Below are 57,671 nucleotides of genomic sequence, written 5' to 3'. Positions count from 1 at the left end.
TGGATATGGGCCCCCATCTGACGCAAAGCCTTGGTGAAACCAAAACGATTCTCATAAACGGTTTCATGCACAATCGACAAGCCTGTGGCCTGGGTGAGGGCGACAACAAGGGGCTGCTGCCAGTCGGTCATGAAGCCGGGGTGAACCGCTGTTTCCAAGGCGATGGAGTTCAGCGTCCCGCCGGGATGGTAGAAGCGAATACCCTCAGCATCAATGTCGAAGGCTCCGCCGACCTTTCGATAGGTGTTGAGGAAGGTCGTCATGTCGGGCTGGTGGGCCCCCAGGACGTAAATGTCACCGTGCGTGGCAAGGGCGGCTGCACCCCAGGAGGCAGCTTCGATGCGGTCAGGCAGGGCGGTGTGGGTGTAGCCGCGTAGGCTTGCCACGCCTTCAATGCGGATCGTGCGGTCGGTATCAACAGAGATAATGGCACCCATCTTTTGCAAGACGTTGATGAGGTCCATGATCTCGGGTTCAACGGCCGCCCCACGAAGGGTGGTCAGGCCCTGGGCACGAACCGCCGTCAGCAGGGTCTGCTCAGTGGCTCCCACTGAAGGGAAAGGCAGGTCAATGACGGTGCCGTGGAGCCCTTCACTTGGGCGCGTGATGTGCACACCATCGGCGCGCTTATCGACTGCCGCGCCGAAGGAGCGCAGGATCTCAAGGTGGTAATCGATGGGGCGTCCACCGATATTGCAGCCACCTAGTTCGGGGATGAAAGCCTCGCCAAGCTGGTGGAGCAGTGGCCCGCAAAAAAGAATCGGAATGCGGGATGCTCCACCCAGAGCATCAATGTCAGAGCGTTGCGCGCGGGTGACATTTGAGGGGTCCATGACCATCGTGCCGTGGTCTTGATCGAAGTTGACCTCAACACCGTGGGCGCGCAATAGATCGGAGACAACGTCCACGTCGCGGATGAGAGGAACATTGCGCAGCTCGGAGGGGGTATCGCCAAGAAGTGAGGCCACCATCGCCTTCGGCACAAAGTTCTTTGCGCCGCGCACAGTAATCGTGCCTGTCAGCGGATGTCCACCTTCAACTTGGAGGATTGAGGTCATGGGAGAGTGCTCCATTCCCGTGTGTCTGTCAGTGAGCTGCCGTTGGAGTGCGTCAGCGTGTCAATCTCTGGGATCAACTCTAGAGCAGAGCCGGGCATCCAGTAGGCGTCACGGTGTTGCAATGGCAACACTTCATTCATTCACGACGGGATTGTTGGCATCCCCAATGCCACTGGACGTGCAGAAACAACCTTTTCTGTTGGCAGTGTCTTTGCAGGTAAAGTTGCTGGCTTGAAGGAGGGACGGGCAGCCTCGTAAGAAGCGATTGCTTCCTCATTCCTGAGGGTCAGGCCAATATCGTCCAAACCTTCCATCAGGCGCCAACGCGTGTAGTCATCAATCTGGAAGGAACACACGAAGGTGCCCGCGGTGACGGTGCGTTTGTCGAGGGAGACAGTAATGCTGGTGCCGGGCTCATGTTCGAGGATTTTCCACAGCATTTCGGTGTCCTCCTGGCTGATGATGCCCGTCAGGAGGCCCTGCTTACCTGAATTGCCACGGAAAATGTCAGCGAATTTAGGGGCAAGGACAACGCGGAAACCGTAGTCTTTCAGCGCCCACACGGCGTGCTCACGCGAGGACCCCGTACCAAAGTCTGGCCCTGCCACAAGGACTGAACCCGCGGCGTAGGCCTCGTTATTGAGGACAAATTCGGGATCGCCCCGCCATGCGGCAAAGAGGGCGTCCTCAAAGCCTGTGCGGGTGACGCGCTTGAGGTAGACGGCCGGAATGATCTGGTCGGTGTCAACGTTGGAGCGACGCAGCGGAACACCAATGCCCGTGTGGGTCGTGAACTTTTCCATGGGATTGTCCTTCGTCCTGAGGTCGGTCAGTTTCCGCGCGCTGCGGCTGGAGCACTCTCCGGTGCCACCGAAGCTGAAGAGGCAGATTCGCCGGGCAGCGGGTCAAGGTCGTTGGGGCTTGAGAGCGTGCCGCGCACTGCGGTCGCCGCGGCAACCAGGGGTGAGACGAGGTGGGTGCGTGATCCCTTACCTTGGCGCCCCTCAAAGTTACGGTTCGAGGTCGACGCGGCACGCTCCCCCGCGCCGAGCTGATCGGGGTTCATCCCCAGGCACATGGAGCAACCAGCGTTACGCCACTCTGCGCCGAAGGCGGTAAAGATCTGGTCGAGGCCCTCAGCCTCAGCCTGAAGGCGGACGCGGGCAGAGCCTGGAACAACCAACATGCGTACACCGGGAGCTTTGGAACGTCCCTTGATGACCGATGCGGCAGCGCGCAGGTCTTCAATGCGCCCATTCGTGCATGAGCCAAGGAAGACGGCGTCAACAGGGATCTCACGCATGGGGGTGCCAGGGGTGAGGTCCATGTATTCGAGAGCGCGTTCAGCGGCGACTCGGAGGGTTTCATCACTGAAGTCTTCTGGGTCGGGCACATTGTCGGACAGGCGCACGCCCTGCCCGGGATTGGTACCCCAGGTGACGTAGGGTTCAATGTCGGCCGCTTCGAGGATGACTTCGGCATCAAAGGTCGCATCATCGTCGGAACGCAGGGTTGACCAGTAGGCAACTGCCGCATCCCATTCTTCCCCTTCAGGAGCGTGGGGGCGGCCCTTGATGTAGTCGAAGGTGGTTTGGTCGGGGGCGACCATGCCTGCGCGGGCACCGGCCTCGATAGACATGTTGCAGATCGTCATGCGGCCCTCCATGGAGAGCTCACGGATGGCTTGGCCGCGGTATTCGAGGACGTATCCCTGACCGCCGCCGGTACCGATCTTGGCAATGACGGCGAGAATAATATCCTTGGCTGACGAACCCGGCGGTAAGGAACCATTGACGGTGATTGCCATGGTTTTGAAGGGTGCAAGAGGGAGGGTCTGGGTGGCGAGGACGTGTTCGACCTCGGAAGTACCGATTCCGAAAGCCAGGGCTCCGAAAGCGCCGTGGGTGGAGGTGTGCGAGTCGCCGCATACGATGGTCATTCCCGGTTGGGTGAGGCCAAGTTGAGGGCCGACAACGTGGACGATGCCTTGGTCGGCATCCCCCAGGGAGTGAATACGGATGCCGAACTCTTCGGCGTTCGCGCGCAGGGTGTTGATCTGGATGCGCGAGGTTTCATCGGCGATGGGTTGGTCAATATCGAGGGTGGGCGTGTTGTGATCCTCGGTAGCGATCGTATGTTCAGGACGCCTGACCCGACGTCCAGCGAGGCGTAATCCGTCGAACGCTTGGGGGCTGGTGACCTCGTGGACAAGGTGCAAATCGATGTAGAGGAGGTCGGGGGCACCGCCTTCGCCGCGTGTGACAACATGGTCTGACCAGACCTTTTCCGCTAATGTGCCCGCCATCGTCTCTCCTCCTTTGGGCTGCGTTTTACATGGATACCGCCAGGGCAACTCCCTGTGTCTGCGCTCCATGTTTGGCCAGTTTCTTCACTCTAGGGTTTTGCATCTCAGTGCGTGAGATGGGAAACTTTTGGGTATGGAGGACACAACATCCAGTGGAGTGGGCGTTCTGGACAAGGCGGCAATGGTCCTCAGCGCCCTCGAAGCGGGTCCCGCCACCCTTGCTCAGCTCGTCTCTAGCACCGGTTTGGCTCGCCCGACAGCCCACCGCTTAGCTGTCGCACTCGAATATCACCGCATGGTGGCCCGAGACATGCAGGGACGCTTCATTCTGGGTCCCCGCCTTCAAGAACTTGCGTCGTCCGCTGGCGAGGATCGTCTTCTCTCTGCAGCAATGCCGGTCCTTATTGCATTGCGCGATCACTCTAAGGAATCGACGCAGCTTTACCGTCGTCAGGGCGATGTGCGCATCTGCGTGGCAGCCTCCGAACGCAAGATGGGCCTTCGCGACTCCATCCCGGTGGGAGCCACCCTGTCAATGAAGGCCGGCTCGGCTGCGCAGGTACTCCTCGCATGGGAAGAACCCGACCGCCTGCACCGCGGCCTCTATGGTGCCTCCTTCAACGCCACCATGCTGTCTCAGGTTCGCCGCCGAGGTTGGGCGCAGTCCGTGGGAGAACGCGAACCCGGTGTTGCTTCCGTGTCAGCGCCCGTTCGAGGCCCCTCCGGGCGCGTCCTGGCAGCGATCTCTATCTCTGGGCCTATAGAGCGCATGGGCCGTCAGCCGGGCCGCCAGCACGGCCCCTCGGTTGTTGCTGCGGCTAACCGCCTCTCGGACTTCCTCCGTACTGTCGAGGACGTTGAACTTTAGGGCAACCTCCCTTCAAGAAGACTCCCCGCCTGAATGGTTGTTGTACCACCCAGGCGGGGAGTTTTCATGCGACTTGAAGTGAATTGCAACGCCACATAGCGTCTTCGTGCTCAATCACTTCAGTGCCTCTCGATCACCTGATCGTCCGCCCAATTCGGTAGGAACCAAGGACAGTGAACACAATCGTGATAATGGCAAGAACAACCACGACCATCCACGGAAGGATCTCGGTGGATCCGACAGTCAGTGTGTGACCGTAGTACGTTCGCACGGCCTTAGTTGCTTCGTCGTAGGGCGAGAGTTTGTCCAGCGCCGTACCTGCGAGCGGCTCACGCAGGAGCATCGCGGCAGGCGAGAATGGCAGCACGTTGATGACATTGCGGACGTTTTCGCTGACAACGCCAAGCGGCAGGTATGCACCGGCAAGGAAGCCGAGGAGTGTACCCATGATGGTACTCATTGCAGTGAAAGTGCCGTTGGTTGCAACAAAGGTGATGGCCCATGATGACAACGCTGAGAATGCCGCCGAGAGTAACGCTGTGTATCCTGCGGCGACAAGAACGTTCACCGCTCCGGGCCATACGCCGTACATGAGTTTGAGGAGGAGAATGCCTATTGCCATGACGATGTAGCTCATCGCAAGTGAGACAATCGTTGCCGATACTTGGTAGCCGACAATAAGTTGGGATCGACGAACAGGTGAGACTCGGAACTCCTTGAAGCGGCCTGTCACACGGTCATCAACGTAAGTTCCAAGGGCTGCAAAGCCTGTGGTGAACGTTGTAATCATGATGATTCCAGCAAACACCCAACTACTCACATACGCAGAGACAGTATCTGTATCGACGTCAGGAAACTTTTCTGTCAGGTTGTCAACTTGCAAGGTTCCCAAGAACAACACATACAACAGGAGCAGGATCAGTGCCGACAAGAGTGAGAGAAAAACCCCCATACGATCGCGTGCATAGATTCTGAGATTACGGATCACTAAAGCTCTGGTTGTCCTCATTTGTGAGTCTCCTTCATGAGGTTGAGGAAGACGTCGTCCATTGAGCCTTGCATGACCTGGAAGTCGGCAGCGTCTTCACTGAGCTCATTGATGATTGGGAGCGCATCGTAGGCACGCTCCAACGGGGTGATAATTGCTCCACCTTCATCGTGCCACCGAGCACCAGGAATGTGGCGCTCAATCGTTGCGATGATGAGTTGACGAGTACTCTCGCTGTACTTGATGAGCAGAGTCGGGGTGGAGTAACGGGCGCGAAGCTCGATCGGCGTACCCGCAGCGATTACTCGCCCCTTGTCGATAACAAGAACATGATCGGCGAACTCTGTCTCTTGCATGTAGTGGGTGGTAAGCACGACAGTGAGGCCAAGTTGCTGTCGCAGATCTGTTATTGCCCGCCAGATCTGTTCCCTACTTTGAGGGTCAAGCCCTGCGGTGGGTTCGTCAAGGAAAATAATCTTTGGTTGGTGTAGGAGCGCGCGGGCAATATCGGCGCGGCGCTTCTGACCGCCCGAGAGCACGCCATAGGGGCGGTCCCGAAAATCTCCGAGGTCGACCAAGTCGGAAAGATGGTCAATGCGAGAGTTCGGGACACCGTAGATTCCAGCCTTGAGGCTAAGGTTCTCCTGGACTGACAATCGTGGGTCCAGCAATGACTGTTGAAAGACAACGCCAATGCGTTCACGCACCTTGTAAGGGTCACTGACAACGTCATAGCCGTCAACGGTAATTGAACCTTCCGTTGGGGCCAAAAGGGTTGTCATACAGGAGATTGTCGTCGTCTTTCCCGCGCCATTTGATCCTAAAAAGGCGAACAAGGAACCTTCTGGAACGACGAATGACAGGTTATCGACAGCAGTGACATTCTTGAAGCGTTTGACGACGTGAGAGACGCGGATTGCCTCGCCACCATTGCCGCGCTGCGGAAGATCGGCCACTAAGGCATCCCTTCCAATATTTATTTCATTCATGCAACGAATCTATCAACATTATTACGCCCCAAAACATTTCGTCCATTTGCTGGAGAGGCAGGCAGACAGAGTGACAATAGACGTTATAGGGGGCTCATCTGCGAAAGCGGGCTGGAAGAACCTTCAAAGAGGGCAAAGCGGAGCACATAGAACAATCGGGAGGAACCGAATGCTCCTCCCGATTTTTTGTACCCCCAACCGGATTTGAACCGGTGTTAACGCCGTGAGAGGGCGTCGTCCTAGGCCGCTAGACGATGGGGGCCTGTATGACCTGCAAGCAGGTATTTGTGATCCTTTCGGATTCGTACCCCCAACCGGATTTGAACCGGTGTTAACGCCGTGAGAGGGCGTCGTCCTAGGCCGCTAGACGATGGGGGCCTTTGTCAGTGACCGCTAAGTGGTAACGATCGCTAACCGCTGGGGTACCTGGACTCGAACCAAGACTAAAGGAACCAGAAACCTTCGTGCTGCCAATTACACCATACCCCATGGTGTTCACTCAAAGACTGAGCTCAAATATTGAGTTGTCTGATTGCGACGAAAGAAAAGATTAGCAGGCGTAATCCCCTTTTCCAAATCCTGCTGTCATGGTCATTCTCACACCGATTTTTCCTCGCTGGCAGTGGGCATGAGCGCCCCCTCAGCATCGCTGTGAGCGGGGCTTTCAACGCCCTGTCGCAGGCGTGCATGGTGGAGCTTACGGGCACCGTAGTGTGCGAGCGCTGCCACGACAAAGACCACTCCGAAGGCCCATGCGGTCCAGGATGAGGTTGGGCGTGCCGAGTAGTAGGTGGCGAGGAACACTGGCACCGTGACAGTTATTGCAATCCCCACAGATCCCCAGATGACGCCGGGGAAAGATCGCGCAAACAGGGAGGCTGTCGCTGCTGGAACGACGACGAAAGCGATAACAAGCACCGCTCCTGCCGCGTAGAAAGATGCGGTAAGAGTGATCGCGACAAGCACCATTGCGGCCATACGAAGGCCGCGGACGGGCAGGCCGATGGTTCGGGCATAGTCGGCGTCGAAGACGACAACACTCAGCTGCCTGTGTGTGAGCGCGAGGAAGAGGGCGTTGAGCCCTAAAACCGCCAGCATGACATAGGCATAGGAGGGACCGATGTCTATTCCCGCAACGGTCAGGTGGGTGACGGCAACGATGTTGGGGTCTCCAACTAAAACGGCGTCCTCATGCAGGTGTAAGTGGGCGAATTTCGTTGACACAAGGACAACGCCAACTGAGAACAAACCCGGGAAGAGGAGCCCCTGTGCTGCGTCGCGGGAGACAAGCCCTGTGTGTGCGACCGCCTCGGCGGCAATGACCACGACAAGAGCTAAAAGAGCTGCGCCGACAATCAGATACGGTGATCCGATCGGCCAGATGAGTGCAGCGAGGACGATACCGGGGAAGGCTGCGTGGCTCATAGCGTCAACCAGCATGGATTGACGTGAGGTGACAAGGAAAGCTCCTGGTAGGGCGCAGGTGACGGCGGTGAGGACCATCAGGATCATGACGCCAATGGCGTAGGGAGTCATGCCGTCACCGCCTCTCTGTCCCGTTTTCCTTCCCGCTGCAGCTCGGCAAGGAGAGCTTCTCGGGCTTGGCGACGTCGAATCGCCCGCAGTATCAATGAGCGTTCGGGAGCGGCCAGTAGAGAGATGATCGTCAGAATGGTTAAGACGATAACGGTGGTTGGGCCGGTGGGCAGTTTACCTGCGGTGATGGAAATGATGGAGCCAGCGACAGAGGCAAACATTCCAAAGAGGCCCGCAAGCACAGCCATGGATCGCATGGAGTTCACCCATTGGCGTGCTGAGACTGCGGGCAGAATAACGTAGGCGACAACAAGAACAAGACCCACTGCTTTCACGCCGATGACGATGCCGATAACAGTTGCACTCGTCAGCGCAATGGAAACAAGGCGCACAGGCCGTCCCAGGACGGTGGCGGCTGGCGCATCAAAGATGTAGAGCTGAATGTCTGACCACAAGATGAGCACAATCAATAGTGCTGCGATGGCAAAACCCGCTGAGACGCGAATATCTGACCATGTGAGCGTGGTGGCATTACCGAAGAGGTAGTCCTTCAGTCCCGCCTTGGACGAAGGAAAACTCCGCTTATTGATCTCGGCAAGTAGCGCCATGCCTCCGCCGAAGGTCAGAGCGAGAATGACGGCCATTGTGGTGTCGTGCCCCAATGGGGTGATTTTCTCAAGAAAACTACTCAGAGCAGAGGAAAGGACACCGACAACGGCGCTGACGATCACGATGACGATCATGTTGCGTCCGTCAATCCCGAGTGCCAGAACGGAAAAAAGGAAAGCGCTGGTGACGCCCAGCATGGTGGAGTGTCCGACAACGTCAGCGATCAGGGCTTGGCGGCGTAGGTAGGTGAAGGTGCCCAGCAGACCGCAGGAGAAGCCGATAATGGCTGTGCCCACCAGGACGCGCTGGTAGACGGTTTGGGTGAGGATGTCGAGGATCATTCCAGCGCCCAATCCATCATGCCGCCACCGTACGTGCGGTGGAGATTATCGGAAGTCAGCACATCGTCAATGGGTCCTTGGGCGATGACGTCGACATTGAGCAAAGTAGCGTAGTCGCACACTCGCGAGAGCGTGGAAAGGTCATGATGTACGAGGACGAGGGTGCACCCCTTGGCACGCAGGTCCCCGAGCACATTCATGATTGAACGTTCTGATGCTGCGTCAATGCCCGCGAAGGGCTCATCCATCATGAGCAGGTCGGGTTCTTGGGCGAGGACGCGCGCAAGGAATACGCGTTGTTTTTGACCGCCAGAAAGCTGACCGATCTGGCGTTTCGCAAATTCGCTCATGCCGACGGTTTCAAGGGCAGCGGCTGCGGCTTTGCGTTGCGCGGCTGAGGGGCGCGCTCCCCAACGGAGGGAACCGAAGGTTCCCATGAGAACGACGTCAGCGACGGTGGCAGGGAAGTCCCAATCGACCGAAGCGTGTTGGGGCATGTAGCCCACCCTGCGTCGGGCCTCGTCAAGACTCATACCAAAGAACTGTGCTGCTCCTGTCAGTCGAGGAATGAGGTTGAGCGAGGCCTTCAGCAGGGTGGACTTTCCTGCGCCGTTGGGTCCAACGATTCCCATCGCGGCCCCTTGCGGGACAGTGACGGTAGCATTCTTCACTACCGGCTTATCTCGGTAGGCAACGGAGAGGGAATCAATCTGGAGGGCGGCGCAGGCGTTCACGGTCACTTCACCCCAAGACCCTTGGTGACTGCGAGAACGTTGTGTTCAAAGACGCCCAGGTAGGTGTCGACAGGGGCGGCTTCGCCCAGGGAGTCGGCGTAGAGTTCTTCGTCAGCGATGGCGACTTCCCAGCCCTTTGCCTTGACGGCTTCCTGGAGGGATTCAACGGCCTGGGGGTTCTTCAGGTTGTCAATGAAGATGGCGGGCACCTTGGCATTGGCGATGGTGGTGGCGAGTTCTTCAAGCTGGGCGGGTGACATCTCTGCTTCGGAGGTGACGAAGTCGGTGGCGTAGACCTTCAGGTTGTAGCGTGCGCCCAGGTAGTTGAAGGCGTCGTGGCCGGTGACGAGCACGCGGTTCTCGTCCTTAAGCTGAGCGAACTTTTCCTTGGCCATAGAGTCAATCTCGTCGATCTTTGCGTTGTAGGCCTTGGCGTTGTCGGTGTAGGTCGCAGCGTTGTCAGCGTCGATTTCACCCAGGCGCGTGGCGATCTGATCGACGACGCCCTTCCAGATCTCAGGGGAGTTCCAGATGTGGGGGTCGTGGAGGGGGTTGCCCTGGTCGTCCTCTTCAGGCCAGTCGAGGAGGAGCTCGTGAGGAACGTTTGCGCCAACTTCGAGCTGACGGTCGCCCTGTTCGCGGAGCTGGTCGATCATGAGGGCTTCGAGGTGCAGACCGTTCCACAGGACGAGGTCAGCCGACTGCATGGCTTCGATGTCTTGAGTGGTGGGCTGGTAGGTGTGGGGGTCGCCGCCGGGTTGAACCATGACGGTGACCTTTGCTTCGGGGGCGAGAACCTGCGCGGCATCACCGAGGTAGCCGGTGGTGGCGAAGATGGTCAGTGCGTTGTCTGTTGCGGGCGCATCAGCAGCGGGCGTTTCGGTGGTCCCACAGGCAGTAAGACCGAGGGCGACCACGGCGGCGAGCGCCAATCCGCGCAGAGTTTTTCGTGACATTGAAGCCTCCTTAGGCGTTTTTGTGAGGTTTACTCACTGCACATGTCGCAGCAAGGCAAGCCTAACCTTACCACTCATGCCCCCTCTGGCTTTTCGGGATACCGAAACACTATCACTTTTGTGACACCGTGACTCACCGCCCCCACTCACGTTTTTCCTCCCTTAACCGAACAAAACAAACGGCTGCCAGCGCAAACGCACTGGCAGCCGTTTCAAGCCCGCCGCCAACGAGGCCTCACCTCGGGAGCGGAACTACATCACACTCAGCCCTCCAAATGGGACTTGAGTCCTCGTAAACGGGCCACGGAGGCCTCGCGGCCAATAATCTCCATGGATTCAAAGAGCGGCGGGGACACCTGACGGCCGGTGACGGCCACGCGCAGCGGCCCAAAGGCCAGACGCGGCTTAATACCCATGCCATCGACAATAGCCTCGCGCAATTTCTCTTCGAGAATAGCGGTGGTGAACTCGCCCTCACCAAGCCCATCGATGACGGAGATGGCGGTATCAAGAACCTCACCAGCATTGTCCTTGAGCTTCTTCACCGACGTCTCATCAAGAGTGACGTCAGCACCCTCAACAAAGAGGAAGCCCATCATGCCCGGCACCTCACCCAGCATCTGCACGCGGGTCTGAACCATGTGGGCGGAAGCCTCGATGATCTCACGCTCACGATCGGTCAGAGCATCGAAAGAATCGGCCGACACGAAACCCTTGCCATGCAGGAAGGGCACGATACGGCGCTGGAAGTCTGACACCTCCAGTCGGCGGATATGCTCAGCGTTGATGGCCACGCACTTCTTCTGGTCAAAGCGGGCAGGGTTGGGATTCACGGCTGAGATGTCGAAGGCTTCGATCATCTCCTCCATAGAGAACACGTCATTATCGGGGCTGATCGCCCACCCCAGCAGGGCCAGGTAGTTGGTCAGGCCTTCAGGAATCATGCCTGCCTCACGGTGGAGCAGCAGATTCGACTCAGGGTCACGCTTAGACAGCTTCTTATTGCCCTCACCCATGACGTACGGCAGGTGACCAAAACGCGGCATGTAGTCAGCAACGCCAATGGCTTCAAGCGCACGGTAGAGCACAATCTGGCGCGGCGTAGAGGAGAGCAAATCCTCACCGCGCAACACGTGCGTGATCTTCATCAGCGCATCGTCCACAGGATTAACCAGAGTGTAGAGCGGGTCACCATTGGCGCGCACGATCACATAGTCAGGCACGGAACCGGCCTTGAAGGTAATCTCACCGCGAACCAGATCATCGAAGGTGATGTCCTCGTCAGGCATGCGCATACGCAGCACGGGCTGACGGCCCTCTGCCTTGTAGGCGGCGATCTGTTCTTCGCTCAGTTCGCGGTCAAAACCGTCGTAGCCGAGCTTGGGATCGCGACCTGCGGCCAGGTGACGTGCCTCAATCTCATCGGGGGTGGAGTAGGACTCGTAGGCGTAGCCAGCTTCCAGCAGACGTGCAGCAACATCACGGTAAATGTCCATACGCTGCGACTGACGGTAGGGCTCGTGAGGGCCGCCCTTTTCAACGCCCTCGTCCCAATCCAGCCCCAGCCAGCGCAAGGAATCAAGGATCTGGTCGAAAGATTCTTCCGAGTCTCGGGCAGCGTCAGTGTCCTCGATACGGAATACGAAAGTGCCGCCAGTGTGGCGGGCGTACGCCCAGTTGAACAGGCAGGTGCGAACCATGCCAACGTGGGGAGTTCCCGTGGGGGACGGGCAGAAGCGGACGCGAACGTCAGAGCCAGTTGCGGTAGTAACAGTCATAATGTGTGTAGTCTACCCGCGTGTAGCGCCCTCGAATACCGCCACTTAGGGAGTTTTTATGTCTGTTCGCACATATTCTGCCGCTCAGATGCGCCAGGCCGGTTCGCTGAAGTGGACGGGTATCACTCGCGGGGATGGTTCTCCCACGGTGGGCGCGTGGGTGGCGGAGATGGATTTTGGCACGGCCCCTGTGGTGGAAGAAGCCATTTTCGGGGCGATCCGTAGCGGTTTCACGGGCTACCCTCCTACATGGCTGGCGCCGCGTTTGGCCGAGGCCACCGCCGCCTACCAGAGTGCGGTCCACGGGTGGGCGGTCGAGGCCGAGGCTATTCGTCCTGCCCGTTCGGTGCTGGGGGCGCTCGCCCTCGCCCTTGATGCGGTGATTCGTGCAGGTTCGCCGGTGATTGTGCCAACGCCCGCCTACATGCCGTTTATGACGATCCCTCCCGCTCATGGCCACCCCGTCATTGAGGTTCCTTCCCTGTACACCCCTGGCGAGGGCCATGCATGGTCGCTTGATTTGGAGGGGATTCGCCGTGCGTGCGAGGCCGGTGCGGGGATGCTCATTTTGTGCAACCCATGGAATCCAACGGGGCGGGTACTGAGCGAGGCTGAACTGCGCGCGCTGCATGCGGTGGTCTCCGACTATGACGTGCTGGTGTTTTCTGACGAGATTCATGCGCCGCTGGTGGTGGATAAGAGTCCCTTCGTGTCGTACGCATCTTTAGGGCCCGAGTTTGCCGCCCACACCGTGACCGCCGTAGCGGCCTCGAAGGGCTGGAATATTGCTGCCCTTCCTTGCGCGCAGGTGATCCTGCCCGACGATGCCTTAAGGGAGCGCTGGGCTGAGGTTGATGAACAGCTTTCCCACGAGATGAACTCCTACGGGGCTTTAGCTGCTATCTCCGCTTACGAGGCGTCCTGTCAGATAGGTGGCGAGCCGTGGCTGGAGGAGGTCAAGGGAATTATTCGCGGGAACTTCGACATGCTGGACGAGGCCTTTGCCGTTTCTCCCTTGCGTTTTGATCGCCCTGAGGCCACCTTCCTCACTTGGTGGGATTTTCGCGCATTCGCTGGCGAAGGTCAGGCGTTACCTGCAACGCGCCTGCGGGAAGTGGGTGGCGTAGCGACGAATGCCGGTGGCTCCCTCGGTCAGGGCTATGAGCAGTGGGCGCGTATCAATATGGGCTGCTCTCCAGAGACGGCAAGCCTGATCGTTGAGGCTCTGCAGGCGACTTTTATATCGGAGTAAGGGTCCTTCTGCGTCCGACACGTCCTCTTTTGGCATTTTCTCAAAATGTTCTCTCCAAAACGGCCCGCCAAACTTCTTTTTCAATTACCGTTGATAAAGATCGTTGTTGAGCCTGAGGAGGAAGGGGAGTCGGGCCATGCTGCTTCGCGCTGCTACGCCTCGTGGCGATGGCTCTACTATCTACACCTACGAGTCAACCTGGCCGTTCACCTGGGAAGAATGCACGTCATTCCTTCAGGGCCTGCTCAACACTGACCTTGTCACCGATCACTCACACCCCCTGCATGTCAGCATCAATTCTCGTGACATCACCACCGCCCTCTACGCGGCTGGGTTGAACCTTGCAGCACTCCCCCTGCCCTATGCCGAGCGGCACACCCTGCAGATCGAGGGCTATTCGAAGCTGATGGAAAGTACATTGCGCTTCACAGTGCGGATCGCCGAGCAGGAGTGCTTACTTGAAGCACTTGACGGGCCAGCGATGCATGAGAGCGACCATGTTTTTGACCGCTACATGGATAGCCTCGAGATCATTGCTCATATTGAGCGTGTCCTCGCAGGAGCGCCACAGGACCGAGGAACCCCCCATGCAACTACGCTCTTTTGAGGAACGCAACGGATTTCTTATCCTCAACTACCAGCTATCGTGGGTAAGCGGCTGGGAGGGAATGCTCTCATTCCTGACGGTGACGGGCGCTGACGTGAAGGCTGCCGCCCAGTGGCCCAATATTCAAGTGGAACTTGCAGGGCGCGATATTACCGACGAGTTCCGTGCCGCCGATGGCGACGCTTACGCCTGCCCGTCTGCCACCTGCGAGGCTAACGCTGTGCGCATCACCGGCGTTTCACGGGCCCTTAACCTGCCTATCCGCATCACCTGGTGGAATCAGACCGACGCCTGCACCCTGGTCATGCCCTCCCCCGCTAGCCTGAGCGGAGCAGCGGACGCAGCGCCAGGGAGCGATTTCCAGATTGATCCCCTGGTCTGCGACCGCTACATGGATGCTCTCGAAATCCTCTCCCACCGTGACCGAGTCAGACGCCAGCGCTCGGTGGCGTAAAGGCGGAGCGTGGGCGCGTTACATGTGCGGTGGCGAGAGTTTCGGGGTGTGTGCTGGTCAGGCGATCCAGCACACACCCCGAAATGTCCGCGTGACGATGCCTTAGTCTGGCGCATCAGGAAACTATGATCGGTGACTATCCTGCGCGCAAGGCCGCCTCGATGCCAGCAAACACCGTACGTCCGGCGCGGGCTGCAGCCTCAACCACAGCCTGCGGGTCGGTAGGTCCATCCGCAAAGGACAGGTCCGAAACGACGCTCATGCCGCACACGCGCACACCCAAGGCATGTGCGGTGATTGCTTCCATTACCGTGGACATGCCCACGCAGTCAGCGCCGGTGGAGGCCAGCCAGCGAGTCTCCGCCATGGTCTGGTACTCGGGGCCGCGCATGATCGCGTAGGTGCCGCTGCGCTGCGTGTGCTCACTCAGGGCAGTGCTCAGCTCAGCGTCCCACACGCCCATAATGTCAACGAATAGCGGCCCATCAAAGGGTGAGGAGCCAGAGAAGTTCAGGTGATCGGTGATCGTCATGACATCACCCAGCTCCCACTCCTTCAGGCAACCATTGGCATTGCACAAGATGGCTCGCTCCACGCCAGCGGCAGCGGCAGCACGCACAAGGGCCGTCACAGCCTTCGGGGCAACGCCCTCGTACAGGTGCGTGCGCCCCAACGCCACGAGAACGGGCCCGCAGGGACGCTCGTACACGCGCAACTCATCAAGGTGCCCGTCGGCTACAGGAGCCATGACGCCAGGTAAGGCGGACAGGGGCAGAATCTCGCGAGGCTCACCCCAGGCGCCCCAACGCACAGTATCCGAGTCTGTGGCATGCTCCCCATCAAGGGCACCCGCCAAACCCGACCCTAAAACAACTAGGGCGGAAGGCTGCTGCCCACCGCAAGCAATGGTGATCGCTAAAGCGGCATCGGCGGCGGCCTCGTCAATAAGGGCCTCGGTGAAACGCGGGTCAACCGCAGCGGCACTCATGTCAGGCCACGTCTTCCATGGTGCGCACGGGCTGGCGTTCCTGAGCGGCAACGCGCCCCTTCGAGGTCGCAACGTAGCCAATGAAGCCCAGCACAAAGGCAACGAACACGCCCAGGTTAGCGCCAGCCCAGTCTCCCTCGCGGCCACCAAGCGGGCCAAGGAAGTAGCCCTGCCAGGCCAGCCATTCAGCGTTGGTGTTGACCACCAGACCCCAGCCAATAATGGAAGCAATGGCCAGAGTGACAATAGCTCCCCAGTTCACCGACCCGTACACGCCCGCAGGAGTAAACAAGGACGGCTCATCGTAGTTCTTTGTGCGCAGGACAATATCGGCCAGCATGATGCCACCCCACGCGGCAATAACAACACCCAAGGTGATAAGGAAGCCTGTGAAGGGGCCGATGAAGGAGTCAGCGAAGAAGACAACGCCAATGGTGCCCAGCAGCATGATCGTGCCGTCCAGGGCAGTGGCGGTGGGGCGGTTAACCGGCACGCCGGTTGCCAGCAGGGACAAGCCCGAGGAGTAGATATCCATGACGATACCGCCAATGAGGCCCAGGATCGCCACGAGGGCGAAGGGGATGAGGAACCATGTGGGAAGGATCGTCGTCAGCGCGCCAATGGGGTCAGTGCCAATAGCCTCGCCTAGTTCCGGCTGGGAACCGATCAGTAGCAAGCCGAAAAGAACGAGGATGACGGTGGGTAGGGCTGAACCGAAGGTTGTCCAGCCGACAACGCCAGCGGTGGAGGCCTTACGCGGCAGGTAGCGCGAGTAGTCGGCAGCAGCGTTGATCCAGCCAAAACCAAAGCCCACAAGGATCATGCAGAAGGCGCCGATGACGGCCGCCATGCCAGAACCTTCATTTGCGAGCACCTGGGTCATGTTGATTGAGGGCAGGGCAAGACCCAGGTAGATGATCGTCAAGGCGGCGGTAGCCCAGGTGATCCAGGTTTGGACGCGCATAATCATGTCGAAACCGAGGATGCCCGCACCTGCTGCGATTGCAACTACGAGGATCAGGGAAATGACCTGAGCCATGAGGTGATTGGTAAAGCCCAAGGCTCCCATGACAGTAGCGGTGGCTTGAACAGCCATGATGCACAGGAAAGTTTCCCAACCAACGGTGAGAATCCATGAGATCACTGCGGAAATGCGGTTGCCGTTGTAGCCAAAGGGGGCTCGCGAGAGCACCAGGGTGGGGGGCGGAGCCGCGCTTACCGGCAATGGCGATAAGACCGCAGACGAAGAAGGAGGCGACGATGCCGACCACTGACGCGATAGCTGCCTGCACGAAAGACAGGCCAAAGCCGAGGATCCATGCGCCCCAGGAAATGCCTAGGACAGAGATGTTTGCGGCGAACCAGGGCATGAACAGGTCGGACGGTTTACCTTTGCGTTCTGATTCGGGAATGACGTCCAGGCCCGCCATTTCGACGGCCATGGCTCCTTCGCCAGCCGTCACGTCACGTGCAGCGTTGCTCATGTATCCTCCTTGGTGTTGGGTGCCCGCCATGGCCACCTTCATTCATTCATTTAAATTATTTCGCATTGTACGGGATTACTGAGCGTCCCGATGCCCTCAAGACGCACTTCCACCTGATCCCCGTCAACGAGTTTTCCAACCCCTGCAGGTGTGCCCGTCATAATGACATCGCCCGGGTGCAGGGTGAATCCATGGGATAGGTAGGACACCAATTCATCAACGCTACGGAGCATGTCTGAAGTCCTCCCATCCTGGCGGCACTCCCCATTGACATACGCCTGAATACGCAGGTTAGCCGGGTCCACGCTGTCGGCAGTGACAATCCACGGCCCAATTGGTGTCGAGGTGTCAAAGCCCTTCGCCCGCGCCCATTGATGGTCACTGCGCTGCGCGTCCCTGGCGGACACGTCGTTAACGCAGGTATAGCCAAAGATCGCCTCGTGTGCGTCTTCAACACTCACGCGGGATGCCGTCTTGCCAATAACAACAGCAAGTTCGGCCTCGTAATGTACCTCCTGACTCCACTGGGGCAAGACGATTGCCTCCTCCGGGCCAATGATTGCCCCCGGTGGGACGAGAAACACCACCGGCTCATCGGGGACGTCACCACCCATTTCACGCGCATGCTCGGCGTAATTACGGCCGATACCAATGACTGTGCGCGGCTCAACCGGAGCGCAGAGCTTAACGCCGGTCAAGGGCACTTCCTCCTCTGAGAGGTACATGATCCCACTGACCATGGGGTCAGCGGCAAGAGTGCGGATCATGGTTGCGCCCTCTTCACAGGCGCCCCATCGCGCCTGACCGTGTTCAACGAAACGTAGAATCCTCATTCGTGGTCCTCCAACGCGTCATTCACTCCTATCCCCCTCTTGCGCAACGATGGGCCGACCGGGGCAATAGAGTGAGGCAAATATACGGATGGGTGCTTGTATGAAAGGTGGTGCAATAGCTGTGCCTGCGCTGTCATCACGCGCAGGCACAGGATCTCAGAGACGATGGACCGGGTTACTTAAGGTGCCAATCCCTCCGATGGTAATGGCCACCTCGTCTCCTGACTGAAGCACGGGCGCTTGAAGCGCCGTGCCCGTCACAATCACATCACCTGGCAGCAAGGTAAACATGTGCGACACGCGAGAAACGACTTCCTTCGCGCGTAGACGCATTCGCGCATTCGTGCCCTGATCGTAAAGCTCTCCATTGACGCTGATCGAAATGTCGATATTGTCTGGATCAAAATCCGGGTCAACAAGGATCCACGGACCCAGAGGCGTTGAGGTGTCAAAACCCTTACCGCGCGACCAGGGGCCCTGCCCAAGAGCGTCACCAGCAGTGGCGTCATTGGCACAGACATAACCAAGAATCACGTCGTCAACCTTGTCGAGGGGCACGTCCTTGGCCAAGGTCTTGATCACAATGCCGATCTCCGCCTCAGCAACAACCTTTTCACTCCACGACGGCAAGATAATCGGATCGCCAGGACCAATAACAGAGGTATTGGGCTTCAAGAAGACGTGGGGGAAGTCCTCGCCATGAGCGCCAACAGCACCCTCAGCAGCGCCGGCGTTAGCAACGCCGACAACCTTCGAGCGAGGAATCACCGGCGACAGCAGGCGGACCTCGTCCAGTTCAAGGATTTGCCCGGAGGGTTCAACCTCTTGGAACAGAGGATCGCCCTTGAGGACAACAATTCGGGATGAGCCCTCTTCCAGGGCACCATATTGGGGAGTGTCTCCCGCTGAAAAACGCACGATTCGCATGGTTCAAGGCTAGTGCCTGAAGAGGAAAAGCACGCGGCATTACAGTGCGGTGTTGAAAGTCCCCTGTGGTGGAACTGCCCGTCAGCACTCCCCTATCGCGCCTGGCCACTTACCCACACGTCGGTGGGAACATCAGCAGGCATGAAGGGGTTATCGCGGCCAACGAACACTGGATCAGCGACACCCTGCTTACGTTGAGCCTCGTAGTCTTTGAGCGCTCCCACGCCCCACTTCGCCAGGAAAATCAGGGCTACCAGGTTCGTGAAAGACATCAGAGCCATCGCAATATCAACGGTGTTCCACACCAGCGGCAGAGTCATCATCGCACCAATGCCAACAGCGATCACAGTGCCTGTCTGCAGCAGGCGCTGAGCCCACTGCCTCTCAGAGAGGAAGGCAACGTTGACCTCAGCGTAGGCATAAGCACCCAGAATCGAAGAAAAGGCCAGGACGAAAATCAACAGTGTCATAGGAAGGGCAGCCCACTCTCCGACCTCGCTGACAATAGCAAGGGTCGTCAGATTCGCAGGATTCACACCCTCAGCAGCCCAGACTTCCTCACCGGCAATGAGGATGACGAAAGCCGTTGCCGTACAGACGATAATCGTGTCCACAAAAACGCCCAAAGACTGGATGAGGCCCTGACGCACAGGGTGGCTCACCGTGGCGGTGGCAGCAGCGTTAGGTGCGGTGGCTTGACCGGCCTCGTTAGAGAACACGCCACGCTTCGTGCCGTTAATGACGGCGGCGAGGATACCGCCACCCAAGCCCCCCACAAGGGGTTCAAGAGAGAACGCCGAGGCGAAGATCAGGCCCAACACGTTGACAAACTCGGTCAGGTTCATCAGCACAATGACCGTCACCACAGCGACGTACATCATGGCCATAATCGGTGCCATCCACTCGCTGACACGAGCAACCGCACGCAGACCGCCATAGATCACGGGGGCAGAGAACACCAAAAGGACAACGGTAATCAGCCACGGATCGGCCGAAGTCGTTGCCGCCATTGTCTGCGCAATACCGTTAGCCTGCACAGAGGTCACAACAATGGCACAGGTGAAGGCCGTGATCACCGCCAGTACCTTCGCCATGATGGAGTTCTTCAGGCCAAAGTAGATGTAGTAAGCGGGGCCGCCACGGAACGTGCCATCGGCCATCCGAATCTTAAAGATCTGCGCCAATGTGGCCTCAAAGAAGGCTGTTGCCATACCGACGAGGGCAACAATCCACATCCAAAAGATCGCGCCCGGCCCGCCAAAGAGCAGCGCGGCAGCAACACCAAAGACATTGCCCAGACCCACGCGCGCCGCCAAGGTGATCGTGAAAGCCTGGAAGGAGCTAATACCCCCGCGACGCCCCTGGCGTGAGGTCGCCAGAACAGAGAACATATGCGGGAATAGACGCACCTGCACAAACCGAGTGCGCAGGGTCAGGAACACGCCCACCCCAAAAAGGAGCCAGAGGGTCAGGTGAAGGGTGATCCAGTCGGCAACGACCAGAATCTGATCAGCAAGTGCGTTCACAGTAATGTCCCGTCCTCAGAGTTCTCATTGATGATGGTGTGTGCCCTCAGCTTGGCTAAGGGCACACACCGATAGTGTTAGGGGCGCGTGGGCGCCTGATTGAGCACCCACACATCGCCGGGAAGATCAGCCGGCAGGTGCGGATTATTGACACCGTTCAACACCGGTTCCTCAACGCCCGCCTGACGCTGCTCTTCGTAGTCCCGCAGAGCGCCCGTCCCCCACTTCGCCAAGAACACCAAGGCAATGAGGTTCGTGATCGTCATAATCGCCATGGCAATATCAACGGTGTTCCACACCAACGGCAAAGACACCATTGCGCCCAGCGCCACCGAAGCAACCGACACGCAACGAACCATCCACACAGCCCAGGGGCGATCGGCAACAAAGGTCATATTGACCTCGGAATACACATAGGCGGCGATAATCGACGAGAAAGCCAAGACAAAGATCATCAGGGACATGGGCACAACCGCCCACTCACCCAATTCCTTCGCCACAGCCAAGGTCGTGAGGTTCGCAGGATTCACGCCCTCGGCGCCCCACACTTCCTCACCAGCGATCAGAATGACAAAGGCAGTTGCGGTACACACAATGATGGTGTCAACAAAAACGCCCAAGGACTGGATGAGACCCTGACGCACAGGGTGTTTCACCGTGGCGGTCGCAGCAGCATTGGGGGCCGTGCCCTGACCGGCCTCGTTAGAGAACAACCCACGCTTCGTGCCGTTAATGATGGCAGCAAGGATGCCGCCGCCAAGACCACCCACGAGGGGCTCGGGAGCGAAAGCTGAGGTGATGATCTGTCCAAGAACGGTAGCGAACTCGCCAATATTCATTACGGTGATCACCGCAATGACAATGACGTACAGGGTTGCCATGATGGGCGCCATCCATTCGGTGACGCGCGCTACCGAGCGAATACCACCAAAGATGACCGGGCCCGCGAAAGCCACCAGCAGCACAGCAATCATCCAATGCTTCGTGCTGGTCGTTGCCACCATCGTTTCAGCGATCGCATTGGACTGCACCGACGTGATGACAAAAGCGCAAGTAATAACCGTAATAACCGCGAAAACCTTGGCCATCACGGTGTTCTTCATGCCGTAGAGCATGTAGTAGGCCGGGCCGCCACGGAAGGTGCCATCCTCGGCGCGGACCTTGAAAAGCTGTGCAAGAGTGGCTTCGAAGAAAGCGGTTGCCATACCAACGAGTGCGACAATCCACATCCAGAAGATCGCACCCGGCCCGCCCATGAGCAGTGCTGCGGCAACACCAAAGACATTACCCACGCCCACGCGGGCTGCCAGCGAAATCGTGAAGGCTTGGAAGGAACTAATACCGCCGCGTGCTCCCTGACGTGAGGAAGATACGACACTCACCATATGGGGGAAAAGGCGCAGTTGCACGAGCTTTGAACGGATCGTCAGGTAGATGCCCACGCCGACCAGAATCCACAGCGTCATGTACAAGGTGATCCAGTCTGCGACCACCTGAATCTGTGATGCGAGTGCGTCCATGGGCCTTCCTTTCTGTGTCGAACCGAAAATGCAACCCCTTGATGGTGGCATATCTGTCCATCTCGGGGCCGATTGTCCATTCCCTGACACGGCCGCGGGGTTGGCCTCGTCAAACGAAGCAATGAAACAATGGGGGTATGACGGTCACCCTCAATGAACTCCTTGACGACTTGGAGGACAACGCCCAACTTGGCGACGTGGACGCGCTGTACGCGGCGTTCACCTCGTGGGCTGAAGCCACAGGCCGCCCCCTCTACCCCCACCAGGAAGAATCCCTGGTGGAAATCCTGGCAGGCAACCACGTCATTGCCGCCACCCCCACGGGCTCAGGCAAGTCGATGATCGCCCTGGCCGCACATTTTGTCTCGATGGCGCAAGGTGGCCGCTCCTATTACACGGCGCCGCTGAAGGCCCTCGTGTCCGAGAAATTCTTTGACCTTGTCGCCCACTTTGGCGCTGAGAACGTGGGGATGGTGACGGGGGATGTTTCCCTCAACGCTGATGCGCCGATCATCTGCTGCACAGCAGAGATTTTGGCCAACCAATCCCTGCGTGAAGGCGCAGAGCTCGATGCCGACATGGTCATCATGGACGAGTTCCACTTCTACGGTGACCCGCAGCGCGGCTGGGCGTGGCAGACGCCTCTACTGGAACTACGCAAAGCCCAGTACGTTGCCATGTCGGCCACGCTTGGGGATACGACGAGGTTTGAGCGCGCGTGGAAGGAACGCACGGGCAGGGACGTGACGCTCATTGACGATGCTGAACGCCCGGTGCCTTTGGAGTTTGAGTACGTAATCGATACGTTGACCGACACCGTGCCGCGCCTCCTGAAAGAAGGCCGCTGGCCAATCTACATCGTGCATTTCGCCCAGAAAGATGCGGTTGATTCTGCCCACGCCTTCGACAAGGCCAAGCTCATTACCGACGAGCAGAAGAAGCGTATCGCCCAAGAGCTGTCCGGTGTTCATTTCACGAAGGGTTTTGGCGCTTCCCTACGCAGCCTGCTTGTGCAAGGCATCGGTATTCACCACGCGGGTATGCTGCCCCGCTATCGGCGTCTGGTTGAACGGCTCACCCAACAAGGACTGCTGGCGATCGTCAGCGGTACGGACACCCTGGGGGTCGGCATCAATGTGCCAATCCGCACGGTACTCATGACCTCGCTCGTGAAGTTTGATGGGGCGAAGATGCGGCACGTCTCTGCCCGCGAGTTCCATCAGATTGCCGGGCGGGCTGGGCGCGCGGGCTTTGACCTGGTGGGCTTTGTGCGTGTCCTTGCACCCGAACATGAGGTAGAGGACGCGAAAGCTCGGGCTCGCTTGAGTGCTGCCCAGTTGCAGGCCGCGGACGAGCGCGCCGCTAAACGCGCCAAGAAGAAAGACGCGAAAAAGAAGAAGGGCCCAGCGGAGGGGCAGATTTCCTGGACGAAATCAACCTTTGAGCGTCTGGTCAATGCCGCGCCAGAGGCTCTGCAGTCTCACTTTGAGATGACTCACTCCATGGTGCTCAATGTTCTGGCGGGTGCCGACCGGCGCGACCCTGGCGAGCATCTGGTGCATCTTGCCACCCACAACGATGACATCATTCGTGAGGTGAACCCGCACCTGCGCCGCCTGGGTGAGATCTACGCGTCCATGCGCACTGCCGGAGTGGTGGAGCATGTTTCTTCCGCTCAAGCTCAGGCCGATGGGTTACCTCGCCTGCGGCTGGTGGCTGACCTGCCCGATGATTTTGCCCTTAATCAGCCGCTTTCTCCTTTCGCGTTGGCGGCGCTTGACCTGCTTGATCCTGAGTCACCCTCCTTTGCGCTTGACGCTGTGTCCGTGATTGAGGCGGTGTTGGAGGATCCTCGCCCCCTGCTCTTTGCTCAGCAGCGGGTGGCGCGTGGCGAGGCTGTCGCCGCCATGAAGGCCCAGGGGATGGACTACGACGATCGCATGTCCGCTTTGGAGGAGGTTGTGTGGCCTCGTCCTTTGGCTGAGCTATTGGAGGGGGCTTTCTCTGTGTATGTGGCCTCCAACCCCTGGGTGGGTGGCCTGGAGCTCTCCCCCAAGTCGGTGGTGCGCGAGATGGTGGAAAATGCCATGACCTTCTCTGAGTTGGTATCACGCTACGACGTGGGCCGCTCTGAGGGCGTGATCCTGCGCTACCTGACAGATGCCTACCGTGCGATGCGTCAGATCATCCCTGACGAGATGATGACCGACGAGGTGCGCGCCATTATTGACTGGCTGGCGGCGCTGATTCGCGCTGTGGATTCCTCCCTCTTGGACGAATGGGAGGCCCTGGCATCGGGCAACTACGCGGCTTCACGCGAGGATTCTGGGACCTCGGGCGGCGTGGAGATGGCCTTCGGTGCCGACGAGAACGGCGTGGTGGCCTTCAGTGCGAATCGTCACGCCTTCCGCACGGCAATCCGCCGGGCGATGTTCCGCCGTGTGGAACTCATGTCCGCTGACGACGTGCCTGCTTTGGCGGCGCTGGATGAAGCCTCAGGCTGGGGTGAGGAACGCTGGGATCATGCGCTGGAACGCTACTGGGCCGAGTATGACTGGATTGGTATTGATCAGGCGGCCCGCGCGACAGCACTGTGTCCACTCAACGAGGCGCCCACGCACGCCGATCTTGTGAATGCAGGGGTGAACGAGGCCCTGGCGGATCGTCTTGATCCTGCCAACTACTGGCTGGCCGAGCAGCGCATCTGTGACCCCCAGGAGGATATGGATTGGCGTTTGACCGCTTTGGTGGACCTAGCGGCATCTGACGGGGCCGAGGCCGTGGTGCTGCGTCTGCTCAGTGTCGGCCCGCGGTGACCGAAGATGTTCACGCAGGGTGAGGAATGCCTCGCGGTGTGAGCCGGGTTAGGTCCCCGATCGATCACGCAAATTCGGGGTCGAGCTGAGAGAATTTTTCTACGTTGTTATTCGGTTGATTTGATGAGGAAAAACGCATGACACTCACATCCGTGGAGATCTGCGCTGGGGCTGGCGGTCAGGCCCGTGGCATTGAGATGGCCGGGTTTGAGCATGCTGCACTGATCGAGATTGACCGTCATGCCTGCGCCACCTTGCGTGCGAATCGTCCAGAGTGGAATGTCCTTGAAGAGGATCTGCTCTCCTGGTCGGGTAAGGAATATGAGGGTGTTGACCTGCTAGCAGGAGGTGTTCCCTGCCCGCCTTTTTCTTCCGCTGGTCAACAGCTTGGCGCAGATGATGAGCGTGATCTCTTCCCCACGGCAATCCGCCTAATTGGGGAGATCCACCCCCGTGCCGTCATGTTGGAAAACGTGCGTGGCCTTTTCGACCGACGTTTTGATAGCTACCGCCAACACATCACCGAGGAGATTGAGAAGCTCGGCTACTCGGTGCAGTGGAAGCTCCTCAATGCCGCCGACTATGGGGTTCCCCAGGCACGACCTCGCGTTATCTGCGTTGCCCTGCGCGATGATGTGAAGACCGCCTTTGAATACCCGGAGCCTTTCGACCTTCCGCAGGTCACTGTCGGATCTGCGTTGCTTGACCTCATGGCGGAAAACGGTTGGGAGGGTGCCGAGGAATGGGCGCAAGGCGCACAAACAATTGCGCCAACATTGGTGGGTGGGTCCAAAAAGCATGGCGGAGCCGATCTTGGTCCTACTCGCGCGAAGAAAGCCTGGGCTGCGCTCGGGGTGGATGGAAAGGGTCTGGCGGATGCCGCTCCAGAAGAATCTTTCGAGGGAATGCCACGTTTAACGGTTCGTATGGCGGCGCGAATCCAAGGTTTTGAGGACTCATGGCAGCTCACCGGAGGTAAGACTGCCTCCTACCGTCAGGTGGGAAACGCTTTGCCTCCACCTTTAGCCCACGCCGTTGCCCAGAACATTCGGCTTGCCCTTGAGGCGTGAGAGATAGTTTTCCTATGTCAGACTCAGTGACACCCACTGCCCTTCTCACGCGGGCTCGTCTTGCCTTCCATCAGCATCTGATCCTTCACGAGGTGCTGAGCGTTGCACGCGACGGCATTGCGTCAAACGCTGATAAGAGCCAGAAAACCTCGCGAGATATCGCCCTTCACATGGCAACGAGTCTTGGCGCGCACATTGAAGTACAAAAGCTTGCAGGCCAACGAAGCGGAGCAAACTTCGAAAGAATCGTCGCTGACTTCCTCAGCGAAACCTTCCCTCATTTTCTGTCGCTTCGACCCGGAAACTGGACACTTGCCAACGTCGGAAGTTCACGGAAGAACGAGCATCTGTCCCGCTTTGAACCCTACCGGCATTTGTCTCTGCTCAGTGACGCTGTTGAAGCTGACCCAGCGTTGCAGGCGATCCTCGGTAACTCCTACTCCATTAGTCCCGATGTTGTGGTCCTTCGCAGCCCGGAGAGCGATGAGACCATCAATGCTGGAACGTATCTCGTTGACGAGGACAGTGGTCGCTATAGCGTGATCCGCCAAGCAAACCAGACCCACGATATTGTCCACGCAGTAATTTCGTGCAAGTGGACGCTGCGTTCAGATAGAGCTCAAAATGCGCGCGCGGAGGCACTCTCTATTCTGCGTAATCGCAAAGGACGAGCCCCACACATTGTTGTGGTCACCGGAGAGCCCACGCCCTCTCGCCTCGCTTCGCTTGCCCTGGGGACAGGCGATCTGGACATGGTGTACCACTTTGCCCTCCCGGAACTTATTGACGCCGTCGAAGCCTGCGGGAATGACGAAGCGCAAGCGATGCTGGCTGCTCTGGTGGAAGGACAAAGGCTGCGGGACATTTCCGATCTGCCACTTGACCTGAGCGTCTAGGTGTTCGATCCACCCAAAATGTAGGAAGCGCTCCCATCTCGTTCACCTGAGAGGGAGCGCCGCCTTGCGTCTCGAAGGTTCTACGAGCTGTCAGCCAAAGATTGGCGCGTGAGGGTCGTTGATGACGGTCTTACCGAAGGGGAAGGCGGTCACGGGGATCATCTTGATGTTGGCGATTGCCAGTGGAATACCAACGATGCTCAGTGCCATTGGGATGGCGGTGAGGACATGACCGATAGCCAGAGGGATACCGGCGATAATGAACCACACAACGTTCATCAGGCAGGAGCCAGCTCCGGCGCCGGGCTTGTCCACCACTCGCTTGCCGAAGGGCCACAGCACATAGTTTGCGATACGGAAACATGCCACACCTGCGGGGATGGTGACGATGAAGATACAGGCAATGGCACCCGCTAGGATGTAGCCCAGCCAGAGCCAGATACCGCCGAAAACCAACCAAATGATGTTCAACAGAGTACGCATACCTCTATCGTCCCAGAAACGGCGGATTCTGCTCGCTCAGATAACCCTGGTTAGACCCTGGTTGTCCTTCCAGGCTTCCAATGTCCACGCTCAGGATTGCTGATACACGCACTAGACTGCAGGCATACCGCTACCAACAGGGAACTACCTTTCGCATGCACACGACCATTTCTCTTACCGACAATATCGCCCGTATTCGCCAGCGCATTGATGCAGCCTGCACTGCGGCCGGCCGGACAGATACGGTCACCCTGGAAATCGCGGCGAAAACCCGAACGCCCGAGGAATGTCAGGTGGCCGCGAACGCCCTCGCCGCTGCGAATCTACCCGTCGTGCTTGGCCACAATCGGGTGCAGGAAGCGCGTGAGACGGCCTCGGCAATCAGAGCCGTGGATGGGGCGCGGATTCACCTCATTGGCCCATTGCAGACCAATAAGATCAACCACGCTCTCAGCGTCGTGGACTGTATTGAGACCATTGATTCGGCGGAGCTAGTACACGCCGTGGATAAGCGTGCTTCCCGCGCTCTTCCGGTCTACCTGCAGGTGAACACCTCCGGTGAAGCCTCTAAGCACGGCTGTATGCCAGCCGATGCCCTCGCCGTCGCTGAGGCGATTGCCGCAAGCGAGCATCTTCAATTCGCCGGCCTGATGACAGTGGGCCTCAATTCGCTGATCGAGGCCGATGTGCGCGCCTCCTACGCGCAGTTGCACTCCCTGCGTGCGGCTGTGGCTGAGCGCCTCAACCTCGTGGAGACAGACCTCGCCTTGTCGATGGGGATGAGCCGTGACCTTGAGTGGGCGATCGCTGAGGGCGCGACCCTGGTGCGTGTGGGAACGGACGTGTTCGGGCCGCGCAGCTAAAACACCGCGCCCACACACTGGGCGGCTCAAGCCGCTCAGGGCAGTTTAAAGGTCCACTCCTCGGTGGAGAACTTCTCCACGCAACGCTGTTCGGCCACCTCAATCTCATGCGGTGTCAGCGTCGAGGGTGTTGCCCCATACTTGGCGCGGAAGTAGTCGTAGAGCACCTGCATGACCTCGGCGCGTGACAGGCTGATCTGCGAGCGCAGGGGGTCGACCCATTTCACAGCCGATGCCGTTCCGCGCTCGCTCACCCGCTCCAAGCCGGTGCGCAATACCTCCAGCATCTTGGGAGTGTCAATGTCGTAGGCCATGGTGACGTGGTGGAGCATCATGCCATTGGCCCATCGTTTTTGGGCGGCTCCGGCAATCTTGCCCTTATCGGAGGCAATGTCATTGAGCGGCACGTAGCGGGCCTTCACGCCCATGCTTTCGAGGGCTTCCATCACCCACCTGTCCAGGTAGGGGTAGGCTTGCTCAAAGCTCATGCCCTCGACCAAGGCGGTGGGCACCACCAGGGAGAAGGTCACGCAGTTTTCTGGCTCCATGAACATGGTGCCGCCCCCGGAGACGCGGCGGGTGACGGTAATGCCGTGTTTGAGGACGCCCTCGTGGTGAAGCTCGTTGGCGTAGGACTGGTAGGAGCCGATGACTACCTGCGGCGCATTCCACTCCCAGAGGCGCAAGAAGGGTTTGCGCCGCCCGGCTGCGACCTCTTCAACCAGGGTTTCGTCAAGCGCGACGTTCACCGCCGGGTCAAGGACGGGCCCGTAGATAATGTCGAACTCCAGGTCTGTCCAGTCCAGGGCGTGACCGACCATGCGACGCAGAGCAATGGCGATCGCATCGGTGGTGAGTCCGGCGAGGTCGTCACCGGGAAGAAGCAGAGAGGACAACAGCGCGGACAGGTCCATAGCCGAGATATCCGCCGCCACACCTTCCAGGGACGCTGCCATGCGGGCCAGAAGGTTGTGTGGCTGGCAGGGAGCATCGGACTCGAAGGCGCAGTGGGTGAAGACCCCGCCAGAGAAGGGCTCGCCCGCGATGGTGCCGCTCGCGTCAATGGTGGCACCGCCGGGCATGGTGTAGTGGCCGCGCAAAGGCAGCATCGGAAGTCCCTTCCCTTCGGGTCGTGCAGCGCTCGTGTTCAGCGCTGGCACTGTGCTGATCGCAAGACTTTCCCTTAACGGAGGATCCGTGACACGTCACGGAAGGCACCCTGCGAGGCCGAGGTCGCCGTCGCTGCGTAGAGTTTCAACGCATCCGACACCTCGCGCTGGCGAGTGCGCGGCGTCCAGGGGTGCTCGCGGGCTTCCTGCTCGGCGCGGCGGCACTCAATTTCTTCTTCGGGAACGTCAAGCTGCAGGAGTCCTTCGTTGACGTCAATAATGATGCGGTCACCGTCCTCAATGAGGCCGATCAGGCCACCGGCTGCGGCCTCGGGGGAAATATGGCCCACCGAGATACCCGAGGTGCCGCCCGAGAAACGCCCGTCGGTAATGAGGGCACACGCCTTACCAAGGCCGCGGCCCTTGATGAAGGAGGTCGGGTAGAGCATTTCTTGCATGCCCGGCCCACCCGATGGGCCTTCATAGCGGATGACCACCACGTCGCCGGCCTCGACGGTCTTGTCGAGGATGCGTTCAATGGCCTCGTCTTGGGATTCCATGACGCGGGCGCGGCCCTCGAAGTGGAAGAGGCTGGGGTCAATGCCTGCGGCCTTGATAATGGCGCCTTCGGGGGCGAGGTTGCCAAAGAGAACGGTCAGTCCGCCGTTGGCGGTGTAGGCGTGCTCAACGTCGCGGATGCAGCCGCCCTCAGCGTCAAGGTCAAGTTCAGCCCAGCGGTTTGAGGTCGAGAAGGCCTCGGTGGTGCGCACGTTTCCGGGGGCCGCGTGGAAGAGTTCAAAAGCGGCCTCTGAGGCCGTTCCCCCACGTACATCCCATTTCGCCAGCCACTCAGACAGTGAAGGCGAGTGGATGGAATGGACGCTGTGTGTGAGGTAGCCAGCGCGGTCCAACTCACCAAGGATTGCGGGAATACCACCAGCGCGGTGCACATCTTCCATGTGGTAGTCATTGTGGTTGGGTGCGACTTTAGACAGGCACGGGACGGTTTTACCCAGTTCCGCAATGTCGTGCAGATCAAAGTCCACCTGAGCCTCGCGGGCTGCAGCCAGAAGGTGCAAGACCGTATTCGACGAGCCGCCCATCGCCATATCCAGGGTCATGGCATTACGGAAAGCGTCACGGGTGGCAATGGCACGGGGAAGGACGGCATCATCCTCGTTGTCGTAATAGCGTCGGCACAGGTCCACGACGCGGCGGCCTGCCTCGATGAACAGGTCACGGCGGGCAGCGTGAGTGGCCAGGGTTGAGCCATTGCCCGGCAGAGAGAGGCCCAGGGCTTCGGTCAGGCAGTTCATGGAGTTTGCGGTGAACATACCCGAGCAGGACCCGCAGGTCGGGCAAGCGGCGCGTTCAAGGGCGAGGATCTGGTCATCGGTCAGCGCATCATTAGCGGTGGCATTCATGACGGTCACGAGGTTGCCGTGTCCTGCCGTGGAGTCACCAATGATCGCATCGGCGGGAATATTCTTGCCTGCCTCCATCGGGCCGCCAGAGACGAACACGGCTGGGATGTTCAGGCGCAGTGCGGCATTGAGCATGCCGGGGGTGATCTTGTCGCAGTTGGAGATGCACACCATGGCGTCAGCGCAGTGAGCGTTCACCATGTATTCAACGGAGTCAGCGATGATCTCTCGTGAGGGCAGGGAGTAGAGCATGCCGCCGTGTCCCATGGCGATGCCGTCGTCAACGGCGATCGTGTTCATTTCCTTGGCGACGCCGCCTGCGGCCACAATCGCATCCGCAACGAGTTTGCCAACGTCACGCAGGTGGACGTGTCCGGGGACGAACTCCGTGAAGGAGTTCACGACGGCGATAATCGGTTTGCCGAAATCGTTATCCCCCATGCCTGTGGCGCGCCAGAGTGCGCGGGCGCCTGCCATATTGCGGCCCTGTGTGGAGGTTGCGGATCGAAGTTGACGGCTCATGGTGTCTTCCGTGTCTTTCCAATGTGTAGTGAATCAAGGGTAAGACTTTCCGTCAGGAAACGCGCCGCAGTGTCGTTCCGTGGAATTCTTCTTGTCTAGTGATGCCTGGGCTTTCGGGCAGGACATGAATCAGCCCACCCTCGCTTAATCTCAAACGAAGGGTGAGCTGACCGCCACATGTTAACTAGTCATTCAGTCTTGGGCGATAAAGTCTGCGAGTATCGCCGGAGCTGCTTCCTGCCAGCGTTCACGCCAATCACCGATGGGTTCAATGCCAATTGAACGCAGTGCGTCATGTGTGAGCACCGAGTATGAGGGGCGGGGCGCGGGACGAACGAAGGCTTCCGAGGTGGTCTTTCCAACAGCGGCACTGTCGATTCCCATTGATGCGGCAATCTCTTGAGTAAAGTCAAACCACGACCCCATGCCGGAGGAGGTTCCGTGGTAGGTGCCAGAGGGAGCCTGAGCATCAATGAGGGTAATAATAAGGGCGGCTAAGTCCTTGGTCCATGTGGGTTGACCAACCTGATCGGTAACGACGTCAACTTGTCCACGCTCAGTGAGAAGCCTCGCCATCACCTTAGGGAAGGGGGTACCGTGTTCGCCGTAAAGCCACGCCGTGCGGACGATGAGGTAGTCAGCACCCGAAGCGCGCACAGCCCATTCTCCAGCAGCCTTGGTACGCCCATATGCTCCTAAAGGGTCAAGAGGGTCATTCTCCCCGTACGGCTCCACACCATTTCCAGGGAAAACATAATCGGTAGAAATATGCACAAAGCGTGCCCCTGACGACTGACATGCTGCAGCAAGATTCTGCGGCCCAACCGCATTAAGGCGGAATGCCAGTCCTTCTTTTTCCTCAGCGGAGTCAACCTGGGTCCATGCCGCACAATTAACTACCACATCGGCACGGCCAGGAGTTCCAAGAGCCTCCATGACGGCAGAGCCGTCAAGAATGTCGAGTTCGGCCACGTCAAGCGCCGTCACCTCATCCCCACGAGCCGTGAGTGCTGCCACGAGATCTTGTCCAAGCATTCCGGCTGCGCCGGTCACAGTCCACTTCATGGGACAATCATACTTGGCACAATGGAGATATTGTGAAGGCCTCATGCTGAGATTTCAACGCAATGGCACACTCATCCACACCAACCTAAGGGAGGAAAGACATGGAATGGCGCGAGCTATCGATAAAGGGCGCATGGGAAATCACACCTCGTCAGCTCGGTGATTCACGCGGTTTATTCATGGAGATGTTCAAGGCTAATGAGTTCGTCGAACACCTTGGACGCCCCTTGGACCTGCAGCAGGTGAACTGTTCAATATCAGCGGCGGGGGTGATACGTGGAATCCATTTCGCTCAGATCCCTCCCTCACAGGCAAAGTACGTAATGTGCCCTAAGGGTGCTGTACTTGATGTTGTTGTTGATATTCGCGTCGGCTCACCAACCTATGGCCAATGGGACACTGTCCTCCTCGACGATGTTGATCGTCGAGCTATATTCCTCTCCGAGGGACTTGGCCATGCATTTTGCTCTCTCGAAGACGGCTCAACAGTCACCTATCTCTGTTCTGCAGGCTACAACCCTGGCCGTGAGCATGGGGTCAATCCACTGTGCACCACCATCGGTATTGAATGGCCGACAGTGGGACGCAATGGCGAAACCCTGGAGCAGCAGTTTTCCGAGAAGGATACCCTTGCCCCCGGGCTTGAAGAGGCGCGTGAGCAGGGCCTCTTGCCGACTTATGAGGAAGCTCTAGCTTTTTATGCTTCGCTAGCTTAGAACCGCACTAGTTACTTCCCTTGACGGTGCCGTTTAAGAAGTTCGTTTTCTTCATATCGCAGTGGGCCTGAGCGAATATAGTCCGCTCGGGCCCACTGCTCGTGGTGTCGTGAAGTCACTCATCCATGCCAAGCGCGCGTCCACTAGCGCGTTCCACAGCTAGAGTTCAACGCACGCCGAATACGACCTCGCACAATCTCTGGCAGTGCTCTGCCAAGTCATTGGCAGCGTTTTGGTAGTCAGCAAAGAGCTGATTGGCATTGGAAGGCGGGTCTTTTTCCAGCCAGGCTCGCAGAATATCTGCGGTGAGTTCCGGGTGGTATTGGACACCCACGACACTGCCCCACCTCATGACATGCACGTATTTATCCGATCGCGCCAGCGCAACTGCATGTGCGGGGAGCTCGCTCACCGCATCGCCATGGTCAGCGTAGACCCATTCAGCCGTCACCTCCGTCAAGGGATCGTCTGCGTCTTCCTCCCAAAAGATCTGGGTCAGGCCAACCTCGGGCCCCTCGGCTGCTGCGACCGCGACGCTACCACCACCTGCGACCACCGCCAACTGCATCCCCAGGCACACGCTCAAGGCTGGGACGGATTCCTCGTGACAGCGTCGCAGGATGGAGCGAACGTCTGCCAGCCACGGCCAGGCACTGTCGGCGTAAGCGTTCTCTGTGCCGCCCAAGACCACGATTGCCGAGGGCAGTGCCTCCTGCCCCGCCGCCATTGCCTGCAGTGCGGTGTGATCTTCCCACATGCGCACGGTGGTGGCGTGTGGAGCGTATTCCAGGATGCGTCCGGGTGGGCAGTTTTCGGCGTGCTGGATAATGAGGATATCGGCTCGGAGTGTCATAGGAGGCATCCTAACTTACGTCGGATTCAGCCTTTACCCATCCTGGAGCGCTTTTACGGGTGCCTAGTGTTGGAGGGGCGGCCCTAGCGTGATGCTGGGGCCGCCCCTCTGCAGTGATTCCACCTTCTCCGAGGTTGTGGATTACTGTTCGCGTTGAGCCAAGGCAGCCAATGCGCCACCTGCTGCCATGAGTTCAGCGTAGGTGCCTTCCTCAACTACCCGTCCGTTGTCCATGACGATAATGTGGTCGGCATTTTCAATGGTGGAGATACGGTGAGCGATCACGATGAGGGTGCGCCCATCAGTTGCCTGAGCAATACCGTCGAGCACGGTCTTTTCCGTGGCGGCGTCGATCTGTGAGGTTGCCTCATCAAGGATAGTGATAGGCGTTTCACGCAGGAGGGCACGCGCGACAGCCAGGCGCTGACGCTGACCACCCGAGAGGCGCTCGCCCATTTCCCCTACAACGGTATTCATGCCGTCAGGTTCGTTGGCGATCCATTCACTCAGGCCGACCTGTGCACACACGCGCTCAAGGTCAGCATCGGTGGCCTCGGGACGGGCAAGCAGAAGGTTTGCGCGGATGGAGTCGTTAAAGACGTGCGGGCGTTGGGGCGCGTAGGAGATGAGGTTGCGGAGGTGTTCCAGGCTAAGGTCACGCACGTCAACCTCGCCAATACGAACGCTACCGGAGGTGGGATCCCACATGCGGTCAAGCAGAGCCGCCAAGGTGGACTTGCCAGAACCCGATGCGCCAACAATCGCGGTCATCTTTCCGGCGGCAAGGCGCACGTTGACGTTGTGGAGAACCTGAGGACGCTCGACCTCGGGCACTGGGTCGGAGTTGACTGCGCCCGCGTCCACAGCCGGGTAGGTGAAGGAGACGGCCTCGATAATCATGTCAGCCGAAGCGTCTACCTCAGCGTCGCGGGGTTGCGCGGGGTCGGCAACGAGCGGGGTGCGCTCGGTGATGGAGAAAACTCGGCGGGCCGAAGCGTAGGCCTGATCGAGGTCGGCAACGAAGTCTTCCACTGCCAGCACGGGGGCGAAAGCTCCCAGGGCGACACCCAAGGCTAGGCCCACCTGGCCGGGGGTGAGGATACCGGCAGCGACCTGGTGAGCGCCCATCGCAAAGACGGCGACCAGCGCGCCTGCGAGCAGACCCTGGTTGAGGCCACGGCGCACCGCAACATATCCCATGGTGGTTTTCAGGCCGCGTGTGATGCGCTCTTCAATGCGTGACATTTCCGCTAGACGTGCTTCCTGGTAGCCAAAAGCCAGAACTTCACGCACGCCTTGGACGGAGTCGGTGACGTGGTGAGCCAGAGTGCCGCGAGCGCGACGCAGCTCAGTGGCAGCAGCGTCGGTGGCCTTCGAGCCCAGCAAAGGCACGATAATCCCGACAACTAGCAGGAAGGGCAGTAGGGTCAAGGAGACCTGCCAGGACACTGCCACCCCCAGGTAGGTCAGCATGATGATGGGGGCGATGACGGCGGTGACGATGGGGGCGAGGGTGTGGGCGAAGAATACTTCGATCCGGTCCACGTCCTTGGTCACGCGCGACATGAGATCGCCTGAGTCCAGGCCTTCGGTTTGCGCGGGCGCTTGGGGTTCAAGCGCGTCGTAGAAGTAGTTGCGAAGCAGGGCCAGGGAGCGGAAGGCAACGTAGTGCCCGCTGTATTGCTCAAGGTAGCGCAGGATGCCTTTCGCCAGGGACAGGCCGACGAGGGCGGCGGCGATGGTTCCCAGGGAGACGGTTGCGCCTTCTGCCATGCGCGAGGCCAGTGCCCAGCCTCCGATGCCAAAGAGTGCGGCACCGGCCAGGAGGGCAAGGAGGCGGAAGATCATCGACAGACCCAGCGGTGCAATGACGGAGCGGGCAACCTGCAGGAGGCGTACGCTCAACTCCCAGCGGGTGTGGGGAACGCTGCCCTGGGAGGTGTGTTCCTGGTGGGTTTGCTCCCGGGAAGCTTGATCCAGTGAAGTGGAGGAGTGTGTCATCGCTGCGCTCCTGCGGGTGCCGGTTCTGCCACTGCCTCATCGGTGGAGGCAGCGTTGGAGGATGAAGGGGTGTTAATGGCGGCCAGGTCAATGCGACGGTCGGCGTCGTCAATGGTGGCGGCGCGGTGTGAAATGGTCAGCGTCGTAGTGTTAACGCTGAGCTCTCGCAGTGCGGCCAGGATTTCACGTTCAGATTCGAGGTCAACGTGGGCGGTGGGCTCGTCAAGGAGCAGGTAGGGCGCACCCTTGAGGATGGCGCGTGCGATAGCGACGCGCTGCGCTTCGCCGCCTGAGAGGGCTGCTGCGCGTTCACCGACTTGGGTGTCAAGGCCCTGCGGGAGGCGTTCGAGCAGGTTGGTCAGGTGAGCGGCGTTGAGCGCTGCGATAAGTTCGTCATCGGTGGCGGCTGGGCGGGCGATGAGGAGGTTGTCTCGCAGCGTGCCGGAGAAGAGGTGGGTGGTTTGTTCGACGACGCCGATGCGTGAGCGTACCCAGGCCAGGGGTGCCTCGGCCAGGTCAATGCCATCAATGAGGACGCGGCCAGCGTTGGGGCGGCGCGCACCCTGGATGAGGGCAGAAACGGTGGACTTGCCTGCGCCAGAAGGCCCAACGAGGGCGGCGCGTTCGCCGGGGGCGACGCAGAGGCACAGGTCAGTCAAGACGGGGGTTTGTCCGTCGTAGCTGAAGTTGACGTTTTCGCAGGTGAGGGTGCCGGGGGCGGGCAGTTCGGTGGGAGCCTGCACACCGGGGGCATCGCTGACTTCGGGTTCTTGGCTGGTGAAGCGTTTGATTTCCTTGGTGGCGGCGATGCCACCCATGCCGATGTAGAAGAATTGTCCGACGCGGTCAAGGGGGTCCAGCATGATGGAGGCGAGCAATACCATGGCAACGCCCTGGCCTGCGGTGATGGCGCCGCTGTCGTAGCGCCACAGAGCCAGGATGACTGCGCCGGTGATCATGCCAAGAGAGAAGACAGAGTCAACGACGAGTAGGACAAGCTGGTTACCCGCCAGGTACTTCATGACCTTTTGGCGGACGTTTTCGGCTGCCTCGGCAAGGGTGAGGCCCATGCGCTTGCCTGCGTTCATGAGGACGAGGGCGGACAGGCCTTGGATGGCGTCGAGTTCTTGGGCGGCTAGTGCGCGTGAGGAGGCGCGGTATCGGCGTGAGACGGGCTTAAAGGCAGCCTGGAAGGAGCCGATACACAGTGGCACGAGGGGCACGGAAATGGCCATAATGCCTGCTGCAACGGGATCAATGAGGGCGCCAATAATGATGAGGATGAGGGCTGGGGTGGCCAGGGAGGCGAGCATAGGGCCAACGAAGATGGATTTGTAGGTTGCGGAGCGTTCGACGCCGTCGGTTGCGGTGTTGACGATCCGGCCTGCGCGTTCCTTGGTGCGTTCGGAGGCGCCCAGAGTGAAGACGTGGTCGACGACGGCGTGCCGTGCTTCGATTTCGAGGCGGGGCATGAGGTAGCCGCCGATGACGCTGGCGAGGGCGGCCATGAGTCCTGCTGCGATGGTGGTAGTAACGGCCCAGGGGAGAACGGTGACGGTGGCGCCGCCGATCATTTGGTCAATACCCTGCCCGATGAGCAGGTATGTTGCCGCTAGGGCGATGGATGAAAGCCATGTGCAGGCCATGATTGACCACTTATTCACAGTGATGCCTTCCCTCTCATGAATTAAGACAGCTTAGGCTTACCTTATTCACTTTTTGACACCTTGTCACCTTCCTGGACGAAACTGTGACGAGTGTCAGATCCTTTTCTCTGCTAGCGCAGTCTCAGTCTTTTACCGGAGGATTCAAATCCGCACGCCACCTGCGGCCTTCTACGTCCAGCGCTTCTTTCTAGCCTTAAACGCACATCGCTTTCAGACTTCCTACAGCAAACATTCAGCTCAGTTGAGGATGCTGCATAGTGGCGATTTACGCCACCCCAACTCAACCAGAAAGTACCCTCATGTTCGGATGGCTCAAACGTACCTTCGGCTCAGAAAAAAGCTCATCGGCGGCCTCGTCCTACGGGGCCACTTCCACAGCCCCCGAACCTTCTTTCACCGTGCCGGAGGAATCAACGAACCTGAGTTTTGTTCTTCTGAAAGGCTCCCCTACCGAGGAAAACCTTCGCGAAACACTCATTCATGCTGGTCTTACCATTGATGAGCAAGACGACGCGGAGAACGCCGACGAGGACGCTCCCCTCACATTCTTCGCCTCCCGCGAGGGCGTAACCTACATGATCTCGCACTTCCCTGCCCCGATTCCCGATGGCGAGGCTGAAGCGGTCGCGCACCCCTTCTTCTGCGACAGCGACTCCATTGAAGGCTACGATCAGCACCTCATTGTGGCAGCCATGTATTCCCTCTCTGAGCGCTCAGAGCCCAGTACCACTGAAGAGGCCATTGCCGCTATCAGTGACCATGCTGACGTTGTGGCTCACCTGCTTGGCCTTCCCGAAGCGGTGGGAGTCTACTCAGGCCGCGTTGCCACAACCTTTGATGCGCGATCCTACCGTCAAGCCGTCCTGGAGGACCCTTTCCCACCCATCTTTATCTCTCCGTTGTGGGTCAACACTGATGGGACGAATATGCACTTTTACTCCTTCGGCTTGAAGGATGTTGGACTTCCTGATCTTCAGGTCATCAAACGCCCATCAGACAACATTGACCCGAACGAAATCTACGGCTATCTCATGGATATTCTCGCCTATATCCTCCAAGGCAATCGAATCCATGCGGGTGAAACCTTGGGGCGCACCGCAGAAGAAAAGTTCACGACCTCTTGGCAACCCTGGGTTGTTGACGAGGGGGAAACCGCTTTACAGATTGACCTGAATCTCTGAGGCTCCCCAATTTTGACCGTCACAAATAGTTCTGCCCTGTCGCACCTCTGTGGTGCGACAGGGCAGAACGCATGCAGGCGTAGGTGCGCCCCTCAGTCAGTGCGCCTCAGCAGATCCTATACATCCAGCCGTAGGGGTCTTCTGCTGTGCCCATCTGGATGTCCGTGAGCTGAGTGCGGATTGCCAGGGTGGACTCCCCTACCGGCAACTCCACGTCAAATCCCTCGCCTGCCAGGCGCGTAATGGGGGTGACAACGGCTGCGGTGCCACAGGCAAAGACCTCGCGCACGGTGCCGTTGGAGATCCCATCAACCAGCGCAGACAGTTCAATCTTTTCTTCACGCACTTCCACACCGCCATCACGCAGCAGACGGCAGATCGCGGAACGGGTGCCGCCTTCAAGGATGACGCCCGACAGTTCAGGAGTGCGCACGCTGCCATCGGCCATGACAACAAAAACATTCATGCCGCCCAGCTCTTCCAGGTAGCACTCCTCGTAGGAATCAAGGAAACAGACCTGGTTGAAACCACGTTCGGCGGCCTCTTGCTGAGGCAGCAGGGAAGCAGCGTAGTTGCCACCAACCTTAGCTGTGCCCGTCCCACCGGGACCTGCACGGTGGAAGCCCTTCACTACCCAGATGGACACACCGGCCACGCCCCCCTTGAAGTAGGGGCCAGAGGGCGAGCCGATCACGTAGTAGTCGAGTTCTTGAGCAGCGTGGACGCCCAGGAAGGCTTCGGAGGCAAACATGAAGGGGCGCAGGTACAGGCTCGATCCCGGCTCGGAGGGCACCCAGCGCTCATCGGCGCGCACGTAGTCCACGATGGAGGCCACAAAATCCTCGGCCTCCATCGGGGGCATGGCCATACGCCATGCGGAGTGGTTGAGACGGGCGGCGTTGTATCCGGGGCGGAAGGTCCACACGGAGCCGTCCTCGTGGCGGTAAGCCTTGATCCCCTCGAAAGCCGACTGACCGTAGTGAAGTACCGCTGCGGCAGGCGAGAGGGCAAGCGGAGCGAAAGGAATAATCTCCCGCTGATGCCAGCCCTGCGCCGCCGACCATAGCATATGGGCCATATGGTCGGTGAAGCGGCTGCCGAAGGACAGTTCACCCATCACCTGCTCGTATTCGCTTTGCGAGGCCGGAGCGGGGTTGGGAGTCAGGGGAAAGCGCCCGGCAAGCTCGTCGGCGGAGGGAAGAGGCATGCTTCCCAGGCGTTCAAGTTCAGTGGGGGTGTGGTGCTGCGACATTGGAGGTCCTCCTCAGAGGTGCGGAGCGCATAACTGACAGATACTGCACTAAGAATAGGCCCCAATCCACAGGCGAATTGAGGCCTATCCGGCATGTGACCCTTTCACACTCTTCCTAAGATGTAGACCCCTAGAAGTGTGGTGGGATGCTGCTTTGCGTGGGAGATAAGGCCAGTCTCTGCCCAGGGTGTGCGTTTCACGGCGTGAAACGCACACCCGTAGGTGACGAACACTCAGGGCAGCAGATCATTGGTCCAGGCTCCGGCGGTATCACCAACTGGTGCGTCAAAGAAGTCACCTTCAAGCATCCATGTGGTGTAGCCGTTCACCAGTTCTTCCTGAATCTCACCCCAGCGCCCCTCAGGGGTGAACCACGAATCGCGGATTTCACGCACTGAGGCGCGCAGAACTGCCGGATCAATGTGGCACATCGGCACCGTCATCGCGTCCACGGCGGCGTCCTCGTCAGCCATGGCTGCGTGATACCCCTTAGCCGCTGCCGCCAGGAAATGACGAACGAACTCCGGGTTGCGTTCTAGCAGGTCTTCGCGCACGCACAGGAAGTAGGAATGATGTGGCGCAACCTTCACCGCATCAAAGTCAAGGATGACAACGTCCTCGGGAGCGGTATTGCCTTGGAAGGGCTCCCAGGCGCGCACGTTAATAATGGCATCCCAGTGTCCCTGCTCAACAGCGCGGATGTCCGGTTCCCACACGCCACTGCCCGGATCAAGGACGCTCACCTTTGAGAAGTCTCCGCCGTCGGCTTCGACGGCCTGTTGGAGTTCGCGGATGAGACGATCAACGGGTGGGATTGCCACCGTTTTGCCTTCCAAATCAGCAAAGCGGCGGATTCCGGTCTGCAGAGTGGTGATGACAGCACCGAGTTGCCGTTGGTTAAGAGTGGCGACGGCAACGAACGGTGTGCCGGTCAGGCGCGATTCGAGAAGTTGTCCCAAACGCAGTGATGCAACGTGGTACTCGTTGCGGGCCAGAAGGGCGGCAGCGTCCCCTCGATCCCAGCCATCCGAAATCAGTTCCACGTCCAGGCCTTCGGCGGCAAAGAAGCCCTTTTTTCGAGCGAGGAAGAGGCCGGCATGATTGGGCCAGGGGTGGACGTATTCGAGGCGTACGCGTGTGACGCTCATGGGTTCAACCTTTCCGTGGAGTTTTGAGGGGAAACTGTGGGTGCTTCGACAGTGCGCGGTCAGCATGCCTTGTCGGTTGAGGCGTGAGCGGAGGCAATGTCGTCAGCGGGGGCTGGTGTCGGTGGGGCGCGGTTTCTCGTCGGCCATGATGCTGCCCAACCATTGCGTAAAAGACTGTCCTTCTGTGGTGTCAAACCAGCGAGTGTGCGCGCCAAAAAAGACCTCCAGGCTCCAAGTGGCGGCCTGTGCATTGCGCAAAGTCCCCCACTGGTAGCTGATCCAATTCAGTGCTGCTTCTGCCTGCACCAGCGGCATGATGGCGGGCAGGAGTGCCCGCTCAAGGCTGTTCAGTGGGCGCAGGCTTTCATAGCCGTCGATGATTGCCTGAGCAACGTCGCGACGGACGGCCTCAAGGTTTCCTTCACCGATTTCTAGCCAAAGGAAGGCGTTTCGTTCAATGGCGACAGCCAGGTCGTAGACGCTCCAGTTCCGGTCGGCCAGCCCGAAGTCGATAATGCTCTCGGCATTGGTGGAGCCCTGCTCCCACATGAGGTTGGAACAGTGAAGATCACCGTGAGTCCAGGTGGTCGGCACAGGCTCCCCATGTTTGCCAAGAATTGCGTCAATGTGGGCAACGTGAGGGCGATGCCGCTCAATGAGTGCGCGTATATCTACCCCGCGTTCACGGAAGAAGTCGGCAACGTGCGGACGTTGTTCAATCCACGCCTCCATCCGCTCGTCAAGTGTTTGTGCTCCACCAGCGAAGAGGTCAAAGCGCGATTGGTAGACCGCAGGAGCAGTGCGGGGCGCCTTATAGTCGGCGCTCAGCAGGGCAATGCGCGCACATTGCCGCCCGATGTCGCGGGCCTCATCACAACTGCGTGGTGGTAGCCAGGAGTGGGTGTCGCGATAGCGGTCTTCTCCGCGAGCACCCTCGCAGGCCTCCCACAGCGCCTCCCCCTCAGCCCATACTGTGCCTCCATTGGCAAAGGTGTGGAAAGGTGGGGTGGGTAGGCCGTTGGCAGCCAGGTGGTTGACATAGTGGTGGGTGGCGGTCAGGTGCTCGGAGCTGACGGCACTGGCCGCGTAGCGTTTGAGGAAGAGTGGCCCGCGGTCGGTGTCAATGAGCGAGGCCGCAGCGGTGGGCCGGGTGGAGATGCTCAGGATCGTGGTGGCGTGGGCGGGAACGGAGAGTTCAGCGCACACTCGTTGAGCGTCCTCAATGGTGATCGGCGCCCACACTGGGGACAGATCGAGGGTGCGGGCCTCTTCAACCTCAGATGATGCGGTGCCATCCGAAGTGCCGTCAGATGGGGCGCCGCCAGATGTGGCACCGCCAGATGCGGCACTGTCAGATTGGGCAGTGTCAGATGCAGTCCCTTTCGGCTTTTCGTCCCTTCTTTGCTGCGCACCGCATGCGTGATTGGGGTCGGTCATCTGCCTGTCTCCTCACCGCCACCGCGCCTTGTGGGCTCGGCGCATGGAACCGTGTCATCCGTGCCTTGTTATCCATATGCACGGAAGGCTCCCGTGGGAGTGTGGCAGTGCGTCCCTTCGCTGGCATGACCCAGATCAGGTTCACCGGTCGGAGGCGCTACCTCCCTCTCAGCCTCTACGTGAGGCTCCCGTGCACCCAAAAGTATACCCCTGAATGGCATCTACCCCCGCCTGCCTCTTCCTCTGGCAGGCGGGCGGGGGTAGGTGTTGGTAGCGGCAGAAATGCGCCTTTCAGGCCAGTGCCGCCACCAGATCGTCTCCGATTTGCGAGGTTGACCGCTGCAGCGGCCTTCCGGCAGCGGCGGCTTGGGCGCGGCGATCCATGTCAGCGCTGATAGCGGCCTCGACGCGGCGGGCGGCGGCCTCGTAGCCGCAGTGCTCCAGCAGCAGCGCAACGGAGGCGACGGTGGCCGTAGGGTCCGCAATGCCTTGTCCGGCAATGTCGGGGGCAGAGCCGTGAACGGGTTCAAACATGGAGGGGAAGGTGCCATCAGGGTTGATATTGCCCGAGGCGGCAAAGCCGATGCCGCCGGTGATGGCTCCTGCCTCGTCTGTGAGGATGTCGCCAAAAAGGTTGTCGGTGACGATAACGTCAAAGCGGCCCGGGTCAGTGACCATGTAGATAGTGGCGGCGTCAATGTGGCAGTAGTCGACGCTGACCTCGGGGTAGTCGGTGTGCAGGCGCTCAACGGTGCGTAGCCACAGGCCGCCGGCGTGCACGAGGACATTGTGCTTATGCACGAGGGTCAGTTTTTTGCGCGGGCGCGCATTGGCTTTTTCAAAGGCGTAGCGAACCAGGCGCTCCACTCCGAAGGCTGTGTTGACGGAAACCTCGGTGGCGATTTCTTGGGGAGTGTCCTTGCGGAGCACGCCTCCGTTACCGATGTAGGGGCCTTCGGTGCCTTCGCGCACGACGACGAAGTCAATAGTGCCGGGGTTGGCCAGGGGGGAGGGCACGCCAGGGTAGTGGCGTGAGGGGCGCAGGTTGACGTAATGGTCGAGGTCGAAGCGCAGCCGCAGCAGTAGTCCGCGTTCGAGAACGCCCGAGGGGACGGACGGGTCGCCCACGGCACCCAGGAGGATCACCTGGTGTTTCTTAATGGCGGCGAGGTCCTCGTCGGTGAGGGTGTCACCGCTTCGGTGGTAGCGTTCTGCGCCCAGATCGTAGGTGGTGGTTGCAAGTTCAACGCCTTCAGCGTCGAGGGCGGCTCGCAGGACTTTCAGGCCTTCGGGGACGACCTCTTTGCCGATGCCGTCGCCGGGGATTACTGCAACATCAAGTGTGGTCATGCCTCCATTGTGTGCGTGACTGTGAGGGGCTGGTGAAAGCGTCCGAGATGTGGCGACGGTACAAGGGGATGACATTTGGTCGCACCTAGTGGCAAGAATGGAGCCTTTTTCGACCTGTTTTCCGCCACCAAGTGCGACCAAGACGTGGACCCGGGAAGCCGACTTCCTCAGGCGCGGGTGTCAGGTGAGGACATCGGCCAGGAAATCCTCGACGGCGCAATAGTACGCCTCTGGTTGGTCGCGGCGTACGCAGTGCCCGGCCTTTTCGACGATGGCCCAGCGGACAAGGGGGTTGGTGACGGCTTGCCTTTGCGGTGCCATGGGCGCCGGTTCAGGGAGGATGAGCAGTGTGGGGACGGACAATGCCTGATAGGTGTCTTCCGTGTAGCAGGGCAAGAGCCCTAAACCACCGCGCAGGTAGCCTCGATCAACCAGGGGCTTGCATTCGGCCCACGCGTCAATCTCTGCTTGGCTCCAGGATGTTTCGCGCTTCATACGTGCGACTGCCATCTGGCGTTGCGTAACACTGTTCATGGACTCAACGAAGGCGAGAGTCTCCTGCGCAAAGTCCTCCAGAGGCGCGTCAAACATTGGTTTGGCGGGGTCCTCAAGAACGAGGGCGCGCACAAGTTGGGGGTGTTCGCTCGCAATGGATAGAACGAGGTTTGCGCCCATTGAGTGCGCGACAATGATTACCGGTTCGGTGCTTGTTCGGATAATGTCAAGCAGGTCATCTCGCATGATCTCAGGGCAGTGTGAGAGTTCCTCTGGCATGAAACGTGGTGACTCACCGTGGCCTCGAAGGTCAGGGGCAATAATGTGGAAGCGCCTCCCCCAGTGCTCAACTGCGTCAGGCCAGGTTGTGCCTGCCTCCGTCAGTCCGTGAACAAGCAGAATCGGTGGCGCAATGCCTTCAGGTAGACCGTACTGGTGGACAGCAAGTGGTAGCCGCTGAGGTGTCATTGGCCCAGTCTAGGCAGACACGCCACGAAATTTCATTGCCTTGCATCCAGGAGGAAGGCCGGGCGCACGATGAGTGGGCCTCCTGCTGTTGGCAGGAGGCCCACCCATCTAGGCATAACGCTTCGCGGCTTCGCGGATCTGATCAACGTAAAGGTAGAGGTCTTCTACTCCGTCGATATCTACTCGTGTCATGTTTCGTTCCTCGTCGAGGAATGCGATCCACTTCGTACTCTTTGCGTTGAAGTAGCAACGCAAAATGGGCTTACGGTTGTTGTCGTCGGCAAGAACCGTGAAGTATGACTTGGCATCTCGGTACCCAATACGAGCAGGATCAAGTTCCGCGCATGCAATGGCCTTGATAATGCGGAAGGCATGAAGCTCTTCCTCCGTCGTAACCACGTCGGATACGTTGGTGATCTCCTGCTCCTCAGGAGAACTCTCGGGTTCAGCTTCTTCGTCATTTGGAGCCATGGAGAGAACAACATTCTCGTCAGCGCCAAGTGCTGTCTTGAGTCGGTCATTGATTCGCTCACTAAGGTACTGACGAAGCGCCTTCTCGACAAGGCTCGTAAACTTCTCTTGGATTGCCTGTGTGCATCGTCCCTCGTACACTCGACTCACCCAAAAACGCACAAATTCTGGTGACGGTTCCTTGAACTCATTAGCGATGTTTCGGCGAAGCGCACCTAGGTACTTCAGCTCTTCGGCCGCATTAATAACAGAGGATAGGTCAAAGCGATCTTTCGTCAGCTTGCGCAAGTCAGGAAGAATTGTCTCATCGATGTCTTCGAGATCTAGTACAAGAAAGGGCTTACTATCCATCTTGTTCGGGGCGTCAAGATCGGTATAGAAGTTCCATACCTTGCCATTAGTCAGGACTGCAATGCGCGCTGAAGTCACACCGAAGTATCTGTAGAGCTGAGAGGCATGCTCGAGTTTAAGCGCCACACTAGCCGCCTTACATTCGATGAGAATCTGCATCTCGCCGGAAGTCATGATGGCGTAGTCAATTTTCTCGCCGCGCTTAATACCAACGTCAGCGGTGTACTCTGGGATTACCTCTTGAGGATTGAATACGTCGTAGCCGAGCACGTTTGAGATGAACGGCATGATGAGTGCGTTTTTCGTTGCTTCTTCGGTTTGAAGCGAATCCGCATGATCTTTAACTTTGCCAGCCAGCAAAGTTAGTGCATCGGTGAACTCCATTGCAGCTCCATGTGTCTAAAACGGCCACGCCTCTTTCGCGACCTGTTCTATCTAATCACGATCTGCAAAAATATAGATAATTTTTTCCTCTGTGTCTTCATGATTTTTCATTGTCAGCGGCATATAGATGAGCCCCGCAGGCAATGACCATGCTTCATCATGGCCTGCGGGGCTTCTTCGATTCTATTGGCAGAGACGAGCGTTTCTGCGGAACTCTACCTGTGATTCACTCAGTTCCCGAACTGTTTCTGCCCTGCTTCGAGAACGTCCTTCATCTGGGCGTCCCCGGTGTAGACAGGCACAAGGTTAGGGGTGAGGTATTCGGTCAATTGCGGCCAGGTTCCTGTGGAACGCTGGCCAACAACACCCTTGAATGCCTCGTCAAAGGCAACCTTCACTTCCTCGCGGATGTCTTCGGGGAAGGAGTCGAAATAATGATCTTGCGAGGCCTTCAGCGCCGGATACGAGCGCCCGACATGAGCCATGTGATCTTGAGCTTCCTTGGACACAAGGGCACCCAGGACCTTCAAAGCCGCTTCACGCTCAGCCCCCTCACAGGACGAACCAATACCGAAACCAGAGCCAAGCACCAAACCCAACGGTCCCGCCTGCCCCTGAGGCAAACGAGTAGCTCCAGCTGTAAAACCAGCTTCGTTGGTGTAGTTCTTGCGGGCGTTCCAGGTACCAGCGATTGCCATACCAACATTTCCCGCGAGGAATTGCTCCTCGCCCCAGGCTGTTTCCGACGCTGATGGTGCAGGATCGGCAACCTTCTCCTTCGTGACCAGGTTGGCGTACCATTCGGCGGCTTCAAGGAATTTCGGGTTTGTCAGGTCTAGCTTGCCGTCCTCGTTGACGGGTTGCAGACCGGACATCGCGATCGGCATAGCCAGCCACTGGTATTCACCCAAAGCTATGCCAAAGCCCTTGTGTTTCTCGTTCGTGAGAGCCTTCGCCGTTGAGAGGAACTCGTCGAAACTCCACCCGCCCTTGGGGGCCTCGATACCCGCTTCAGCCACCATGTCCTTGTTGTAGAACATGAGCATGGCAGCGACATCGTAGGGAATACCGTAGAGTTTGCCATCATGGCTGAGGATCTCGAAAGCTCCCTCAGCGAAATCATCCTCACTGATGCCTGCGATCTTGAGGTCCTCCTCACTCAAGGGTGAGAGCGCCTGATGGAAAGCACTGACGCGCTGGCCATTCATGGAGGTCAGGCACGAAACATTCCCCGATGACATATTTGCTGTCAGTTTCGTGAAGTAGTCTTCCCAGCCAGAGGTGCGCAGCTCAATGGACACATCGGGATTTTTCTCTCGGGCGATTTCGGCGGTCTTTTCAAGCCATTCGACTTCCTCGGCTCCGCTGGCCCACATATCCCACACGAGGTGGACCTTTCCGTCTGCCGTGTTGCCTGATGCTGAGGATGTGGGTGCTGTGCCGCCACCACACGCGGCCAGAGTCACGCTGGTTGCAGCCGCGAGGGCGACAAGGCTCATTGTCAGAGTTCGTCGTGTCATAGTGTTCTTCTTTCACTCAAGGGGAATCCCGCCTTTGGAAGTCCCCGCGATGGTGTCACTTGGAGTCCTCAGAGAGGATCAATTCAATGACGGGCAGGATCGTCTCTGGTGCGCGGGTAGGAAGCGTCAAAGTCAGTGTTCCTTCCGGCTGCCCTCCCATGCGGGTGGCGAAGGCTTCCTTGTTCGGGTCATGGACGTCCATGCGTAGTTCCGAACCGTCGTTGAGGAGGCGTGCGAAACGTACTTTTCCTGCCAAGCCCGGCAGGTGAAGGTGCCCGAAAGGCCAGTCGAAAACGTGGAGGTAGAGGCGGTTGCCTCGTTGGGTGTAAACGGTATTGGGCGGTGGGGTGAAGGATGAGGCTCCCGCTCCGACGATCGCCCGAGCGTGCAGTCGCATCCACTCCCCCACCTGCTGCAAAATCCGGCGGTCGTGAGCGGTGATAGCGCCGCGCCCATCGGGGCCGATATTAAGCAGAAGGTTGCCGTTCTTTGAGACGGTGTCGGCCAGCATCCGCAGAATCATGCTGATGGGCTTGAAGGAGGTGTTATCGCGGTCGTACCCCCAGGAGCCGTTGAGGGTCTGGCAGGCTTCCCAGCGCACGGGTTCGCCGTCAATTGTCATGGGCGAGGTCGGCTGGTATTGCTCGGGTGTGACGAGGTCGCTGGGGATGTCGAGTCTGTCGTTCATGATGATGGTGGGTTGGAGTTCGCGGCATAGGCGTTCAAGTTCAACCGATCCCCAGTCATCTCGCCCCTTTCCTTCCCAGCCGTCCTCAACGCGCGGGTAGGAGAAGTCAAAAAAGAGGTAGTCGATGGTGCCGTAGTTCGTCAGGAGTTCGCGGACCTGCGCGTGCAAGTAGTCGCGGTAGCGGGAAAAATCCTTCGTGGCGTTGTCGTCACGGGCGGTGGGGTCGTCTCTGCGTGGGTGGTTGAAGTCGACGGTGAAGTCTGTGTGGTGCCAGTCCAGAAGCGAGTAGTACAGGCCGACTTTGAGGCCTTCTGCCCGGAGCGCTTTACACCATTCGGCAACCAGGTCACGTCCTTGGTGCTGGACGGAGTTGTAGCTGGTGTGCGCCGTGTCGAAGAGGCAAAAGCCGTCGTGGTGTTTGGTAGTGAGCACAGCATAGGTCATGCCCGCCTCGCGGGCATGTTTGGCGATCTCGCGGGCGTCGAAAAGGTCGGGGTCGAAAAACTCGGCGTATTGTTCGTACTCGTTGACCGGTGTTTTTTCGTACCACATCACCCATTCGTGCCTAGCGGCAACGGAGTACAGGCCGAAGTGGACGAAGAGGCCAAGCCTGGCGGTGTCGAACCATTCGGTGTGGGGGTGGTGTTGGGCGGCAGGGTGATGCGTTGACATCGATGTCTCCTGATTGTTGTGCGTCCGAACGCTTCTTTGCGCGCGGCGCACACCCTGTTGCGGGGCGGGGTGCGTCCTTGCCACCCGCCCCAACAAGGTGTGATGGGAATAACTGTAACTCTGTCTTTCTGGTGCGTCTTTGTCAGTATTCAACAGTTTGAGATGCCTTTCCCCTCATCTACACCTTCAACCCGCCACAACACACAGGGACCCTCCTGGAGGAATTTCCAGGAGGGCCCCTTGTGCTTCAGCAGTGATCGCCTCGTCTGAAGCAGATCACGTCACGTCACTCAGCGGGCGGCAGAACCATCCGTGTAATCAGCATCAGCCTGAGCCCAGCCGAACTTAGCGCGCAGCTCCTTACCGGTAGCCTCAATCGGGTGGCCTTCGCCCTCGGCGCGCAGGGCCTTGAACTCCAGGCCGCCATTATCCTGATCGGCGATGAAGCGGCGAGCGAAGGTGCCGTCTTGAATATCGGCCAGAACTTCCTTCATGGCTTCCTTCACCTGCGGGCCAATGACGCGCGGGCCAGAGACATAGTCACCGTACTCTGCGGTGTCAGAAATCGACCAACGCTGCTTGGTGATGCCGCCCTCGTTAATGAGGTCAACAATGAGCTTGAGCTCATGTAGCACCTCGAAGTACGCCATTTCGGGCTGGTAGCCGGCCTCAACCAGGGTCTCGTAGCCGTACTGGATCAGGCGGGAGACACCACCGCACAGGACTGCCTGCTCACCGAAGAGATCGGTTTCGGTTTCTTCAGTGAAGGTGGTCTGGATAACGCCAGCGCGGGTGCCACCAATAGCCTTGGCGTAGGACAGGGCCAGGTCCAGGGCTTGACCGGAGGCGTCCTGTTCGACACAAACGAGGGCGGGTACGCCTCGTCCGTCAACGTACTGGCGGCGCACGGTGTGGCCGGGGCCCTTGGGGGCAACCATGCACACGTCGTGGTCGGCGGCGGGGGTGATGTACCCGTAGCGGATATTAAAGCCGTGGGCGAAGAAGAGGGCAGCACCTTCCTTGAGGTTCGGCTCGATCTGCTCAGCGTAGACATGACGCTGCACCTGGTCGGGGGTGAGAATCATGACAACGTCCGCATTGCGGACGGCCTCGGGGATGTCAGCAACAGCCAGGCCTGCGGCCTCGGCCTTCTCCCAGGACGCTGAGCCGGGGCGTAGCGCCACGACGACGTCCACGCCGGAGTCCTTGAGGTTGAGCGCGTGGGCGTGGCCCTGAGAGCCGTAGCCGACGATTGCGACCTTCTTGGACTGGATGATCGACAGATCAGCACCGTCGTCGTAAATGATGTCGGCCATTGGTCACTTCTCCTTCAGTTGGTCGGTAATCGAGCGTTGTCCGCGGCCAATAGCCACAGCACCCGACTGAACAATTTCTTTAATCCCGTAGGGTTCAAGCGCTGCAGCCAGCGCCTCCAGCTTAGACAGAGAGCCGATCGATTCGATGACAACGGTCTCTGCTTGGACGTCAACGACATGAGCGCGGAAGAGGTCCACAATCTGAAGGACAGAGGTGCGGGACTTCTCGTCGGCGCGGACCTTGAACATCACCAGGCGACGCTCCAGCGAGGTTTCCGGCTGGAGTTCAACAACCTTAATGACGTTGATGAGCTTGTTGAGCTGCTTAGTGACCTGCTCAAAAGGCAGATCATCAGCCTTGACGATAATCGTCATGCGTGAGATTTCAGGATGCTCGGTTTCACCCACGGTCAAGGACTTAATGTTGAAGGCGCGCCGGGCAAAGAGGGCTGAAACACGCATGAGCACGCCGGGCTTGTTTTCAACAAGAACGGCAAGGGTACGCAAACGGGCCATCGGTCAGTCCTCCACATCCCAGTCGGGGGCCATGCCCTGGGCATAGCGAATATCGTCATTGGAAACGCCTGCAGCAACCATCGGCCACACCATCGCGTCCTTGGAGACACGGAAGTCAATAAAGACCGGCCGATCGTTCACCGACAACGCCCATTGAATGGCGTCGTCGACCTCTTCAGGCGTGCGCACCACGCGCGCCTCAATGCCATAAGCGTTGGCCAGCATCGCAAAGTTGGGGATCTGGTCGCCGTCAGCGGGGTTGAGCGTAGTGTTGGAATAGCGCTTGTCGTAGAACAGGGATTGCCACTGGCGCACCATGCCCAGCACCGAGTTATTGATGAGCGCGACCTTGATGGGAATGTTGTTCACCGTGCAGGTGGCAAGCTCCTGGTTGGTCATCTGGAAGCAACCGTCACCGTCAATAGCCCACACAACAGCATCCGGTTGACCAACCTGTGCGCCCATCGCGGCGGGCACGGCAAAGCCCATGGTGCCCAGGCCAGAGGAGGACAGGAAGTGCCGGGGCTTTTCGCAGCCAATGAACTGTGCCGACCACATTTGGTGCTGGCCAACGCCGGTCACATAGTAGGCGTCGGGGCCGGTCAATTCGCTCAGGCGCTGGATAACGTACTGGGGCGCGAGCATTCCGTCCTTGGGGTCAGTCCACCCCATGGGGTAGCGGTCGCGCAGCCGGTTGAGGTAGCGCCACCATCCTGATAGGTCCGGGCGTCCAGCCTTGGTGTAGGCGCCGGGGAGTTCGTCAAGCAGCGCCTCAATGACCATTTTCAAGTCACCGACGATTGGAATGTCAGCAAAGCGGTTCTTGGAGATTTCGGCAGGGTCAATGTCCACGTGGACAACGCGGGCGCGGGGCGCGAAGGAGTCAAGTTTGCCGGTCACGCGGTCATCGAAACGTGAACCCAGCGCGATAACGAGGTCGGCACGTTGGAGTGCGCCTACTGCGGCCACTGTACCGTGCATGCCGGGCATACCAAGGTTGTGCGAGTCAGAGTCGGGGAATGCGCCGCGAGCAGTGAGGGTGGTGACGATTGGCGCGTCAGTGAGTTCGACGAGGGCGGCAAGCTGTTCAGAAGCGTTGGCGCGAATCAAGCCGCCGCCGACGTAGAGCACGGGAGCTTGGGCTCGTACGATTTCTTCGGCAGCCGCGCGGATTTGCTTCTTGTGGGGCTTGCCCGCGTAGCGGTAGCCGGGAAGTTCCATAGCCGGCGGCCAGGAGAATTCCATTTCAGCAACCTGCGCCGACTTCGTAATATCCACAAGGACAGGTCCGGGGCGTCCAGTTCCTGCGATGTGGAAGGCCTCAGCTAGGCGGGCTGGAATCTCCTGGGGGTCTGTGACAAGGAAGGAATGCTTCGCCAGGGGCATGGATGCGCCCACGACGTCGGCCTCTTGGAAAGCGTCGGTGCCAATGAGAGAGGCACCCACCTGACCGGAGATGACGACCATCGGAATGGAATCCATATTGGCGTCAGCGAGGGCGGTCAGCACGTTCGTTGCGCCGGGGCCGGAGGTGACGATCGCACACCCGACCTTGCCTGTTGCCAGCGAGTAGCCTTCAGCGGCGTGACCGGCGCCTTGCTCGTGGCGAATAAGAATGTGGCGAATCGAGGAGTCCATCAGCGGGTCGTAGGTCGGCAAAATGGCGCCACCGGGCATGCCAAAGACATCGGTTACCCCGAGGGCTTCCAGGCTTGCGATGATGGCTTGAGCCCCTGTCATCGTCTGAGTCTGTGCAGTGTCTTTCACCGCTGTGTCCTCTCCTTGTGTTGGTCGCTGATCGTACGTCTTGCCTTCGCCCGTCCCTTTCTTCGTTGTTCCCTCACGGCGTTTACGAAGCAGGTGTTGCGCTCAGGCTATGAAAAAATCCCCTCCGCGACGTCGTGTGCGTGGGGATAAGGCGTACGATCCACCCTTAGTCGGCAGGAATCGTACGCCTGTCTACGATCAGGCGAACAATCAGAGCCGAATTGGTTTCAATCACACCTCCACGTTAGGACTATCAGCCCGCATCTTGCGGCCCGTCTCACAGTACGGAACTCTCTTTTTTCTCCGATCTGCTGTTTTGGAAGCTCGTGGACTCGTTTCCTCAGGTCAAGAGTCGTAGTGTGGAAGTGCTATCAAAGCCGAGTCGAATCGTGTTGGAGTCTACGACGGTGTTGACCATATTTGAATTCCTAGCGAACAGCCCCATCCTCACCCTGTTTATTGTGATCGGCGCGGGCATGATGGTTGGTCACCTTAAATACAAGGGGATCAGTCTTGATGCCGCTGCAGTTTTGTTCCTCGCAATCGCCCTCGCTGCCGCAGCCCAACACTACGGAGTGTCTATCAGAATCCCCCACGAGATTGGACTCCTCGGCCTGGCATTGTTCACATTCGCGATCGGCATTAACTCCGGCCCCTCGTTCTTCCATAATCTCCGCACTGCTGTGGGGCCTATTCTGCTCATGCTGGGGGTCTACGCTTTCACCGCTATTGTCGGCGTGGCACTCGGGCGAGCGTTGGGGATGCCCCAGTCATTGATTGCTGGCACTTTTGCTGGCGCCCTGACGAATACTCCGGCTCTTGCTGCTGCCGGTGAGGCCTCCGGCGATCTGGGTACGGCCACAGTTGGTTACTCGATCGCCTATCTTTTCGGCGTCATTGGGATGCTCGTGGCCTCTATCGCGGCACTGTCGTATGGCAAGAACGACAAGGACGCCCCCAGCCCTTTGGCTAACCGCACCATTCGGGTTCAGCGTGAGGACCATCCTCGTCTGCGCGACATTTACGACGCGATGGATCAGAAGGTGACATTTTCGCGTTTGCGTCGCGGAGAGGAAGGCCCCATTACGAGGCCATCGTTGGCAGACACTCTTGATGCGGGGGACCTCATCTCGGTCGTTGGCCCAGCCGAGGCAGTCACTCGCGTAGCAACAGAACTCGGTCATTTAAGTTCAGCTTCCTTGACCACTGACCGCTCCTACTTGGATTTTCGCCGCATGACTGTGTCGAATCCAGAGGTCGCAGGACGGCCCCTGAGTGACCTGCATCTGTCGTCGCGTTTTTCTGCGACGATCTCGCGTGTGCGCCGCGGTGATGTTGATATGTTTGCTGATCCTCATTTGGTCTTGCAGTTGGGTGACCGTGTGCGCGTCGTTGCTCCGACTTCGAAGATGCGCGAGATTACGAAGTTCTTTGGTGACTCCTCCCGAGGCCTCTCCGATCTCAATCCCATCGCCCTTGGCGTGGGTATGGCCCTTGGTATCCTTCTGGGCAATATTCCAATCCCGATGCTTAGTGGCGGCACTTTCTCGATTGGTGCTGCGGCTGGCACTCTGATCGTCGGTTTGTTCTTCGGCCGTGTCGGCCGTATCGGTCCGATGGTGACGGCTCTTCCTTTCACCTCGTGTCAGGTGCTGGCCAACCTGGGTCTGTTAATGTTCCTGGCTCAGGCAGGCGCATATGCTGGCGGGCAGATTTCTGAAGCCTTTGCGTCGGGCACCTGGATGTCAATCCTGCTTCTAGGTGCGGCAATGACCACTACTGCCGCCGTTGGTATGTTCGTACTGATGCGTTGGCTCATCAAGATGGGCGGCACGCAGCTATCGGGCTTGCTGGCTGGCATGCAAACCCAGCCGGCGATTTTGGCCTTCGCAAACGGCAAGACGAATGCTGATCCGCGTGTGGCGCTCGGCTACGCCCTGGTGTATCCCGTGGCGATGATTGGCAAGATCCTGATTGCCCATATTCTGGCCTCGCTCTAAGGGTTTTTGCACCCTCACGCAGGTGAACGGACGCTCCTATTTTCTCATCACTGGAGCGTCCGTTACCTTTTCGTGATCTTTTGGGTTCGCTCTGTTAACCTGCTGGACACTTTCGTCCCCAAAGATGGGAGCCGCAAGTAGCACCACATCGTGAGGAAAACTCCACCGTGAAAACTTCTGAGCCACTCGCAGCCACTCCTGGCCTAGGCCAGCGACTCCTCGGAGCCGACTGGAAGTGGCATACCTTCTTTGGCGCAATCCTTGTTGCCGCCCTGATCTGGTTTGGCGCATGGTCCTTCGGATACGTCCAAGGCAGCGAGAACCGCATCCTGCTCCTTCTCACTGTTCTTTTCGGCGTTTTTATGGCCTTCAACATCGGTGGTAACGATGTTGCCAACTCCTTCGGAACCTCCGTGGGGGCTAAAACTCTCACGATGAAGCAAGCGCTCGTCGTCGCCGCAGTCTTTGAAGTCTCAGGCGCTGTTCTGGCTGGCTCTTCTGTGACGAAGACCGTCCGCAGCGGCATTGTCGACCTCGAATCCATCACTCTCGACCCACGCGACTTCGTGTACATCATGATGGCCGCGCTCCTGGGCGCAGCCCTGTGGCTTCTTTTCGCCACCTGGCAAGGCCTTCCGGTGTCCACCACCCACTCCATTATTGGTGGTATCGTCGGCGCAGCCATCGCTATCGGCATCCGCACCGGCGCTGGCGGCCTCGACATGGTTCAGTGGGATCAAATCGGCCAAATCGTCATCTCATGGGTGCTCTCTCCTCTACTTGGCGGTATCGTCGCTTACGCTCTCTATAGCGCCATCAAGCAACACATTTTGGTTTACAACGATCACGCCGACGCCAAGCTGCGTGAAATCAAGACCGAGCGCGCAATGCACAGGCAGCGTCACCGTGAGCACTTCGACCGCCTGAGCGAATTGCAGCAGATCTCGTACACCAACATGATGGCGCGTGACGCTGTCACCCTGAATCTTCCTGACTTCGACTACGAAGAACTCGAATCGGACTACTACCGTGAGCTCTACCGCATCGAGGAAAAGGCCGAGGGCATCAACGCGCATAAGGCGCTATTGACCTGGGTGCCGATGCTGGCTGGCCTTGGCTCCATGCTGATTGCCTCAATGCTGATGTTCAAGGGCCTGAAGAACCTGAATCTTGGTGTCGACTCCCTTGGAACCGCCCTGATTATCGCCATGATCGGCGCTGCCGTCTGGATGGCCGTGTTCATCATCGCAAAGTCCCAACGTAAGAAGGACCTTGCTAAGTCCACCTTCACCTTGTTCGCATGGATGCAGGTCTTTACCGCTGCTGCCTTCGCCTTCAGCCACGGTTCCAACGACATTGCTAATGCGATCGGTCCTTTCGCTGCGATCTTGGATGTTCTCCGCAATAACGCGATCCAGTCAACGTCCTTTGTTCCCCCGGCACTGACACTGATCTGTGGTGTTGCCCTGGTGTCAGGCCTGTGGTTTATTGGCCGCAACGTCATCAAGACCGTTGGCTCCGGTTTGACAGAAATGCACCCTGCTTCTGGTTTCACTGCAGAACTCGCTGCCGCTGCCGTCGTCATGGCTGCTTCCCTAGCAGGATTGCCCGTGTCCTCCACGCACATCCTCATTGGTGCTGTCCTAGGTATCGGTATCGTGAACCGCGCCGCCAACTGGGGCCTCATGCGTCCGATTGCTCTGGCGTGGGTGATTACCCTTCCTGCGGCTGCTGGCGTCTCTGCTGTGGCTGCCTTGACCCTGAAGGCTGTCTTTGGCTGATCGGGCATGGTTCCCATGAACCCAGCTCTGTGACAAGCAGCATGAGGGCCGAGGAACACTGTTCCTCGGCCCTCATCTTTTTGCCTTGATGCTCAGTAGCGCATGGGCAATGCTTCCAGGCGTGGCACGCCCTTTGGTGTTTCCATCAGCCATTCGCGGTCGGTGAGCATACGCGAGATTGACAAGCCCACGCCAATGGCGGACACCACGAAGAACACCTCAAAGAGTGCGGCTAGGGCCTCGCTCGTATTACCGCTCGAGAGGAAGGCCAGTGCACGATAGAGGGGAACACCTGGGATCATGATGACAACCGCTGGAACCGAGAGGGTCACGCGAGAGAATCGGGTACGTTGTGCCACCCAGATAGCCAGCAGACCGGCAACGAGTGCGGCAACACCAACGGCAGCCTGGTTAGGGATTGTGATCTCGTCGCGCAATAGCAATCGGGCTGTGTTCACCACAGCGCCAATACTGGCTGCGGCAGCACAAACCTTTGGAGGCGAGTTGAAAAGCATCGCGAAGCCAAAGGCGGCGATGTAGCTCGTAATAAAGCGCAGAACGTACAGGACCGATCCTTCGACAGGGACAACATACTCCTGGCGAAGTGTCCATTCAAAGGCCAGCGATAACGCCCATACGGCCACGCCCGCACTCACGAGAAGCATTGAAACGTAGGTGAGTCGGGCAATGCCGCTTTGGAAGTCATGGCGTACAAGGTCGATGATCCCAGTTACCAGCGGGAAACCGGGCACCAGGAAGAGGATCGCAGAAATAATGCCGGAGTGATGGGTTGCAGCAACGTGGAAGATGAGGTCGAGGAGGTGAAGTCCACCGATGTAGACAAGAGCAGCCGTCAGACCGCACAGCATCCACACGCCAAAGTGGTTCATTCGACGATGAAGAAGTTGGCGTCGCACGAACTGACCGACGAAGGCCGCGATGGCGACCACGCTACATTCGATGGGGCCACCACCATTGAGGAAGGCGAAAGCTGCACAGGCAAGGCCGGAGGCAAGCGCGTTAGGAAGCCAGCCGTACAGTGGTTTGACGGTGTCAATTTCGTCGAGGGCGGCGTCCACGTCCTCGACTACTGCGCGGGTACCTCGCAAGGATTCAACGTAGTTGACAAGGCGGTCGATACGGTCGGCGTTAATTCCAAGAACGCGGTTCTCAGCGAGCTCAGTTCGGAAGGTGCCATTTGCGTAGGCGGTGGTGAGGATTTCACTGTAGGTGACCTGTGCGCGGTGTTCCTGAATACCCACTGCACGTGCAAGTTGGGCCATGGAATACTTCACGCGGAAGGCGCTCGCACCTGATGAGAGCAGCATCTGTCCCAGGCGCAAAACCACGCGGCTTTGGTGTGCAAGGCGGTCATGAGCCTGCACGCGCTGCATGGTCATAGATGCGTCTTCTTCTACGGTAAAAGACTTCGGCATCGGTTCATGTTCACTCATGACCACTAGTTTTTCACGCGCACTGTCAGATACAGGGGGTGTTTTGTCCTAGCGGCGACGTGATGGAGATTAAACTTTTCCGCATCGTTGCGTGTTGTGGTGTGTGGGTGTGTTTGAGCCCCGCCGATGGGGTTGTTGGCGGGGCTCGAACGTGTTGGTTGTGTTGCGGCGGTGTCCTACTC

General features: G+C 58.9%; 45 protein-coding genes, 3 tRNA genes, 2 pseudogenes and 1 riboswitch (1 of these 51 running past the window's edge). Of the genes and pseudogenes, 12 read left to right on the top strand and 38 right to left on the bottom strand.

Annotated features, from left to right (window positions below; all coding sequences use genetic code 11):
• The 3 genes from murA to leuC all read right to left on the bottom strand — a co-directional run.
• Positions 1–1,058, bottom strand: the 5' portion of a protein-coding gene (gene murA, locus EII11_RS09135; RefSeq protein WP_124871865.1) for a UDP-N-acetylglucosamine 1-carboxyvinyltransferase. 268 nt of this gene lie to the left of the window's left edge; the window shows 1,058 of its 1,326 coding nt (coding positions 1–1,058); the start codon lies at positions 1,056–1,058; its stop codon lies beyond the left edge, outside the window.
• Between the two features lie 140 nt (positions 1,059–1,198).
• Positions 1,199–1,861: a 3-isopropylmalate dehydratase small subunit gene (leuD, locus tag EII11_RS09130; protein ID WP_124871862.1), complete on the bottom strand. Its 663-nt coding sequence runs from the start codon at positions 1,859–1,861 to the stop codon at positions 1,199–1,201.
• A 26-nt stretch (positions 1,862–1,887) separates the two neighbouring features.
• The gene (gene leuC / locus EII11_RS09125; protein ID WP_124871859.1) at positions 1,888–3,363 is read right to left on the bottom strand and encodes a 3-isopropylmalate dehydratase large subunit; all 1,476 of its coding nucleotides are present in this window, start codon (positions 3,361–3,363) and stop codon (positions 1,888–1,890) included.
• A 133-nt stretch (positions 3,364–3,496) separates the two neighbouring features.
• On the opposite strand from leuC, the gene EII11_RS09120 reads away from it, so the two are divergent.
• Positions 3,497–4,231, top strand: a complete 735-nt coding sequence (locus EII11_RS09120) for an IclR family transcriptional regulator (RefSeq protein ID WP_124871857.1) — start codon at positions 3,497–3,499, stop codon at positions 4,229–4,231.
• 133 nt (positions 4,232–4,364) lie between these two features.
• On the opposite strand, the gene EII11_RS09115 is transcribed toward EII11_RS09120, so the two are convergent.
• The 10 genes from EII11_RS09115 to gltX all read right to left on the bottom strand — a co-directional run bounded on the left by EII11_RS09115 (position 4,365) and on the right by gltX (position 12,162).
• Positions 4,365–5,240, bottom strand: a complete 876-nt coding sequence (locus EII11_RS09115) for an ABC transporter permease (protein WP_124871855.1) — start codon at positions 5,238–5,240, stop codon at positions 4,365–4,367.
• A complete protein-coding gene (locus EII11_RS09110) occupies positions 5,237–6,175 on the bottom strand; it encodes an ABC transporter ATP-binding protein (protein ID WP_205649278.1) in 939 nt (312 codons plus the stop codon). Before EII11_RS09110 ends, EII11_RS09115 begins: the two co-directional genes overlap by 4 nt.
• A 222-nt stretch (positions 6,176–6,397) precedes the next feature.
• Positions 6,398–6,470: transfer RNA gene (locus tag EII11_RS09105), tRNA-Glu, on the bottom strand.
• A gap of 43 nt (positions 6,471–6,513) precedes the next feature.
• Positions 6,514–6,586 (bottom strand) — tRNA-Glu (locus EII11_RS09100).
• A 39-nt stretch (positions 6,587–6,625) separates the two neighbouring features.
• Positions 6,626–6,697, bottom strand: a tRNA-Gln gene (locus tag EII11_RS09095).
• A gap of 108 nt (positions 6,698–6,805) precedes the next feature.
• Positions 6,806–7,744 (bottom strand): metal ABC transporter permease, encoded by a 939-nt coding sequence (locus EII11_RS09090; protein ID WP_124871848.1) that lies wholly within the window; start codon positions 7,742–7,744, stop codon positions 6,806–6,808.
• Positions 7,741–8,694 (bottom strand): metal ABC transporter permease, encoded by a 954-nt coding sequence (locus tag EII11_RS09085; RefSeq protein WP_124871846.1) that lies wholly within the window; start codon positions 8,692–8,694, stop codon positions 7,741–7,743. The genes EII11_RS09090 and EII11_RS09085 overlap by 4 nt, the downstream gene beginning before the upstream one ends.
• The gene (locus tag EII11_RS09080) at positions 8,691–9,434 is read right to left on the bottom strand and encodes a metal ABC transporter ATP-binding protein (RefSeq protein WP_124871842.1); all 744 of its coding nucleotides are present in this window, start codon (positions 9,432–9,434) and stop codon (positions 8,691–8,693) included. Before EII11_RS09080 ends, EII11_RS09085 begins: the two co-directional genes overlap by 4 nt.
• Positions 9,431–10,384: a metal ABC transporter substrate-binding protein gene (locus tag EII11_RS09075; RefSeq protein WP_124871839.1), complete on the bottom strand. Its 954-nt coding sequence runs from the start codon at positions 10,382–10,384 to the stop codon at positions 9,431–9,433. Before EII11_RS09075 ends, EII11_RS09080 begins: the two co-directional genes overlap by 4 nt.
• A 263-nt stretch (positions 10,385–10,647) precedes the next feature.
• Positions 10,648–12,162 carry a glutamate--tRNA ligase gene (gltX, locus tag EII11_RS09070; protein WP_124871836.1) on the bottom strand — a complete coding sequence of 505 codons (1,515 nt, stop codon included), beginning with the start codon at positions 12,160–12,162 and terminating at the stop codon, positions 10,648–10,650.
• Positions 12,163–12,220: 58 nt separating this feature from the next.
• On the opposite strand from gltX, the gene EII11_RS09065 reads away from it, so the two are divergent.
• The 3 genes from EII11_RS09065 to EII11_RS09055 all read left to right on the top strand — a co-directional run bounded on the left by EII11_RS09065 (position 12,221) and on the right by EII11_RS09055 (position 14,475).
• Positions 12,221–13,414: a MalY/PatB family protein gene (locus tag EII11_RS09065; protein WP_124871834.1), complete on the top strand. Its 1,194-nt coding sequence runs from the start codon at positions 12,221–12,223 to the stop codon at positions 13,412–13,414.
• A gap of 136 nt (positions 13,415–13,550) precedes the next feature.
• On the top strand, positions 13,551–14,021 hold the full coding sequence (locus EII11_RS09060) for a hypothetical protein (protein ID WP_124871832.1): 471 nt from the start codon (positions 13,551–13,553) through the stop codon (positions 14,019–14,021).
• Positions 14,002–14,475 (top strand): hypothetical protein, encoded by a 474-nt coding sequence (locus EII11_RS09055; protein ID WP_124871828.1) that lies wholly within the window; start codon positions 14,002–14,004, stop codon positions 14,473–14,475. Before EII11_RS09060 ends, EII11_RS09055 begins: the two co-directional genes overlap by 20 nt.
• Before the next feature lie 136 nt (positions 14,476–14,611).
• On the opposite strand, the gene EII11_RS09050 is transcribed toward EII11_RS09055, so the two are convergent.
• The 6 genes and pseudogenes from EII11_RS09050 to EII11_RS09025 all read right to left on the bottom strand — a co-directional run bounded on the left by EII11_RS09050 (position 14,612) and on the right by EII11_RS09025 (position 21,753).
• The gene (locus EII11_RS09050; RefSeq protein ID WP_124871825.1) at positions 14,612–15,463 is read right to left on the bottom strand and encodes a purine-nucleoside phosphorylase; all 852 of its coding nucleotides are present in this window, start codon (positions 15,461–15,463) and stop codon (positions 14,612–14,614) included.
• A 1-nt stretch (position 15,464) separates the two neighbouring features.
• Positions 15,465–16,947, bottom strand: a pseudogene (locus EII11_RS09045) (purine-cytosine permease family protein).
• 50 nt (positions 16,948–16,997) lie between these two features.
• Positions 16,998–17,780, bottom strand: coding sequence for a fumarylacetoacetate hydrolase family protein (locus EII11_RS09040; RefSeq protein WP_124871822.1), 783 nt, complete (start codon positions 17,778–17,780; stop codon positions 16,998–17,000).
• Positions 17,781–17,936: 156 nt separating this feature from the next.
• Positions 17,937–18,707, bottom strand: a complete 771-nt coding sequence (locus EII11_RS09035) for a fumarylacetoacetate hydrolase family protein (protein WP_124871819.1) — start codon at positions 18,705–18,707, stop codon at positions 17,937–17,939.
• 92 nt (positions 18,708–18,799) lie between these two features.
• Positions 18,800–20,233 carry an alanine/glycine:cation symporter family protein gene (locus EII11_RS09030; protein ID WP_124871816.1) on the bottom strand — a complete coding sequence of 478 codons (1,434 nt, stop codon included), beginning with the start codon at positions 20,231–20,233 and terminating at the stop codon, positions 18,800–18,802.
• A gap of 77 nt (positions 20,234–20,310) precedes the next feature.
• A complete protein-coding gene (locus EII11_RS09025; protein ID WP_124871813.1) occupies positions 20,311–21,753 on the bottom strand; it encodes an alanine/glycine:cation symporter family protein in 1,443 nt (480 codons plus the stop codon).
• 137 nt (positions 21,754–21,890) lie between these two features.
• On the opposite strand from EII11_RS09025, the gene EII11_RS09020 reads away from it, so the two are divergent.
• From EII11_RS09020 to EII11_RS09010, 3 genes are all read left to right on the top strand, one after another.
• The gene (locus EII11_RS09020) at positions 21,891–24,569 is read left to right on the top strand and encodes a DEAD/DEAH box helicase (protein ID WP_124871810.1); all 2,679 of its coding nucleotides are present in this window, start codon (positions 21,891–21,893) and stop codon (positions 24,567–24,569) included.
• Between the two features lie 137 nt (positions 24,570–24,706).
• On the top strand, positions 24,707–25,639 hold the full coding sequence (locus EII11_RS09015; protein WP_124871806.1) for a DNA cytosine methyltransferase: 933 nt from the start codon (positions 24,707–24,709) through the stop codon (positions 25,637–25,639).
• 14 nt (positions 25,640–25,653) lie between these two features.
• The gene (locus EII11_RS09010) at positions 25,654–26,535 is read left to right on the top strand and encodes an NgoMIV family type II restriction endonuclease (RefSeq protein ID WP_124871803.1); all 882 of its coding nucleotides are present in this window, start codon (positions 25,654–25,656) and stop codon (positions 26,533–26,535) included.
• A gap of 90 nt (positions 26,536–26,625) precedes the next feature.
• Here the strand turns inward: EII11_RS09010 and EII11_RS09005 are convergent, their stop codons facing one another.
• The gene (locus EII11_RS09005) at positions 26,626–27,018 is read right to left on the bottom strand and encodes a YccF domain-containing protein (protein WP_124871800.1); all 393 of its coding nucleotides are present in this window, start codon (positions 27,016–27,018) and stop codon (positions 26,626–26,628) included.
• 155 nt (positions 27,019–27,173) lie between these two features.
• Between EII11_RS09005 and EII11_RS09000 the strand changes: the two genes are divergently transcribed.
• Positions 27,174–27,881, top strand: coding sequence for a YggS family pyridoxal phosphate-dependent enzyme (locus EII11_RS09000; protein ID WP_420820449.1), 708 nt, complete (start codon positions 27,174–27,176; stop codon positions 27,879–27,881).
• A 35-nt stretch (positions 27,882–27,916) separates the two neighbouring features.
• On the opposite strand, the gene EII11_RS08995 is transcribed toward EII11_RS09000, so the two are convergent.
• The 3 genes from EII11_RS08995 to rfbD form a co-directional block, all read right to left on the bottom strand.
• On the bottom strand, positions 27,917–28,990 hold the full coding sequence (locus EII11_RS08995) for a lipoate--protein ligase family protein (protein ID WP_240623128.1): 1,074 nt from the start codon (positions 28,988–28,990) through the stop codon (positions 27,917–27,919).
• A 74-nt stretch (positions 28,991–29,064) separates the two neighbouring features.
• Entirely contained in the window at positions 29,065–30,936 is a 1,872-nt protein-coding gene (gene ilvD, locus EII11_RS08990; RefSeq protein ID WP_124871798.1) for a dihydroxy-acid dehydratase, read from the bottom strand.
• Between the two features lie 192 nt (positions 30,937–31,128).
• Positions 31,129–32,001, bottom strand: coding sequence for a dTDP-4-dehydrorhamnose reductase (gene rfbD, locus EII11_RS08985; RefSeq protein ID WP_124871795.1), 873 nt, complete (start codon positions 31,999–32,001; stop codon positions 31,129–31,131).
• 101 nt (positions 32,002–32,102) lie between these two features.
• Between rfbD and EII11_RS08980 the strand changes: the two genes are divergently transcribed.
• Entirely contained in the window at positions 32,103–32,717 is a 615-nt protein-coding gene (locus EII11_RS08980) for a dTDP-4-dehydrorhamnose 3,5-epimerase family protein (RefSeq protein WP_124871792.1), read from the top strand.
• 166 nt (positions 32,718–32,883) lie between these two features.
• Here the strand turns inward: EII11_RS08980 and EII11_RS08975 are convergent, their stop codons facing one another.
• The 3 genes from EII11_RS08975 to EII11_RS08965 form a co-directional block, all read right to left on the bottom strand.
• On the bottom strand, positions 32,884–33,570 hold the full coding sequence (locus tag EII11_RS08975; RefSeq protein WP_165867129.1) for a type 1 glutamine amidotransferase: 687 nt from the start codon (positions 33,568–33,570) through the stop codon (positions 32,884–32,886).
• Between the two features lie 141 nt (positions 33,571–33,711).
• Entirely contained in the window at positions 33,712–35,571 is a 1,860-nt protein-coding gene (cydC, locus tag EII11_RS08970) for a thiol reductant ABC exporter subunit CydC (protein ID WP_124871786.1), read from the bottom strand.
• Positions 35,568–37,235, bottom strand: a complete 1,668-nt coding sequence (locus EII11_RS08965) for an ABC transporter ATP-binding protein/permease (protein ID WP_124871783.1) — start codon at positions 37,233–37,235, stop codon at positions 35,568–35,570. Before EII11_RS08965 ends, cydC begins: the two co-directional genes overlap by 4 nt.
• Positions 37,236–37,495: 260 nt before the next feature.
• On the opposite strand from EII11_RS08965, the gene EII11_RS08960 reads away from it, so the two are divergent.
• On the top strand, positions 37,496–38,419 hold the full coding sequence (locus EII11_RS08960; protein ID WP_124871780.1) for a DUF4261 domain-containing protein: 924 nt from the start codon (positions 37,496–37,498) through the stop codon (positions 38,417–38,419).
• A gap of 106 nt (positions 38,420–38,525) precedes the next feature.
• Here EII11_RS08960 and EII11_RS08955 read toward each other — a convergent pair whose 3' ends face one another.
• From EII11_RS08955 to EII11_RS08905, 11 genes and pseudogenes are all read right to left on the bottom strand, one after another.
• Positions 38,526–39,671, bottom strand: coding sequence for a branched-chain amino acid aminotransferase (locus tag EII11_RS08955; RefSeq protein WP_124871777.1), 1,146 nt, complete (start codon positions 39,669–39,671; stop codon positions 38,526–38,528).
• Positions 39,672–39,904: 233 nt separating this feature from the next.
• Entirely contained in the window at positions 39,905–40,819 is a 915-nt protein-coding gene (locus tag EII11_RS08950) for an ABC transporter substrate-binding protein (protein ID WP_124871774.1), read from the bottom strand.
• A 102-nt stretch (positions 40,820–40,921) separates the two neighbouring features.
• Positions 40,922–42,256 carry a phosphotransferase enzyme family protein gene (locus tag EII11_RS08945; RefSeq protein ID WP_124871771.1) on the bottom strand — a complete coding sequence of 445 codons (1,335 nt, stop codon included), beginning with the start codon at positions 42,254–42,256 and terminating at the stop codon, positions 40,922–40,924.
• Between the two features lie 94 nt (positions 42,257–42,350).
• Positions 42,351–42,458: riboswitch (TPP riboswitch) on the bottom strand.
• An 89-nt stretch (positions 42,459–42,547) separates the two neighbouring features.
• Entirely contained in the window at positions 42,548–43,606 is a 1,059-nt protein-coding gene (locus tag EII11_RS08940; protein WP_124871768.1) for a 3-isopropylmalate dehydrogenase, read from the bottom strand.
• Between the two features lie 180 nt (positions 43,607–43,786).
• A complete protein-coding gene (locus EII11_RS08935; protein WP_124871765.1) occupies positions 43,787–44,569 on the bottom strand; it encodes an alpha/beta fold hydrolase in 783 nt (260 codons plus the stop codon).
• A gap of 108 nt (positions 44,570–44,677) precedes the next feature.
• The gene (locus EII11_RS08930; RefSeq protein ID WP_124871762.1) at positions 44,678–45,775 is read right to left on the bottom strand and encodes a type I restriction endonuclease; all 1,098 of its coding nucleotides are present in this window, start codon (positions 45,773–45,775) and stop codon (positions 44,678–44,680) included.
• 230 nt (positions 45,776–46,005) lie between these two features.
• The gene (locus EII11_RS08925) at positions 46,006–47,295 is read right to left on the bottom strand and encodes an ABC transporter substrate-binding protein (protein WP_124871759.1); all 1,290 of its coding nucleotides are present in this window, start codon (positions 47,293–47,295) and stop codon (positions 46,006–46,008) included.
• Positions 47,296–47,350: 55 nt separating this feature from the next.
• Entirely contained in the window at positions 47,351–48,706 is a 1,356-nt protein-coding gene (locus EII11_RS08920) for an alpha-L-fucosidase (RefSeq protein WP_276310965.1), read from the bottom strand.
• Positions 48,707–48,945: 239 nt separating this feature from the next.
• On the bottom strand, positions 48,946–49,971 hold the full coding sequence (ilvC, locus tag EII11_RS08915) for a ketol-acid reductoisomerase (protein WP_124871753.1): 1,026 nt from the start codon (positions 49,969–49,971) through the stop codon (positions 48,946–48,948).
• Positions 49,972–49,974: 3 nt separating this feature from the next.
• Positions 49,975–50,487, bottom strand: a complete 513-nt coding sequence (gene ilvN, locus EII11_RS08910; RefSeq protein ID WP_124871751.1) for an acetolactate synthase small subunit — start codon at positions 50,485–50,487, stop codon at positions 49,975–49,977.
• A 3-nt stretch (positions 50,488–50,490) separates the two neighbouring features.
• Positions 50,491–52,284, bottom strand: a pseudogene (locus EII11_RS08905) (acetolactate synthase large subunit); the annotation flags it as partial.
• Between the two features lie 377 nt (positions 52,285–52,661).
• Here EII11_RS08905 and EII11_RS08900 point away from each other — a divergent pair.
• Both EII11_RS08900 and EII11_RS08895 read left to right on the top strand, forming a co-directional pair.
• A complete protein-coding gene (locus tag EII11_RS08900) occupies positions 52,662–54,254 on the top strand; it encodes an aspartate:alanine exchanger family transporter (RefSeq protein WP_124871746.1) in 1,593 nt (530 codons plus the stop codon).
• Between the two features lie 167 nt (positions 54,255–54,421).
• Positions 54,422–56,035 carry an inorganic phosphate transporter gene (locus EII11_RS08895; protein ID WP_124871744.1) on the top strand — a complete coding sequence of 538 codons (1,614 nt, stop codon included), beginning with the start codon at positions 54,422–54,424 and terminating at the stop codon, positions 56,033–56,035.
• A 92-nt stretch (positions 56,036–56,127) separates the two neighbouring features.
• Here the strand turns inward: EII11_RS08895 and EII11_RS08890 are convergent, their stop codons facing one another.
• Positions 56,128–57,429, bottom strand: a complete 1,302-nt coding sequence (locus EII11_RS08890; protein ID WP_420820451.1) for a threonine/serine exporter family protein — start codon at positions 57,427–57,429, stop codon at positions 56,128–56,130.
• Between the last annotated feature and the right edge of the window lie 242 nt (positions 57,430–57,671).

The sequence above is a fragment of the Schaalia canis genome (genome assembly GCF_003858455.1).
GTDB lineage: Bacteria > Actinomycetota > Actinomycetes > Actinomycetales > Actinomycetaceae > Pauljensenia > Pauljensenia canis.
This window is presented reverse-complemented; position numbering and strand designations above follow the sequence as displayed.

Bases quoted from the DNA above. Each gene is read 5' to 3' on its own strand.
- ilvD (WP_124871798.1), bottom strand. From the start codon at position 30,936: ATGAGCCGTCAACTTCGATCCGCAACCTCCACACAGGGCCGCAATATG.
- EII11_RS08930 (WP_124871762.1), bottom strand. From the start codon at position 45,775: ATGGAGTTCACCGATGCACTAACTTTGCTGGCTGGCAAAGTTAAAGAT.
- EII11_RS09035 (WP_124871819.1), bottom strand. From the start codon at position 18,707: ATGCGAATCGTGCGTTTTTCAGCGGGAGACACTCCCCAATATGGTGCC.
- cydC (WP_124871786.1), bottom strand. From the start codon at position 35,571: ATGACACACTCCTCCACTTCACTGGATCAAGCTTCCCGGGAGCAAACC.
- leuD (WP_124871862.1), bottom strand. From the start codon at position 1,861: ATGGAAAAGTTCACGACCCACACGGGCATTGGTGTTCCGCTGCGTCGC.
- EII11_RS09010 (WP_124871803.1), top strand. From the start codon at position 25,654: ATGTCAGACTCAGTGACACCCACTGCCCTTCTCACGCGGGCTCGTCTT.
- EII11_RS09060 (WP_124871832.1), top strand. From the start codon at position 13,551: ATGCTGCTTCGCGCTGCTACGCCTCGTGGCGATGGCTCTACTATCTAC.
- EII11_RS09000 (WP_420820449.1), top strand. From the start codon at position 27,174: ATGCACACGACCATTTCTCTTACCGACAATATCGCCCGTATTCGCCAG.
- EII11_RS09075 (WP_124871839.1), bottom strand. From the start codon at position 10,384: ATGTCACGAAAAACTCTGCGCGGATTGGCGCTCGCCGCCGTGGTCGCC.
- EII11_RS08945 (WP_124871771.1), bottom strand. From the start codon at position 42,256: ATGACCGACCCCAATCACGCATGCGGTGCGCAGCAAAGAAGGGACGAA.
- EII11_RS08955 (WP_124871777.1), bottom strand. From the start codon at position 39,671: ATGTCGCAGCACCACACCCCCACTGAACTTGAACGCCTGGGAAGCATG.
- EII11_RS09090 (WP_124871848.1), bottom strand. From the start codon at position 7,744: ATGACTCCCTACGCCATTGGCGTCATGATCCTGATGGTCCTCACCGCC.
- EII11_RS09120 (WP_124871857.1), top strand. From the start codon at position 3,497: ATGGAGGACACAACATCCAGTGGAGTGGGCGTTCTGGACAAGGCGGCA.
- EII11_RS09055 (WP_124871828.1), top strand. From the start codon at position 14,002: ATGCAACTACGCTCTTTTGAGGAACGCAACGGATTTCTTATCCTCAAC.
- EII11_RS08980 (WP_124871792.1), top strand. From the start codon at position 32,103: ATGGAATGGCGCGAGCTATCGATAAAGGGCGCATGGGAAATCACACCT.
- ilvN (WP_124871751.1), bottom strand. From the start codon at position 50,487: ATGGCCCGTTTGCGTACCCTTGCCGTTCTTGTTGAAAACAAGCCCGGC.
- EII11_RS08950 (WP_124871774.1), bottom strand. From the start codon at position 40,819: ATGAGCGTCACACGCGTACGCCTCGAATACGTCCACCCCTGGCCCAAT.
- EII11_RS09020 (WP_124871810.1), top strand. From the start codon at position 21,891: ATGACGGTCACCCTCAATGAACTCCTTGACGACTTGGAGGACAACGCC.
- leuC (WP_124871859.1), bottom strand. From the start codon at position 3,363: ATGGCGGGCACATTAGCGGAAAAGGTCTGGTCAGACCATGTTGTCACA.
- EII11_RS08940 (WP_124871768.1), bottom strand. From the start codon at position 43,606: ATGACCACACTTGATGTTGCAGTAATCCCCGGCGACGGCATCGGCAAA.
- EII11_RS09050 (WP_124871825.1), bottom strand. From the start codon at position 15,463: ATGAGTGCCGCTGCGGTTGACCCGCGTTTCACCGAGGCCCTTATTGAC.
- ilvC (WP_124871753.1), bottom strand. From the start codon at position 49,971: ATGGCCGACATCATTTACGACGACGGTGCTGATCTGTCGATCATCCAG.
- EII11_RS08995 (WP_240623128.1), bottom strand. From the start codon at position 28,990: ATGCTGCCTTTGCGCGGCCACTACACCATGCCCGGCGGTGCCACCATT.
- EII11_RS09115 (WP_124871855.1), bottom strand. From the start codon at position 5,240: ATGAGGACAACCAGAGCTTTAGTGATCCGTAATCTCAGAATCTATGCA.
- EII11_RS08890 (WP_420820451.1), bottom strand. From the start codon at position 57,429: ATGCAGCGCGTGCAGGCTCATGACCGCCTTGCACACCAAAGCCGCGTG.
- EII11_RS09005 (WP_124871800.1), bottom strand. From the start codon at position 27,018: ATGCGTACTCTGTTGAACATCATTTGGTTGGTTTTCGGCGGTATCTGG.
- EII11_RS09040 (WP_124871822.1), bottom strand. From the start codon at position 17,780: ATGAGGATTCTACGTTTCGTTGAACACGGTCAGGCGCGATGGGGCGCC.
- gltX (WP_124871836.1), bottom strand. From the start codon at position 12,162: ATGACTGTTACTACCGCAACTGGCTCTGACGTTCGCGTCCGCTTCTGC.
- EII11_RS08925 (WP_124871759.1), bottom strand. From the start codon at position 47,295: ATGACACGACGAACTCTGACAATGAGCCTTGTCGCCCTCGCGGCTGCA.
- EII11_RS08975 (WP_165867129.1), bottom strand. From the start codon at position 33,570: ATGACACTCCGAGCCGATATCCTCATTATCCAGCACGCCGAAAACTGC.
- EII11_RS09025 (WP_124871813.1), bottom strand. From the start codon at position 21,753: ATGGACGCACTCGCATCACAGATTCAGGTGGTCGCAGACTGGATCACC.
- EII11_RS09085 (WP_124871846.1), bottom strand. From the start codon at position 8,694: ATGATCCTCGACATCCTCACCCAAACCGTCTACCAGCGCGTCCTGGTG.
- EII11_RS08935 (WP_124871765.1), bottom strand. From the start codon at position 44,569: ATGACACCTCAGCGGCTACCACTTGCTGTCCACCAGTACGGTCTACCT.
- EII11_RS09015 (WP_124871806.1), top strand. From the start codon at position 24,707: ATGACACTCACATCCGTGGAGATCTGCGCTGGGGCTGGCGGTCAGGCC.
- rfbD (WP_124871795.1), bottom strand. From the start codon at position 32,001: ATGAAGTGGACTGTGACCGGCGCAGCCGGAATGCTTGGACAAGATCTC.
- EII11_RS09065 (WP_124871834.1), top strand. From the start codon at position 12,221: ATGTCTGTTCGCACATATTCTGCCGCTCAGATGCGCCAGGCCGGTTCG.